General features: G+C 42.4%; 61 protein-coding genes and 1 tRNA gene (2 of these 62 only partly in view). 31 read left to right on the plus strand and 31 right to left on the minus strand.

What is annotated here, in order from left to right; translation table 11 throughout:
- The 3 genes from SOI83_RS00265 to SOI83_RS00275 all read right to left on the minus strand — a co-directional run.
- Window positions 1-448, minus strand: the beginning of a protein-coding gene (locus tag SOI83_RS00265) for an MnmC family methyltransferase (protein ID WP_320676567.1). It extends 491 nt beyond the left edge of the window; only the first 448 of its 939 coding nucleotides appear in the window; it begins with the start codon at window positions 446-448; the stop codon falls past the left edge of the window.
- Window positions 429-1,754, minus strand: a complete 1,326-nt coding sequence (aroA, locus tag SOI83_RS00270) for a 3-phosphoshikimate 1-carboxyvinyltransferase (RefSeq protein ID WP_320676568.1) — start codon at window positions 1,752-1,754, stop codon at window positions 429-431. Before aroA ends, SOI83_RS00265 begins: the two co-directional genes overlap by 20 nt.
- 68 nt (window positions 1,755-1,822) lie before the next feature.
- Complete coding sequence (locus tag SOI83_RS00275) at window positions 1,823-3,391, minus strand: UbiD family decarboxylase (RefSeq protein ID WP_320676569.1); 1,569 nt, start codon at window positions 3,389-3,391, stop codon at window positions 1,823-1,825.
- Between the two features lie 402 nt (window positions 3,392-3,793).
- On the opposite strand from SOI83_RS00275, the gene SOI83_RS00280 reads away from it, so the two are divergent.
- From SOI83_RS00280 to sds, 5 genes are read left to right on the plus strand one after another with little or no spacing between them, the layout of a single operon-like run.
- Window positions 3,794-4,525 (plus strand): 2-phosphosulfolactate phosphatase family protein, encoded by a 732-nt coding sequence (locus SOI83_RS00280; RefSeq protein ID WP_320676571.1) that lies wholly within the window; start codon window positions 3,794-3,796, stop codon window positions 4,523-4,525.
- Between the two features lie 43 nt (window positions 4,526-4,568).
- Window positions 4,569-5,390 carry a carbon-nitrogen hydrolase family protein gene (locus SOI83_RS00285; protein WP_320676572.1) on the plus strand — a complete coding sequence of 274 codons (822 nt, stop codon included), beginning with the start codon at window positions 4,569-4,571 and terminating at the stop codon, window positions 5,388-5,390.
- A 4-nt stretch (window positions 5,391-5,394) separates the two neighbouring features.
- Window positions 5,395-6,471, plus strand: a complete 1,077-nt coding sequence (locus SOI83_RS00290; RefSeq protein WP_320676573.1) for an N-acetylmuramoyl-L-alanine amidase — start codon at window positions 5,395-5,397, stop codon at window positions 6,469-6,471.
- On the plus strand, window positions 6,468-7,256 hold the full coding sequence (murI, locus tag SOI83_RS00295) for a glutamate racemase (protein ID WP_320676575.1): 789 nt from the start codon (window positions 6,468-6,470) through the stop codon (window positions 7,254-7,256). The genes SOI83_RS00290 and murI overlap by 4 nt, the downstream gene beginning before the upstream one ends.
- Before the next feature lie 37 nt (window positions 7,257-7,293).
- A complete protein-coding gene (gene sds / locus SOI83_RS00300; protein WP_320676579.1) occupies window positions 7,294-8,265 on the plus strand; it encodes a solanesyl diphosphate synthase in 972 nt (323 codons plus the stop codon).
- On the opposite strand, the gene SOI83_RS00305 is transcribed toward sds, so the two are convergent.
- A complete protein-coding gene (locus SOI83_RS00305; protein WP_320676581.1) occupies window positions 8,259-8,939 on the minus strand; it encodes an HAD family phosphatase in 681 nt (226 codons plus the stop codon). The two genes, sds and SOI83_RS00305, sit on opposite strands and share 7 nt — an antisense overlap.
- A 99-nt stretch (window positions 8,940-9,038) precedes the next feature.
- Between SOI83_RS00305 and acs the strand changes: the two genes are divergently transcribed.
- Window positions 9,039-11,015, plus strand: coding sequence for an acetate--CoA ligase (acs, locus tag SOI83_RS00310; protein ID WP_320677760.1), 1,977 nt, complete (start codon window positions 9,039-9,041; stop codon window positions 11,013-11,015).
- On the opposite strand, the gene SOI83_RS00315 is transcribed toward acs, so the two are convergent.
- Entirely contained in the window at window positions 11,016-11,744 is a 729-nt protein-coding gene (locus tag SOI83_RS00315; RefSeq protein ID WP_320676582.1) for a DUF1350 family protein, read from the minus strand. It lies immediately after the preceding gene.
- On the minus strand, window positions 11,741-12,202 hold the full coding sequence (locus tag SOI83_RS00320; RefSeq protein WP_320676583.1) for a peroxiredoxin: 462 nt from the start codon (window positions 12,200-12,202) through the stop codon (window positions 11,741-11,743). The genes SOI83_RS00315 and SOI83_RS00320 overlap by 4 nt, the downstream gene beginning before the upstream one ends.
- 37 nt (window positions 12,203-12,239) lie before the next feature.
- On the opposite strand from SOI83_RS00320, the gene SOI83_RS00325 reads away from it, so the two are divergent.
- Both SOI83_RS00325 and SOI83_RS00330 read left to right on the plus strand, forming a co-directional pair.
- Window positions 12,240-13,133: a 3'-5' exonuclease gene (locus SOI83_RS00325; RefSeq protein WP_414153417.1), complete on the plus strand. Its 894-nt coding sequence runs from the start codon at window positions 12,240-12,242 to the stop codon at window positions 13,131-13,133.
- A gap of 133 nt (window positions 13,134-13,266) precedes the next feature.
- Entirely contained in the window at window positions 13,267-13,512 is a 246-nt protein-coding gene (locus tag SOI83_RS00330; RefSeq protein ID WP_320676585.1) for a hypothetical protein, read from the plus strand.
- Between the two features lie 448 nt (window positions 13,513-13,960).
- Here the strand turns inward: SOI83_RS00330 and SOI83_RS00335 are convergent.
- The 5 genes from SOI83_RS00335 to SOI83_RS00355 form a co-directional block, all read right to left on the minus strand.
- Window positions 13,961-14,034 (minus strand) — tRNA-Pro (locus tag SOI83_RS00335).
- Window positions 14,035-14,075: 41 nt separating this feature from the next.
- The gene (locus SOI83_RS00340; protein ID WP_320676588.1) at window positions 14,076-14,384 is read right to left on the minus strand and encodes a Rho termination factor N-terminal domain-containing protein; all 309 of its coding nucleotides are present in this window, start codon (window positions 14,382-14,384) and stop codon (window positions 14,076-14,078) included.
- Window positions 14,385-14,615: 231 nt separating this feature from the next.
- Window positions 14,616-15,335, minus strand: coding sequence for a peptide-methionine (S)-S-oxide reductase MsrA (gene msrA / locus SOI83_RS00345; protein WP_320676590.1), 720 nt, complete (start codon window positions 15,333-15,335; stop codon window positions 14,616-14,618).
- A 24-nt stretch (window positions 15,336-15,359) separates the two neighbouring features.
- Window positions 15,360-15,611 carry a hypothetical protein gene (locus SOI83_RS00350; protein ID WP_320676591.1) on the minus strand — a complete coding sequence of 84 codons (252 nt, stop codon included), beginning with the start codon at window positions 15,609-15,611 and terminating at the stop codon, window positions 15,360-15,362.
- 115 nt (window positions 15,612-15,726) lie between these two features.
- A complete protein-coding gene (locus SOI83_RS00355) occupies window positions 15,727-17,472 on the minus strand; it encodes an ABC transporter ATP-binding protein (protein ID WP_320676592.1) in 1,746 nt (581 codons plus the stop codon).
- Between the two features lie 86 nt (window positions 17,473-17,558).
- Here SOI83_RS00355 and SOI83_RS00360 point away from each other — a divergent pair, with 86 nt between their 5' ends.
- From SOI83_RS00360 to SOI83_RS00400, 9 genes are all read left to right on the plus strand, one after another.
- Entirely contained in the window at window positions 17,559-17,867 is a 309-nt protein-coding gene (locus SOI83_RS00360; RefSeq protein WP_320676594.1) for a DUF3288 family protein, read from the plus strand.
- 114 nt (window positions 17,868-17,981) lie between these two features.
- Entirely contained in the window at window positions 17,982-19,013 is a 1,032-nt protein-coding gene (trpD, locus tag SOI83_RS00365; protein ID WP_320676596.1) for an anthranilate phosphoribosyltransferase, read from the plus strand.
- Between the two features lie 64 nt (window positions 19,014-19,077).
- The gene (gene carA, locus SOI83_RS00370) at window positions 19,078-20,217 is read left to right on the plus strand and encodes a glutamine-hydrolyzing carbamoyl-phosphate synthase small subunit (protein WP_320676597.1); all 1,140 of its coding nucleotides are present in this window, start codon (window positions 19,078-19,080) and stop codon (window positions 20,215-20,217) included.
- A gap of 12 nt (window positions 20,218-20,229) precedes the next feature.
- The gene (locus SOI83_RS00375; protein ID WP_320677765.1) at window positions 20,230-20,646 is read left to right on the plus strand and encodes an STAS domain-containing protein; all 417 of its coding nucleotides are present in this window, start codon (window positions 20,230-20,232) and stop codon (window positions 20,644-20,646) included.
- Complete coding sequence (locus SOI83_RS00380; protein WP_320676598.1) at window positions 20,643-21,044, plus strand: Mini-ribonuclease 3; 402 nt, start codon at window positions 20,643-20,645, stop codon at window positions 21,042-21,044. Before SOI83_RS00375 ends, SOI83_RS00380 begins: the two co-directional genes overlap by 4 nt.
- A gap of 20 nt (window positions 21,045-21,064) precedes the next feature.
- The gene (gene rlmB / locus SOI83_RS00385; RefSeq protein ID WP_320676599.1) at window positions 21,065-22,537 is read left to right on the plus strand and encodes a 23S rRNA (guanosine(2251)-2'-O)-methyltransferase RlmB; all 1,473 of its coding nucleotides are present in this window, start codon (window positions 21,065-21,067) and stop codon (window positions 22,535-22,537) included.
- 98 nt (window positions 22,538-22,635) lie between these two features.
- Entirely contained in the window at window positions 22,636-22,857 is a 222-nt protein-coding gene (locus tag SOI83_RS00390) for a DUF1816 domain-containing protein (protein ID WP_414153418.1), read from the plus strand.
- Between the two features lie 54 nt (window positions 22,858-22,911).
- Window positions 22,912-24,372, plus strand: coding sequence for an Asp-tRNA(Asn)/Glu-tRNA(Gln) amidotransferase subunit GatA (gene gatA, locus SOI83_RS00395; protein ID WP_320676601.1), 1,461 nt, complete (start codon window positions 22,912-22,914; stop codon window positions 24,370-24,372).
- Window positions 24,373-24,447: 75 nt separating this feature from the next.
- Entirely contained in the window at window positions 24,448-27,966 is a 3,519-nt protein-coding gene (locus SOI83_RS00400; protein WP_320676602.1) for a DNA polymerase III subunit alpha, read from the plus strand.
- Window positions 27,967-28,002: 36 nt separating this feature from the next.
- On the opposite strand, the gene SOI83_RS00405 is transcribed toward SOI83_RS00400, so the two are convergent.
- Genes SOI83_RS00405 through ruvA form a run of 3 tightly spaced genes read right to left on the minus strand, consistent with a single transcriptional unit; the run spans window position 28,003 to window position 29,487 of the window.
- The gene (locus tag SOI83_RS00405; protein WP_320676603.1) at window positions 28,003-28,443 is read right to left on the minus strand and encodes a PAM68 family protein; all 441 of its coding nucleotides are present in this window, start codon (window positions 28,441-28,443) and stop codon (window positions 28,003-28,005) included.
- A gap of 41 nt (window positions 28,444-28,484) precedes the next feature.
- A complete protein-coding gene (gene rpsO, locus SOI83_RS00410; protein WP_320676604.1) occupies window positions 28,485-28,754 on the minus strand; it encodes a 30S ribosomal protein S15 in 270 nt (89 codons plus the stop codon).
- A 55-nt stretch (window positions 28,755-28,809) separates the two neighbouring features.
- Window positions 28,810-29,487 carry a Holliday junction branch migration protein RuvA gene (ruvA, locus tag SOI83_RS00415; protein ID WP_320676605.1) on the minus strand — a complete coding sequence of 226 codons (678 nt, stop codon included), beginning with the start codon at window positions 29,485-29,487 and terminating at the stop codon, window positions 28,810-28,812.
- Window positions 29,488-29,625: 138 nt separating this feature from the next.
- On the opposite strand from ruvA, the gene SOI83_RS00420 reads away from it, so the two are divergent.
- The gene (locus SOI83_RS00420; RefSeq protein WP_320676606.1) at window positions 29,626-29,979 is read left to right on the plus strand and encodes a hypothetical protein; all 354 of its coding nucleotides are present in this window, start codon (window positions 29,626-29,628) and stop codon (window positions 29,977-29,979) included.
- Window positions 29,980-30,115: 136 nt separating this feature from the next.
- On the opposite strand, the gene SOI83_RS00425 is transcribed toward SOI83_RS00420, so the two are convergent.
- Together SOI83_RS00425 and SOI83_RS00430 are read right to left on the minus strand one after the other, a co-directional pair.
- Window positions 30,116-30,589, minus strand: a complete 474-nt coding sequence (locus SOI83_RS00425) for a glycine zipper 2TM domain-containing protein (protein WP_320676607.1) — start codon at window positions 30,587-30,589, stop codon at window positions 30,116-30,118.
- A gap of 237 nt (window positions 30,590-30,826) precedes the next feature.
- Window positions 30,827-31,711: a DMT family transporter gene (locus tag SOI83_RS00430; protein ID WP_414153454.1), complete on the minus strand. Its 885-nt coding sequence runs from the start codon at window positions 31,709-31,711 to the stop codon at window positions 30,827-30,829.
- Between the two features lie 136 nt (window positions 31,712-31,847).
- Between SOI83_RS00430 and dnaG the strand changes: the two genes are divergently transcribed.
- From dnaG to SOI83_RS00445, 3 genes are all read left to right on the plus strand, one after another.
- A complete protein-coding gene (dnaG, locus tag SOI83_RS00435) occupies window positions 31,848-33,902 on the plus strand; it encodes a DNA primase (protein WP_320677766.1) in 2,055 nt (684 codons plus the stop codon).
- A 130-nt stretch (window positions 33,903-34,032) separates the two neighbouring features.
- Window positions 34,033-34,290 carry a hypothetical protein gene (locus SOI83_RS00440; RefSeq protein WP_320676609.1) on the plus strand — a complete coding sequence of 86 codons (258 nt, stop codon included), beginning with the start codon at window positions 34,033-34,035 and terminating at the stop codon, window positions 34,288-34,290.
- A gap of 22 nt (window positions 34,291-34,312) precedes the next feature.
- The gene (locus SOI83_RS00445) at window positions 34,313-34,612 is read left to right on the plus strand and encodes a hypothetical protein (protein WP_320676610.1); all 300 of its coding nucleotides are present in this window, start codon (window positions 34,313-34,315) and stop codon (window positions 34,610-34,612) included.
- 6 nt (window positions 34,613-34,618) lie between these two features.
- Here SOI83_RS00445 and SOI83_RS00450 read toward each other — a convergent pair whose 3' ends face one another.
- From SOI83_RS00450 to SOI83_RS00475, 6 genes are all read right to left on the minus strand, one after another.
- Entirely contained in the window at window positions 34,619-35,083 is a 465-nt protein-coding gene (locus SOI83_RS00450) for a serine hydroxymethyltransferase (RefSeq protein ID WP_320676611.1), read from the minus strand.
- Window positions 35,084-35,231: 148 nt separating this feature from the next.
- Window positions 35,232-36,506, minus strand: a complete 1,275-nt coding sequence (locus tag SOI83_RS00455; protein ID WP_320676612.1) for a Y-family DNA polymerase — start codon at window positions 36,504-36,506, stop codon at window positions 35,232-35,234.
- Window positions 36,507-36,539: 33 nt separating this feature from the next.
- Entirely contained in the window at window positions 36,540-36,983 is a 444-nt protein-coding gene (locus SOI83_RS00460; protein ID WP_320676613.1) for a translesion error-prone DNA polymerase V autoproteolytic subunit, read from the minus strand.
- Between the two features lie 116 nt (window positions 36,984-37,099).
- Window positions 37,100-37,534, minus strand: coding sequence for a 23S rRNA (pseudouridine(1915)-N(3))-methyltransferase RlmH (locus tag SOI83_RS00465; RefSeq protein ID WP_320676614.1), 435 nt, complete (start codon window positions 37,532-37,534; stop codon window positions 37,100-37,102).
- 23 nt (window positions 37,535-37,557) lie between these two features.
- Window positions 37,558-37,986 carry a hypothetical protein gene (locus SOI83_RS00470; protein WP_320676615.1) on the minus strand — a complete coding sequence of 143 codons (429 nt, stop codon included), beginning with the start codon at window positions 37,984-37,986 and terminating at the stop codon, window positions 37,558-37,560.
- On the minus strand, window positions 37,983-38,249 hold the full coding sequence (locus tag SOI83_RS00475) for a hypothetical protein (RefSeq protein ID WP_320676616.1): 267 nt from the start codon (window positions 38,247-38,249) through the stop codon (window positions 37,983-37,985). The genes SOI83_RS00470 and SOI83_RS00475 overlap by 4 nt, the downstream gene beginning before the upstream one ends.
- A 210-nt stretch (window positions 38,250-38,459) precedes the next feature.
- Between SOI83_RS00475 and rsmA the strand changes: the two genes are divergently transcribed.
- The 6 genes from rsmA (at window position 38,460) to secF (ending at window position 44,301) form a co-directional block, all read left to right on the plus strand.
- Window positions 38,460-39,305 carry a 16S rRNA (adenine(1518)-N(6)/adenine(1519)-N(6))-dimethyltransferase RsmA gene (rsmA, locus tag SOI83_RS00480; protein ID WP_320676618.1) on the plus strand — a complete coding sequence of 282 codons (846 nt, stop codon included), beginning with the start codon at window positions 38,460-38,462 and terminating at the stop codon, window positions 39,303-39,305.
- The gene (gene ispE / locus SOI83_RS00485; protein ID WP_320676620.1) at window positions 39,302-40,267 is read left to right on the plus strand and encodes a 4-(cytidine 5'-diphospho)-2-C-methyl-D-erythritol kinase; all 966 of its coding nucleotides are present in this window, start codon (window positions 39,302-39,304) and stop codon (window positions 40,265-40,267) included. The genes rsmA and ispE overlap by 4 nt, the downstream gene beginning before the upstream one ends.
- Window positions 40,260-40,616: a DUF3082 domain-containing protein gene (locus SOI83_RS00490; protein ID WP_414153419.1), complete on the plus strand. Its 357-nt coding sequence runs from the start codon at window positions 40,260-40,262 to the stop codon at window positions 40,614-40,616. Before ispE ends, SOI83_RS00490 begins: the two co-directional genes overlap by 8 nt.
- A 210-nt stretch (window positions 40,617-40,826) precedes the next feature.
- Window positions 40,827-41,810 (plus strand): pyruvate dehydrogenase complex E1 component subunit beta, encoded by a 984-nt coding sequence (locus SOI83_RS00495; protein ID WP_320676621.1) that lies wholly within the window; start codon window positions 40,827-40,829, stop codon window positions 41,808-41,810.
- A gap of 3 nt (window positions 41,811-41,813) precedes the next feature.
- Window positions 41,814-43,307, plus strand: a complete 1,494-nt coding sequence (gene secD / locus SOI83_RS00500) for a protein translocase subunit SecD (protein WP_320676623.1) — start codon at window positions 41,814-41,816, stop codon at window positions 43,305-43,307.
- Between the two features lie 7 nt (window positions 43,308-43,314).
- Window positions 43,315-44,301 (plus strand): protein translocase subunit SecF, encoded by a 987-nt coding sequence (gene secF / locus SOI83_RS00505; protein WP_320676626.1) that lies wholly within the window; start codon window positions 43,315-43,317, stop codon window positions 44,299-44,301.
- A 292-nt stretch (window positions 44,302-44,593) separates the two neighbouring features.
- Here the strand turns inward: secF and SOI83_RS00510 are convergent, their stop codons facing one another.
- From SOI83_RS00510 to mnmH, 4 genes are read right to left on the minus strand one after another with little or no spacing between them, the layout of a single operon-like run.
- The gene (locus tag SOI83_RS00510) at window positions 44,594-45,595 is read right to left on the minus strand and encodes an AI-2E family transporter (protein WP_320676628.1); all 1,002 of its coding nucleotides are present in this window, start codon (window positions 45,593-45,595) and stop codon (window positions 44,594-44,596) included.
- Complete coding sequence (locus SOI83_RS00515) at window positions 45,595-46,674, minus strand: AI-2E family transporter (RefSeq protein ID WP_320677768.1); 1,080 nt, start codon at window positions 46,672-46,674, stop codon at window positions 45,595-45,597. The genes SOI83_RS00510 and SOI83_RS00515 overlap by 1 nt, the downstream gene beginning before the upstream one ends.
- Window positions 46,675-46,687: 13 nt before the next feature.
- Window positions 46,688-47,059 carry a photosystem II reaction center protein Psb28 gene (gene psb28, locus SOI83_RS00520; protein WP_320676630.1) on the minus strand — a complete coding sequence of 124 codons (372 nt, stop codon included), beginning with the start codon at window positions 47,057-47,059 and terminating at the stop codon, window positions 46,688-46,690.
- Window positions 47,060-47,102: 43 nt separating this feature from the next.
- Window positions 47,103-48,191, minus strand: a complete 1,089-nt coding sequence (gene mnmH, locus SOI83_RS00525) for a tRNA 2-selenouridine(34) synthase MnmH (protein ID WP_320677771.1) — start codon at window positions 48,189-48,191, stop codon at window positions 47,103-47,105.
- Window positions 48,192-48,231: 40 nt separating this feature from the next.
- Here mnmH and SOI83_RS00530 point away from each other — a divergent pair, with 40 nt between their 5' ends.
- Complete coding sequence (locus SOI83_RS00530) at window positions 48,232-48,945, plus strand: GUN4 domain-containing protein (protein ID WP_320676632.1); 714 nt, start codon at window positions 48,232-48,234, stop codon at window positions 48,943-48,945.
- 122 nt (window positions 48,946-49,067) lie between these two features.
- A complete protein-coding gene (locus SOI83_RS00535; RefSeq protein ID WP_320677772.1) occupies window positions 49,068-49,511 on the plus strand; it encodes an ATP-binding protein in 444 nt (147 codons plus the stop codon).
- Here the strand turns inward: SOI83_RS00535 and SOI83_RS00540 are convergent.
- From SOI83_RS00540 to glnA, 3 genes are all read right to left on the minus strand, one after another.
- Complete coding sequence (locus SOI83_RS00540; protein ID WP_320676634.1) at window positions 49,483-49,737, minus strand: DUF6439 family protein; 255 nt, start codon at window positions 49,735-49,737, stop codon at window positions 49,483-49,485. The two genes, SOI83_RS00535 and SOI83_RS00540, sit on opposite strands and share 29 nt — an antisense overlap.
- A gap of 59 nt (window positions 49,738-49,796) precedes the next feature.
- Entirely contained in the window at window positions 49,797-50,888 is a 1,092-nt protein-coding gene (locus SOI83_RS00545) for a class I SAM-dependent methyltransferase (RefSeq protein WP_320676636.1), read from the minus strand.
- A gap of 317 nt (window positions 50,889-51,205) precedes the next feature.
- Window positions 51,206-52,627 (minus strand): type I glutamate--ammonia ligase, encoded by a 1,422-nt coding sequence (gene glnA, locus SOI83_RS00550; RefSeq protein ID WP_320676637.1) that lies wholly within the window; start codon window positions 52,625-52,627, stop codon window positions 51,206-51,208.
- Between the two features lie 343 nt (window positions 52,628-52,970).
- Here glnA and SOI83_RS00555 point away from each other — a divergent pair, with 343 nt between their 5' ends.
- Entirely contained in the window at window positions 52,971-54,155 is a 1,185-nt protein-coding gene (locus SOI83_RS00555; RefSeq protein ID WP_320676639.1) for an alanine--glyoxylate aminotransferase family protein, read from the plus strand.
- Here the strand turns inward: SOI83_RS00555 and SOI83_RS00560 are convergent.
- A complete protein-coding gene (locus SOI83_RS00560) occupies window positions 54,121-54,654 on the minus strand; it encodes a nucleoside deaminase (RefSeq protein WP_414153420.1) in 534 nt (177 codons plus the stop codon). The two genes, SOI83_RS00555 and SOI83_RS00560, sit on opposite strands and share 35 nt — an antisense overlap.
- A gap of 23 nt (window positions 54,655-54,677) precedes the next feature.
- On the opposite strand from SOI83_RS00560, the gene SOI83_RS00565 reads away from it, so the two are divergent.
- The gene (locus tag SOI83_RS00565) at window positions 54,678-56,105 is read left to right on the plus strand and encodes a pyridoxal phosphate-dependent decarboxylase family protein (RefSeq protein WP_320676641.1); all 1,428 of its coding nucleotides are present in this window, start codon (window positions 54,678-54,680) and stop codon (window positions 56,103-56,105) included.
- A gap of 84 nt (window positions 56,106-56,189) precedes the next feature.
- Here the strand turns inward: SOI83_RS00565 and SOI83_RS00570 are convergent, their stop codons facing one another.
- Window positions 56,190-56,629: the 3' portion of a GTP-binding protein gene (locus tag SOI83_RS00570; RefSeq protein WP_320676642.1), read on the minus strand. 1,159 nt of this gene lie beyond the right edge of the window; only the last 440 of its 1,599 coding nucleotides appear in the window; the start codon falls outside the window, past its right edge; it ends in the stop codon at window positions 56,190-56,192.

Consider the following 56,629-nt stretch of genomic DNA (forward strand, 5'->3'; position numbering starts at 1 on the left):
CTCCCCAAAGGAGACTTCCATGACTGTTTTCAAAAGACCAGTGGCTTGTATCCCTTATTGATTTTAATATCTTTAATACATCAGATGACCATTGATTGAGAAATACAGGCTCTTGTAATGCTATTTGAATGGGGCGATGGTCTATTTCGAGTCCCCACCAACTTACTGTTGTCTTTTTTATATTAAGACTCTCTAATAGAACTCCTGTGTTATATCCAAGTCCAAAACAAACATCAAGAATATAAATAGGAGAATGACTCTTAAGCTTCTCTATGGATGAAGGAATAATGAATTTTTCTTTAGCCTCTTTCAAGGCTCCCTTTGAGGAATGAAAACCTTCCTTAAAGAAATGACTATGTAAGCTGATGCTCCCATCATTAGTTTGAATGAGGGAGATATCTTCAAGAGAATTATTCTTATAAGTAGATTTAAGTTTGAAGGCTTTCAAGGTGCTCCCAAAAGTTGGGATAAGAGACAGCTGCGGAATCACCTCGCAGCAGGGTCGATTTCCCTTTAGCCATTAATGCTGCTATTGCAAGGCTCATTGCCACGCGATGATCTGTTTCACTGTCAAGAATATTGCCATGCAAAGTGCTGCCTCCCTGAATAACTAAACCGTCTTGTTGTTCTTCTATGTTGGCTCCCATTGCTTTGAGTTGTCTCGCCATAACTGCAAGTCGATCTGTTTCCTTTACTCTTAGCTCATTTGCTCCAGTGATTCTGCTTTCACCTTCGCAGAAGCAGGCCGCTACTGAAAGAATTGGGATTTCATCTATTAAACGAGGCATCATCTCTTTGGATATGTTAAAGGCCTTAAGAGGGCCATGCTTAATCCGCAGGTCACCTACTGGTTCTCCTGTGACATCGATTGTGTTGATACATTCGACGTTTGCTCCCATGGACTGGAGTACTTCTAACACCCCTGTTCTTGTTGGATTAATACCTACATTTTCAATTGTTATGTCTGAACCCGGTATAACTGCCCCTGCAACTAACCAGAAGGCTGCAGAACTTATGTCTCCAGGTACAACAAGATGTTGGCCTATTAGTTTTGGTCCTGGTTTAACCGTGATATGACGGCCCATTTCTCCACCTATCTCTACATCTGCTCCAAAAGCGCGAAGCATCCGTTCACTATGGTCACGTGAACGGGCTGGTTCAATAACTGTTGTAGGGCCATCAGCTGTTAATGCCGCTAGTAATAAAGCGGATTTAATTTGTGCACTTGCTACTGGTGTTCCAATAATTGCACCATGCAGTTTTTTCCCTTGTATCGAAAGTGGGGCTAGGTCTCCATTTGAACGTCCTTGGATATCGGCACCCATTACTTTTAATGGCTTTCCTACTCTTTGCATTGGACGTTTACGCAGCGAGCTATCACCTGTAAGGACAAAATGTCTTCTTTCTCTTCCTGCAAGAAGGCCAAGCAATAGTCGCATTGTCGTGCCAGAGTTGCCACAATCGAGAATTTCTTCAGGCTCTTTGAGCCCATCTAGTCCAACACCTTGTATTTCAACTGCTTCCCCTTGTTGAATCGGACTTATAGACACTCCCATAGATCTAAGACAAGCCGCTGTACTTAGAGGATCTTCTGAAGGGAGTAATCCCTTGATAGTGGTTAAACCTTCTGCAATGGAACCAAACAAAAGGGCTCTATGGGAGATGGATTTGTCGCCGGGGACTCGAACTTTTCCCCGTAGTTCCCCACCTTTCTTAAGAGTTCTAGAGGATGGGTTGTCGCTAACAGTGGCCAATTACTTTGAGTCATAAACCAATATCTTTATTCTGCACGCTGCAGCCGTCCGCAATTGATTACTTCTTTTTAAATTTGCTTTTTTCTTATCAACTTATCTAGGACATATCCGAAAAGAGAGGGGTCTGGTGACTCTAGATTTAGATCAGATAAACCGAGTTCTTTCCATCTTGCATCAACTCTTTCTTCAAGGTCCCTAGGGCGAACAAGAGGCTTGCTCCACTTATGTCTTGTTTCTGGGCCGATTTTAGTGGTGGCATCAATTGCTAATCTCCCACCTAAGCCAATTTGATCGCTAGCGAAATCAAGACTGTCAAAAGGGGTGTTTTCCAAGACGAAGAGATCTCTTTGCGGATCAACTTGACTAGCGATAGCCCAAATTACTTGTCTTGGGTCTCTTACTTTGATTGTTGAGTCGACGACTACAACAAATTTTGTGTATGTGAACTGAGGTAGAGCGCTCCAAAAAGCCATCGCAGCTCTTTTGGCCTGCCCTGGATATGCCTTTTCTATAGATATGACTGCTAGCTTGTAACTAAGGGCCTCCATTGGGAGGAAAAAATCAATAATTTCTGGTATTTGTTGTCTAAGAATTGGCGTGTAGATCCTATTTAGTGCAATCGCAAGCATTGCTTCTTCCTTAGGGGGGCGACCACTAAAAGTGGTTAGGAAAATTGGATTGCGACGTTGAGTCATACATTGAAAACGTATTAAGGGAGATTGTTCAACATCCCCGTAAAAACCCATGTGGTCTCCGAAGGGTCCATCTGGTAATTCCTCACCGGGATTGATTGTTCCCTCAAGGACAATTTCACTGTGACTTGGCACATCAATATCGATTGTTTTACAGGGTGTTAGGCGCACTCCTTCTCCCGCATAGAGCCCCGCAAAAAGCCATTCACTTAGTTGTACAGGAATTGGCGTAGCGGCTGCCATAACTAGTAGTGGATGAACTCCAATAGCTACTGCAACTTCTAATTTTTTATTTAAAGCGGCTGCTTTTTGAAGGTGACGTGCTCCTCCCCGCACACTTAACCAATGGACTGTCATTGAGTTATGGGTTTGACGTTGTAATCGATAGACCCCGACATTGGGGACTTTGGTTTCTGGATCCTTAGTAATTACAAGCCCTAATGTGATTACACCTCCCGCGTCTTCAGGCCAGGGTCGCAATAGCGGAATCTTATCGAGATTTACTTCGTTGTTTTTAAATATTTCTTGGTGACATGGTGGAGTGAGGTCTCTATCAGGTCTAGCTTTCAGAAGATCCCAAAGTAGGTTTGCGAATTTACTAGTTTCTTTTAAACCTTTAGGTGGTCTTGGTTGTTGTAGAAGGGCTAATTTTGAACCTAGTTCCTCAAGCTGGCTTGGGTTTTCTAAGCCCATGCTCCAAACAACTCTTTCAAGAGTGCCAAGCAGATTTATAGCTATCGGAATAGAAGATCCATTAACGTTCTCAAATAGCAAGGCAGGGCCGCCCTGAGAAAGGACACGATCACTTATAGCTGCTATTTCTAGATCGGAATCCACTGGAGCTGTGATTCGCTTGAGTTGACCTCTATCTTCTAGAAGAGTTAGAAAATCGCGTAAGTCTCTAGCTGCAAAGCCTTTGTTAAATGGTTTTTGTAATTTGATCACTTTGTTTTTAGGAGAGACATTTTTGACAAATGATTTTTAGAGCATTGCATTGACAAAAATCTTTTGACGAGAGAGTGGTTTTTCTTTTGGCTTTAGTCCATAGGGAACAGCGAGATCTTTTAATGATCTGTCCCTAGGAATTCAGCCCTTCAACCTTTTTAGTGGTCAAGGTCACAATAGATTCTTCAAGATTCAGTTGTATTTGTTCGATGCTCTTAGCCATTGTGCTTCAAAGCTTGCGAATTTTTTAAGAGATCATCCTCTGATACAAAATGGATAACCCCAATGCATCGCCTAAGAGTCCTTTAGAGAGGTCCTCTTTGAGATGATCATCTTAGCCAGCTTCCCTCCACTTAATAACAAGCCTAGTTACTGTTACTGAAGAGTTCAGGTATTAGGTAAATGCAGCTTGCTTATTTTCATGTTGCAGCAGATGCCCCTGAAAAACCCATGCCAGATGCTGCTGTCGTAATAGATGTTTTGAGAGCTACTACCACAATTGCCTGGGCTCTTCATAATGGGGCTGAGGCTGTTCAAACTTTTGCGGATTTAGATGACTTGAGAAGTTCTGCTTCTAAATGGAACCCTAGTAAAAGACTTTTGATTGGAGAAAGGGGTGGCCAAAAGTTAAAGGGCTTTGATTTGGGGAATTCGCCTGTTGCTGTTGTCCCTGAATTAGTTAAAGGCAAAAGGCTTTTTATGAGTACCACTAATGGCACAAAATCTCTTCAAAGAGTACGAGAGGCCCCAATGTTGTTAACACTTTCTTTGCCGAATAGAAGTGCTATCGCAAAGAGGTTGTTGAGAGAGAAGCCAACAAATATATGGATTCTTGGTAGTGGTTGGGAAGGGAGTTATTCCTTGGAAGATTCCCTGGCGGCAGGTGCACTTGCCGCTTTTTTACTAAATGAGGCCAATGGTCTGGTTAGTCTGGTGAACGATGAAATCACAGCAGCTTTTTCTTTATGGAATCAGTGGAAGCATGATCCAGAAGCTTGCCTACGCGAAGCAACCCATGGCAAGAGGCTTGTTGGAATTGGTGATCATGACGCAGATTTCAAGTGCTGTGCAGACCTTGACTCGCTTTCTGTGGTTCCAAGTCAAAAAGAACCAGGAATCTTGGTTCCCAGCTGACTCTTTTGTCGCCCTCTAAAGTTCAAATGACTCTTTCAACCTTGTGACCGATTTCTTGGCTGCCGCTATTCAGCTCACAAGTACCTCAGAACCTGAGGCTAACTTTGCTGTTGCTGAAGAACAAATTGAATTAGCTGTCCGTCGTGGCGCTGAATTGGTAGGGCTTCCTGAAAACTTTGCCTTTATTGGTGATGATCAGAGGCGACTGGAAATTTCTGACAATCTTGCTGAAAAGTGCAACAACTTTCTCGTAACAATGGCTCGGAGATACCAGGTGGTTTTGTTGGGAGGTGGCTTTCCTGTTCCTTTAGGTGATGGTAAAAGGACTCTTAATAGGGCTGAACTAGTTGGGAAGGACGGACAACTCTTAGCTAGATACGACAAAATTCATTTATTTGATGTTGATCTTCCTGATGGAAATACCTATCGAGAATCTGCAACTATTACCCCTGGCAGTCTTTTACCTCCAGTAGTTGATGTGCCTGGTCTCTGTCGTGTTGGCATTTCAATTTGCTATGACGTGAGGTTCCCAGAGCTTTATCGTCATCTTGTCGATGAAGGTGCAGAGTTGTTAATGATTCCTGCCGCTTTTACGGCTTTTACCGGCAAAGACCATTGGCAAGTCTTACTTCAGGCTAGAGCCATAGAAAATACTGCTTATGTTTTAGCCCCAGCACAGACTGGATTGCATTATGGACGTCGCCAAAGTCATGGCCATGCGATGGTGATTGATCCTTGGGGGACTGTTTTGGCTGATGCTGGTGTTCAGCCTGGTGCGGCCATTGCTCCCTTAGACACTTTGCATCTCAAGCATATCCGTGAGCAAATGCCCAGCCTTAAGCACCGGCAGCCAGATCTTTTCTAGTTCAATGTTCAAGGCTTTCCCTAGCCAGAGAGCTTGGTTTTTGAAAGCTTTGCTGGCAGTCTGTTTTTTTGCTTTTGGACTTCCATCAAGATCCGCAAGTGTTTTAGCTGCTTGGGCCTTAAATAAAAATGGTGTCTTGGAATTACGCACTTCACGAGGTGCCAATTTGGAGGCTTTTTATCAAGGGCCAGTTGATGGAAAAGGAGCAAGGGTGTGGATTGATTTCCCTGGAGAACTGATTAGACCAAGAAGTGTTTCTGGTAGTGGCCTTGTGCATCAGATAAGGCTCGGGAAACCAACTTCAGGTAAAACAAGATTAGTTGTTGAGTTTGACCCTGTTGTTGTTTTAGACCCACGAAAGTTAAAGCTTCTAGGAACATCTCCCAATAGGTGGAATCTTGATTTTGTTGGTTTACCGACTAGAGGCCTTCGCTCAATAGGAGAGGGGAGCTTGACTGGAAAAGTTGCGAACCAATATTCATCTTCTAGAACACCTATAAGTGCATCTGGCTTGCCCAATGTTCCAAGAGGTATATATAGGGTTGTAATTGATCCCGGCCATGGTGGACCAGATCCAGGAGCGGTTGGAATAGGGAGTTTGCGTGAAACAGATGTGGTCCTTGACATATCACTTCAGGTTGCAAAACTTTTGAGAGCTAAAGGGGTGATGGTCAATCTCACTCGCTTGAGAGAAGAGGATTTAGACCTTCCTCCGAGAGTCGCTATGGCAAATAGAGTTAATGCAACAGCTTTTGTCAGTATTCATGCAAATGCATCAAGGAGGAAAAGAGGGGACATCAACGGTGTTGAAACTTTCTTTTTTAGTGGTTCTCGTGGAATGAGGCTGGCTACGAAAATTCAGAACCAAGTTCTTAACGTTTCAAAGGGAAGTCCAAACCGCGGGGTTCGTAGAGGACGTTTCTTTGTTATTAGACGAACGAAGATGCCTGCAGTTTTAGTTGAAACAGGTTTTGTGACGGGTAAATTAGATGCTCCGCGTTTAGCTAAAAGTTCTCACCGTAGAAAACTTGCACTCGCAATTGCTACTGGAATCCTCCAATATCTTCAGGAGTTGCGTTGAATCTTTGTTTGGGCCTGTTTGATAGTGGCATCGGTGGATTTACCGTGCTTAGGAAGGTTTTAGATCGTCATTATGGAGCCAATTGTGTGTATTTGGGTGATACGGCAAGAGTCCCTTATGGTGAAAGAGATGTACAGGAGATACGAGAAATAGCAATGGAAGTGGTTAGTTGGTTGGTTCGGCAGAAAGTTTCAGTTATTGCTATGGCATGTAACACAACTAATTCATTGGCCTTTGATGTGGTTAAAGAAACGTCTGGAATACCTGTTGTTGACTTGATTAGTTCAATTTCAGAGACTATTGAAGATAGAAAGATAGGGGTTTTGGCTACACCAGCTACAGCAGCCTCTGGTGTTTATCGCCAACAGATTGAGTATGCATACCCTGGTACTGAGGTTTGGGAGCAATCTTGTCCTTCTCTTGTTCCTTTGATTGAGGCGAAAACTTCTACTGGTGAAGAGCTTCGGGCCGCGGCCCTGGAGTATTTGACCCCACTATTAAATAAAGGTGTCGAAGCGATCATCCTTGGGTGTACCCATTACCCATTATTGGAGTGTTTGTTGAGAGATTTGTTGCCTGAGGACGTTAAGTTGCTTGACCCCGCGATGGCTTTAGCAAGGAAGCTGGATACCTTTTTGGGAACTCCAGAAAGAATCAACAACAGGCAAATAAGCCTTGCAAATACAAGGATTTGTGTGACTTCTGATCCTTCTTTGTTTGCGGACAGAGCGACTGAATTTTTTGGAATGAAGCCAGAAGTTGAGTTGGTTTCTCTTCGTTCTTAGGCCCATTTCTCCTAGGATTGATAAACCGAGGGAAGTTATGACCACTGTTACAGAGCTGCTGCAGCCTGTTGAGCTTGATCTTGAGAACTTGCTCAGTGATTTGCGCAGCTTAATTGGAGCAGGGCATCCAATACTCCAGGCGGCAGCAGAACATCTTTTTAGTGCTGGGGGCAAGAGATTGCGCCCTGGCATTGTCTTGTTGGTCTCTAGAGCACTTTCGGAAAATGGCGCACTTTCTCCTAGGCATAGGCGTCTGGCTGAAATTACTGAGATGATTCATACAGCTTCCTTGGTTCATGACGATGTCGTTGATGAGGCGTCAACCCGCAGAGGTGTTAAGACTGTTCATAGTCGTTTTGATTCTCGGGTTGCGGTGCTCGCCGGAGATTTCTTATTTGCTCAAGCAAGTTGGCATTTGGCAAATTTAGACAATCTTGATGTTGTTAAGCTTCTAAGTCGCGTAATTATGGACTTGGCAGATGGAGAAGTTAAGCAAGGCCTTTTTAAATATGATGCAACACAAACTTTCGAGAACTATCTAGAGAAGAGTTACTGTAAGACAGCTTCTCTAATTGCGAATAGTGCTCAGGCGGCTGGGGTTTTAAGTAATCAAAGTGATGAAAAGCTTCATCACTTATATAATTTTGGTAGACAACTTGGACTTGCTTTTCAAGTCGTAGACGACATACTTGATTTTACTGCTAGTGATAAACAACTTGGAAAACCCGCAGCCTCTGATTTGGCCAGTGGATATTTAACTGCACCTGCTTTATACGCTCTTGAGGAAAATCATAAATTGACTGATCTAATTGATAGAGGTTTTTCTCACCAATCTGACTTAAAAGAAGCTCTTGAGATAGTACGTGGCTCCAATGCAATTCCCCGTTCAAGGAAATTAGCCGAAGATTTTGCAAGGGAGTCTAGAGAGTCTATTGCGTGGATCCCTGATTCCTGTTTTAAAACGGCTTTAATGGAATTGCCTGAATTTGTTTTAAGTAGACTCTACTGATTGCTTGACCAAGCAGCTTTTAGTTGCTCTAGAACTACATTTAAACTAGAGATATAAATTGGATTTGGTATTAGTGTTTCTTCTTTAAAATTATAATTTTCCGTTTTTTCTCCAAGGATCCATACCCGGCACCCTGCAGCGAGAGCAGCCTGCTCTCCAGCTTTTGAGTCTTCTAGTGCCCAGCAATCCTCTGGCTTTATTTGCATTTTATGAGCTGCAAGTTTAAATGGATCTGGAGCAGGCTTTCCCCTCAAAAGATCTTTATCGTCTCCTAATACTTTTGTCTGGATTAGTTTTATCCATGGATGTGGCTTGATTTTAAAGGCGACTGAGTCGGAGGCACTACTGCTGACTAAGGCCATTGGTAAGCCTTTGTTGAAATTCCACTTAATTAGGTCTTCGGCTCCAGGCATTGCTTTTGCTTCTGCTAACAACCGCCTAGATATTGGTTTTTGAATTGATAGTAATTTTTCGGCTGTTAAGTCACTATTAGTCCAATTCAAAATTTGTTCCGCGCAATCAAGTCTTCGTCTTCCTTGAAGTTGATGCAACTGGCTCTGATTGAGGCTTTTGCCAAAAGTAGCTGCAGCTTCAGCCCAAGCCCGGCCATGAAGTGGCTCAGTGTCTAATAAAAGACCATCCAAGTCAAAGAGGCAGGCCTTCGGTAGAAACATGAGGAATTTGCAATTTTTCGTTTAACAAGCGTGTCACCTCAGTTTATAGAGGGCGATTAACTGGCTTGAATGCGAAAGGGAATGTTCTCATTTTTGCCAATGTCCTCAGATAACACCAACACAATTGAGTCGGTTCTGCAAGAAGAGAGGATTTTTCCTCCATCCGTAGATTTAGCTTCTAAGGCCCGGATTAACAGCCTGGATACTTATCAAAGGATGTTTAATGAGGCAAATCGGGACTTAGAGACTTTCTGGGGTGAGGCTGCAAGAAAGGAGTTGCAATGGTTTGAACCTTTCTCAAAAGTTCTGGATTGGACAACTCCTCCTTTTGCACGATGGTTTGAAGGTGGCAAGACAAATATTTCTAGTAACTGTTTGGACCGTCACTTAGATGGACCAAGAGCAGACAAAACAGCTCTCATTTGGGAGGGAGAGCCTGGAGATGTAAGAAGGTTTACCTATAGAGAGCTGCATCAGGAAGTTTGCCGTGCGGCTAATGCATTGAAAGCAATTGGGATAGGTAAAGGAGATTTGGTCGCTCTTTATATGCCCATGGTGCCTGAGGCTGCAATTGCGATGTTGGCATGTGCTCGAATTGGAGCCCCTCATTCAGTTGTTTTTGGTGGCTTTTCAGCTGAAGCATTGCGTGACCGTTTAATTGATGGAGAGGCAAAAGCTGTAATAACAGCGGATGGAGGTTTTCGAAAAGATAAAGCGATTCCTTTGAAGTCTGCGGTTGACCAAGCCTTGGGTGAATCAGCTTGCCCAAGCGTTACGACTGTCTTAGTAGTGAAGAGAACGAATGAGTCGGTTTCTATGGAGGCCGGTAGAGATTACTGGTGGCATGAATTAGTAGCTAATCAGAACACAGATTGTGTTGCAGAGCCGATGGATAGCGAAGATCGTCTTTTTGTTCTCTACACCTCAGGCTCTACTGGTAAACCGAAGGGTGTGGTGCATACAACTGCTGGTTATAACTTATGGACTCATTTGACTTTCCAATGGATTTTCGACATTCGTGAAGATGATGTCTACTGGTGTACAGCTGATGTCGGTTGGATTACTGGACATAGTTACATCGTTTACGGGCCCCTTTCTAATGGTGCAACAACTGTGATGTATGAGGGCGCTCCGCGTCCTTCTAATCCTGGGGCCTTTTGGGAACTAATTCAGAAACATGGAATTACGATTTTTTACACAGCTCCAACTGCCATCAGGGCTTTTATGAAGAGTGGTAGGTCGGTCCCAGACAACTACGACATGACGAGCTTGAGGTTGCTTGGAACTGTTGGAGAACCAATTAACCCTGAGGCTTGGATGTGGTATCGAGAAGTTATTGGTGGTGGACGTTGCCCAATAGTTGATACTTGGTGGCAGACGGAGACAGGTGGAGTGATGATCAGTCCTTTGCCTGGTGCAACCCCAACTAAGCCTGGTTCTGCAACTCTTCCTCTTCCAGGTGTTGATGCAGATGTTGTTGACTCAGAGGGTAACTCGGTTTCTGTTGATGAAGGAGGCTATTTAGTTGTTCGAAAACCTTGGCCAGGCATGATGAGAACCGTGCATGGAAATCCAAAGCGTTTTAGGGAAAGTTATTGGGAGTTTTTGCGTCCTTCTGATGGAAGCTTTATTTACTTTGCTGGAGATGGAGCACGAAAAGATGTTGATGGATATTTTTGGATCATGGGGAGAGTCGATGATGTTATTAACGTCTCTGGCCATCGTCTCGGTACAATGGAAGTTGAATCAGCTTTGGTGAGTCATCCTGCAGTTTCAGAGGCTGCGGTTGTTGGCAGACCAGATGATTTGAAGGGAGAAGCAATTGTGGCTTTCGTCACACTTGAGAACAAAAGAGTAGCCTCTGAATCACTTTTAAAAGACCTGCGTAGTCATGTTGGGCAAGAGATTGGACCTATCGCAAGGCCAGATGAGATCCGATTTAGTGAGGCATTGCCTAAGACTCGTAGTGGAAAGATTATGAGAAGAATTCTTAGAGCTTTAGCTTCTGGTGAAGAAGTTAGTGGTGATACAAGCACCCTTGAGGACCGTTCTGTGCTTGATAGGCTCAGGGCCTAACTATTTGTTAGCCCACTCGTAAATTGTATTGGCGAGCTCTAAGAGATTTCTTGTACGAATTCGATCATCATTCCTCGATCCTATGAAATTTTGCCTAACACCAGCACTTGCAGGTGTTAGGTGATCGCCGTGTAGAAATATTTTCTGGGATTGGTCATTTTTTCGACTTTGGAGACATTCCAAGAGGCTATCGCTTTGGTCCAATTGGTCCTCCCCAAATTGAACTAGAAGATTATTAGGCTGAAGATAGCGCTCATTAACAATCCTCATCGTTTCAATTGGGCTAGGGCTGAACTCACTCCGGAAACCCAACTTGGGCGCAATTTTTCCAAGCATTGGTATTGAACGCGCTGCAGTGAAGTTGTTGAAGCTCAATGCAATTAAAGTTTTGCTGTTCCTTCCTCCATCAGGAGATAGAAGGTGTAATTTGCATCCAAGACTGTGGCCAATCCTTATAGGGGGAGTGGTTTCGCCAATTCTTTCTTCTAGTTGTTTTCTTGTTCGTCGTAGAACCTTCCATGCCTCATTGGCTTGCGCTTGATGGTCTAACCCAGGCAAATAACTCCAGGCATGAATAGCTAGATTTTTTTTTGAAAGTATTTCTAGTAGACGTCTATAACTCAATTGCGGATTGCTAGCTAGATAGCTACCTCCAATCATTTCGATTAGAGCGATTGGTTTAGCAGGCCAAAGGCACCAGACTCCTTCTATTTGTCGCCACCTAGTCATTTTCTTTTACTTGCGTTTTCCAAAAAGCGTAGGGCTTCATTTACATGTGAAGGCCCATCAAGCAGGTTGTTGAAGACATGGCAGATTCTCTGTTGAGGGTCAATTACATAAGTAACTCGTCCTGGAACTAAACCTAAAGTTTTGGGCACTTTGAAGATGCTCCTAAGCATATTATTAGTATCACAAAGTAGAGGAAAAGATAGAGAATATCTTTCTGCAAATAGCTTATGGCTTTCTTCATTGTCTCCACTTACTCCCCATAGTTCAGCTTTATATGGTTTGAATTTGTCAATGTTGTCTCGAAAACTACAAGCTTCTGCTGTACAGCCTGGTGTGTTGTCTTTTGGGTAGAAAAATAATATTAGATATTTACCTTTTGCATCATCAAGTCGACGGAGGACACCATCTTGATCCTTAAGTGCAAAACCGGGCGCCTTGTCTCCAGTGTGTAAGACCATATTCTTGGCAAAAAACAACAGCCAGCTTATACACTCTATGAAAAATCTTGATGCCTACGGGAGAATAAAGAGAACATATCCTGGCAATGACGTGGAGGAGGATCAAAGAAACAGCTCCTCGGGTGAGCAGTTGCATCTTCTTGATGGTTGTGTGCCTGAGTTGAACTCGAGACTTCAACCTTCATATGTGATCGACCAGAAGTCAGCTTCGAATTCTGGCAAGCCTATGGAACAGAATTTCCCTGAGATGCTTTTAATCTTGGACACAGAGACAACAGGGCTGGATCCTTTAAAAGATCAATGCCTTGAGATAGGTGCAATCCTTTTCAGTGTTTCTAGTCGATCAACACTTGCACAACAATCTTTTTTGATACCAGTTGATGAGAATTCGGCAGAGGGAATTAATCAAATTCCTGCCTCTATTACTAATCTTAGGCAACCTTGGAGAAAGGCGCTTTCTTATTTTCAGGATTTAGTTGACACAGCAGATTTGTTGGTGGCTCACAATGTTGACTTTGATCGCAAATGGTTTGGTCGAGAGCCATTGCCAAAGTTGTTTAAACCTTGGCTTTGCACAATGGAGGATATTTGCTGGCCAGCAGACCGTCATCTTCGTCGTAGGCCCTCAGTTCGAGATCTGGCATTGTCATATGGGGTTCCTGTTTGGGCTGCACACAGAGCCTTGACTGATTGTATTTATCTTGCAGAAGTGTTTAAACGTTGTGATGATCTGGAACTTTTAATTGAGCATGGTCTGGAGCCTAAGAAACTTGTCAAGGCTTTGGTCTCTTATGAGGAAAGGCAGTTGGCCAGGACGGCTGGGTTTCGATGGAATGATCCTGTTCAAGGAGCATGGACTCTTAGATTAAGTGCGAGGGAAATTAAAAATTTGGCATTTCCGGTTGCTCCACTTGAGCCTTGGGAAGACTGAGAAGAATAAATTCTTGAAGCAACAATTTCTTTAGCATTCCGAAGGTGGTCTGCTGATTTTTGTTAATAGGCCTTTGTGTCGCCAAGCTAATTAAGTGAGCCCTTTATTTCCTTAAGAATATTTGCAAAAAGATTTGTCGGCTTCTGATTTCGTAGGATTTGATCCCGTGAAAGGTCGCTTGCGAGAATGGCAGTCTGTTCGTTCTTGGGCACGTTTGATTTGTGAGGCGGAATCTCTTTGGCGTGTTGAGTCTAGGGAGGTTAAGCGATTAGGTGCTTTGGAGCTGACCCAACTTTTAGCGGAGGTTCCTTCTTCCCAAAGAGCTAGAGTTAACCGCTGGTTGGAAGGATATTCACTATCTCTTCGCCCTTACAAATAGATTCCTTATTTGAACATATTTACCCCTAGAAAATAATGAAAGTAGGTCGATTTATTATTCTATATTTTTTCTGATTTTATTTGCAGCTTATGGGAGTTGAAAGCTTTTTCCTTGGAAAATATTAATTAAGAGTTTGGATGATTTGCGTTCTTGCAAGTTTTATCATAATAGGTTCATTTTTTATTTCTATCTAAAGAGAAATAAAATGGAAGTAGTTTTTCTTGAAAGCTCTTAAAGTCGATCATTTCATCAGTGCTTGGATTAGAAGGCATTTGGTTAGCCCTTTAGCTATTGCAAAAAGAAAATATTTTGCTGCCTAGAAAAGCTGAACATCATTCTGGGCTTTCTAGGTTTTTTCAGCAATTATTTTTGACTTTGGCAGAGGAATGGACAAGGTCTCTGAAGAGCAGAAACTTCACTACTTTTTGATAGGGCTTGAAAATTAAAATCGGAGCGGCGGGATTTGAACCCACGACCCCCACTACCCCAAAGTGGTGCGCTACCAAGCTGCGCTACGCCCCGATAAAAAGAAGCTATCACAGGGCAAAAACCATTTGATGCTTTTAAGGCTTTAAATGCGAGGTTTTCCGACCTAATCGTTTAGCAATTCTTTTGGATAGAGATTTTTTGTTTTCGCTGGAATATCCCAATAACTTGAGCTCTTTCCCAATTTTCCTTAATTCCAGCAATGTCATTGTTGATAGGCTTGGTAAGGAATCTTCTTGGCTTGAGCTGTTTAGGGATAGGGTGAATGTCGCAATTAATTCGGGGATTAATACTGTTAGGACGGCAAGAACTCCATATAGTTGCACCATCCCCTTTGTAAAGACATTTAGCCTTCGAGGAGTACTGGTAAGCCTTCTTTTGGGCAAGATGCGCAGCCTTTGGCTTGATCTCTGAATATCATTTCACCTTTACATGATGATTGGAGGCTTTTGCTTAGATCTGCAAGGCTCTAGAACTTTCTTGGGGCAACTCACGCCACTGTATTGATGGCCCATTAGGTTGGTTTTGAGGCCTCATTGAAAAAACCAGAGAAAATACCAGTAGCAGTGTTGCAACTAAAGCAAGTAATACTGTTCGATCGGGTAAGGGATTGTTATTCATATCTCGATAGGGTTGTTATTGCTTCTTAAGACGCAGTGTTGGATATTCCAATCAAAGTTTGCCCAAATACTTTCAGGAAGTTTGAAGTTTGCATTTTCAAAATCTTCCAAAGGAATTTTAGTGGGCATGGCTGAGCAATATGGTCTACTCCCTGGTTTGGCAAGATATTGTTGGTGGTAGCTTTCGGCGTAAAAAAACTGCTCGTTTGGCTTGATTTCTGTAGTTATGGCAGCTTTCCCTTGTCGGGTAAGTGATGATTGGTAGCTTTGCTTGCTGGCAACAGCCAATTCAATTTGATTTGTTGTTGTTGTGTAAATAGTGGACCTGTACTGGCTACCGCGGTCGTTGCCTTGGCGATTCCCTTGGGTTGGATCATGACATTCCCAGAAGAGTTTGAGTAAGTCGCTGAAGTCAATTATGGAGAAATCCCATACGACTCTTACAACTTCTGCATGCCCTGTTCTGCCCGTACAGACCTGGTTATAACTAGGGTTTTGTATGTGCCCGCCTGCATATCCAACAGCTGTGTTGATTACACCAGGCAGCTTCCAAAATCCTTTTTCAGCACCCCAAAAGCACCCGCAGCCAAAAAATGCTTCCTCTTGTTTGGTTGATACTGGCTTATTTATGGGATGGTTTAGGACAAAATGCTCTAAATTTTTGTTGAGATCTGGAATCCCTTTTGTTGAGCCACTGGTCAACCAAGAAGGCAGCATGTTCTTTAGAGATCTAGATCAAGACTAGTCAGTTTTTCTCGGAGCTAGCTGGATGTGGTTTAGCAAGGTGGTTACAAAGGCAAATAGAAGGAATGGAAGGCTTAACACCAAAATTAATCCAACTCCAACGAGTGCGAACAATGGCTTAGAGGAACCCATTAGACCAAGGCCTGCAGCGAGACTCACAAATATGACGGCCATCCAGGCCAGTACTTGCAAGTAAATGTCGCCGAAAGTTAGGTCACAATGAACGGTATAGGAGGTTTCTTGAGTCATGTCATCTTTTGATTTCAATTGCCTGAGACCTTTCTAAAAGTAATGCTTTTCTTCCTTATTGCTGGAACTTCTTAAGGTCGTTTGTTTTTGTCAATTGTCTGATCAGAGCTTTAATTCACTGACTTAGTTCTTCCACAGCTTGTTCTCTCTCCCACAATCTCTGATATGTCCCATGAGCCTTAAGCAGTTCTAGGTGATTACCTTGCTCCACAATTTTTCCGTTTTCCATTACCAGAATGCGATCACAAGCCGCCGCTGCTGAGAGTTGGTGGCTAATCATGAGAATTGTTCGTTTTTTTTGATTTCTGATCGAGCTAAGTATTGCTGCAGCTGTTCTGTTGTCCACACTCGCAAGAGCATCATCAAGCACTAGTACTGGAGAAGGTACTAACAAAGCTCTTCCTAGAGCAGTGCGCTGTCTTTGCCCGCCACTAAGGGTGATTCCTCTCTCCCCTACAAGTGTTTTGAATCCATCTGGGAAGCCTTTAATGTCATCTGTTAGTCGAGCCTGAGAGGCAGAACTCTGAACTTGCTTCATTGAAGCCTTTGGGTTGCCGTAGCGTATGTTTTCAGCAAGGCTGCTTGTGAATAGATAGCCCTCTTGTGGAACAAGAGCAATATTGCTTCTTAGATCTTCTAGACGTAAGTCTCTTACATCGTGGTCATCAATAAAGAGTTGATTATTGGGTATCTCGATCATTCGACCTAGTGCTCGAGCAAGAGTGGTTTTTCCACATCCGACAGGGCCTACTAGTGCAACTAATTCTCCTGGTTGGATTTCGAAGTTTAATCCTTTTAAAACTTCATTAGATGAATCCTCATAACTGACGGTTAGATTTTTTGCTTGTAGTTTTCCTTTTAAGGCGTGTTTAAGAGTTAGGGCCTTATGATTATTTTTTATTCTTGGTTCCCTTTGTAAAAGATCCTCTACTCGTTCAAGACTGACTTGCCCGACTTGAAATGTATTGAGAGTAAAGCCAAGAAGAGCAGTTGGGAAAACAAGTCTTTCGACGTAAAGGATTAGTGCTACTAACCCCCCAATTGTTAGCGTGCCCGTCTCTAATAACCCACTACCAAGAGCAAGTAACACCAAAAGTGAAATTGAGGAAATCCCCTGTAAAAGTGGAAATAATGTGCTAGCTGTTCTTGCGAGGTTGATTGCAGAGTCTCTATAGGTTTTATTTCGAGAACTAAATGCATCTTTTTCAGCAGGTTCTTGACCGTAGATTTTTATCGCACTTATTCCTGATAAATCTTCTTGAATAAGTTCACTAAGGCTAGATAAAGCTTCCTGTTGCCTCCTTCGTTGTTTAACCATTCTGCCTCCAAAAAGGCCAACAATCCCAAGCATTAGGGGATATAGGGATATAGCAGCCATTGTTAGTTTGGGGCTAATAGCCAGCATCGCTGGCAAAGTAAAGGAATAGGCAAGTGCTGTATTAGTGAGGCTTAAAATTGTGAAACCGAGCAATCTGCGGATATTCTCGACATCGCTAGTAGCGCGACTTATGACTTCACCACTGCCTATTGTTTGAACCCAGTCAGGATCTTGACTGAGCATGTGGTCAAATAAACGTTGTCTTAAATCAACTTCTATTTGTCTGCCTACGCCAAAGACTAGTTGCCTTGAAAGAAGACGGGCTAATCCCATCGAGCTTGCTAAAACCACTATCCATATTGCTTGGTTAAAAATGTCTTTTAAGGCAAAGCCTTCTTGAAGGTCATCTATAACCCTGCGGACTTCCATAGGGATGGTGACACTGAGAATATTTACTATCACTAGGGTTATGGCGCCAAGAACCACAGTTCGGCTATGAGGCCTGAGATAACGCCCAATTAAGTCAAAACGCAATGCCCGCATGCTTTTGTTTCTCAAGAAATAAACCTAATTAGTCAGGTCGCCCAAGTGTGTTCATATTTAATAGGTGAGTTGATAAGGAGACTGAGTTGAGCCCTGAGCAAAGTCACCCTCTTCACAGTATTGATCGAGATCATATCGATCGAATGCTTGCAAAGACTTCTCCTGAGGATACAGATCTGGTTGATTTGGCGCGCTTAATGATTCGATATGAGGGATTTCCAGGAGCACTAGATCTTCAGGAGGACATGCTGAAGATTTTGAAACTCTGGAATTTGACTAGAGAGGACCTTCATCAGCAAACCAGAAAAATCTGGGAGAATGGATATAGACCAGGACAGGCAACAGAAGAGGGAATTGGTTCGAGCTTTGACACTGCTGATAATGAGAAGACTTAGTTGAAGTCATTTGAAATTTAGTTTTTACTCGCCAGTTCTCATTTTTTGAGTGATAGTGGACTGGTCCCCATTACCTTGCCCGGAGTGCGCAGCACCCGGGTTTTTTCAGATCTAATGCCACTTGATCAAACGTCTTGGCCCTCCATCCTCGAGAAAACTCTACGAGGAGAACACCTTTTGGCGGATCAAGCCCAAGCTCTTATGGAAGCCTGGCTAAAGGAGGATCTCTCCGCTGTCCAGACCGGTGCTTTTCTGGCGGCTCTTAGATCTAAGGGCGTAAATGGTGAGGAGTTGGCTTCAATGGCAAAGGTTTTGAGATCAGCATGCGTTCTCCCCTGTGAGAGGCCTGATATTTCTATGGTCGATACCTGTGGAACAGGTGGGGATGGTGCCGAAACTTTTAATATCTCAACTGCCGTTGGATTTACAGCCGCTGCTTGTGGGGTGAACGTAGCGAAGCATGGTAATCGCAGTGCTAGTGGGAAAGTTGGTTCTGCTGATGTCTTGGAAGGGCTTGGAATAAACCTCAAAGCTCCCTTACAACAAGTTGTTGCTGCATTATCTAGAACAGGTGTGACTTTTTTGTTCGCTCCTGCATGGCACCCTGCTTTGGTTAATCTTGCCCCTCTTAGGCGAAGCCTTGGGGTTAGGACAGTTTTCAATCTTCTTGGTCCTCTCGTTAACCCTCTGAGGCCTCAATCTCAGGTTCTAGGCGTCGCAAGAGCAGAATTGCTTGACCCAATGGCGGAGGCTCTTTGCAGGCTTGGTTTGAATAGGGCTGTAGTCGTTTATGGGGCTGGTGGTCTGGATGAGGCTTCTCTTGAAGGGATTAGTCAGCTGAGGTTTGTTGAAAATGGTCAAATCAAAGAGTCTTCTATTGATCCCCTGAAGTTGGGATTGAGTAATGCAAGTTCTAGGGAATTAAAAGGAGGAGACGTAGCCTTAAATCAAGAGATCCTTGAAACTGCTCTTAAAGGCGGTGGAACAAGAGCCCAAAAGGATGTGATTGCACTTAATACATCCCTGGTGCTTTGGGCCGCAGGATTGCACAATGATGTTAAGTCAGGGCTTGATGTTGCGAATCAATCTTTGGCGGAGGGAAGACCTTGGGAAAAATTGCAGCAACTTCGTTTGGCTCTCGATTAAGCAGGAATCCTGAGATGTTATTTGGGCTCATTACTTTTTGTTCTTTGGTTTATAACCCAGGGAGATGAACAACTCTTCAAACAATCAAGCATATTTGGTTTTGGCCGATGGAACTTTGTTCGAAGGCATGGCTTTTGGTTATTTGGGAAACGCACTTGGAGAAGTAGTTTTTAATACCGGTATGACTGGTTATCAGGAAGTCATTACTGATCCAAGTTATTACGGGCAAATGGTTGCCTTTACTTATCCAGAATTGGGGAATACTGGAGTTAATTCCGATGATCAAGAGTCTTCTCACCCTCATGTAGCAGCAGTAATTTGCCGCGAACTTTCTCCTAGAGCTTGTAACTGGCGTTCTCAAAATAATCTTGAATCTTGGCTTTTGGAACATAAAGTTGTAGGAATATCTGGTGTAGATACAAGAGCACTTGTTCGGCACCTTAGAGAGCTTGGCTCCATGAACGGATTGATCAGTAGTGACGGACGTTCTCCAGTAGAACTTCTTGAGGAGTTGAAGCAAATACCCCCAATGGAAGGACTTAATTTGGTAGACAAAGTAACTACTGATATTCCATATAAATGGGACTCTGTTTGTTCTGTTTCCTTCGACAAAAGGATAAGGAAAGGTGATGTAGATCCATTCAGAGTTGTAGCAATTGATTTTGGCATTAAGAGATCAATCCTTGAGCGTCTGGTCGCCCATGGTTGTGAGGTAACAGTTTTGCCTGCCTGCACTGATATCGAAACAGTTTTGTCTTATCAACCAGAGGGAGTTTTCCTTTCAAATGGACCTGGTGACCCTGCTGCAGTGAAAAGTGGCATATTTTTGGCTCAAGAGCTTCTTAACCAGAATGATCTACCTGTTTTTGGGATTTGTTTAGGTCATCAAATTTTGGGTCTAGCAATTGGTGGAAGAACTTTTAAGCTCCCATATGGTCATCGAGGCCTTAACCATCCATGTGGTACTACGGGCAGAGTTGAGATAACTAGTCAAAACCATGGCTTTGCTTTAGATGCCGATTCACTGTCTTCTAAGAATGTTTCAGTGACCCATCTGAATCTTAATGATCGAACTGTTGCGGCCATAGCTCTTAGGGATCAGCCAGTGCTTGGAGTTCAATATCATCCTGAGGCGAGTCCTGGACCACATGACGCCGATCATCATTTTGCTCGTTTTGTTGCTCTGATGAAACAACGACGTTGAATCGTGGTTCATATCCTTCTAGATCACTACACTTCATCCGATTGGTTAAGGAGGACTAACCCCATTACCGAATTGCAAAAACTCACAGTTTCGCTTCGTGGTGGTTTTGAGAGACGCCAGGGTTCTCTTGTGTTCCATTTCACAGGGCAACTCGATGCTTATTCCGAGAAGCAGTTCTCGACCTATTTAGAAGATGTGCTTCAAACCAATACATCGTCAGTGATTATTGATTTGAGCAATATTGATTTTCTTGACTCTTCAGGCCTTGGAGCTTTGGTTCACGTAGCAAAAAATTGCAACGGCACTAAACGCTCCTTTTTAGTGGTTGGGAATGCACGAGTTATGCAAACAATCAAATTGGTTAGGCTCGATGAGTTTCTTCATTTGCAGCCTGATCTTCAAACTGCTCTAAAGCAATTAAACGCTTGAGTAATTGGATTCGAGCTCAACAGCCAACAGCTTTGTCAGTTGATTTAGGAACGCGTCAACTCGCATGGTTGGGAGATGCAGTTTGGGAATTACATCAAAGATTGCGACTTTGTCAGAGGCCAGGACGTACACGTGAGTTGCATGTTGCTGTCGTCTCTGAAGTGAAGGCATCAGCTCAAGCTTCAGCCCTTGCAATCTTGGACCCTTATCTATCGGACTTGGAAAAGGATTTAGTGAGAAGAGGGAGAAATAATGCAGGCAGAGGGCCTCGTTCTTTAGAAGCTGCTACTTATGGGAAAGCAACAGGATTTGAGACAATGGTTGGCTGGCTCTTTTTGAAGAATCCGGTGCGGCTTGCGCAGCTCTTGGATCGACTGGAGGAGACCGACAAAGGTTAGCCATAGCTTAATTTTTCTCCATGAGTTCCCGCCCTAATCGTCCTTTCCGAGATTCTTCGCGTCCAGGTAGCTCTGGAGGTGGTCGGAAAACTGGCAATGGTTCATCTTCGCGACGAAGATTTATGTCTGAGGCTTCTCCTTCCGCTAATAGGGGTTATCGCTCTAGGAGAAGTGTGGATGGCCCTTCGGATTTTTCAGAGGGGGCAAAGCAAGAGAACTATCGACCTAATAGGCGCAATCAAGACAAAAAGACTCCCTTTAAATCTTCAAAAGGTCGAGCTTCTAACGGAGTCGGTTTAAGAAGGGGCACTAATCATGAAGAAGGCTTTGTTCGACCAGGCAATCAAAGAAGGCGTGGCAGACAATTCATACGAGATCAATCTGAAAATTTCGATAAACCAAAAAGTTCTGGATTCACAAGGCAAGAGTCATCTAATAGCCCTGAGGCAAATGTTTTCTCTGAAAGGTCCTCAAATGACTTGATTTGGGGGCGTCACTCGACACAAGCTGTCTTGGAATCTGGAAGGCCTATTCATCGAATATGGTGCACTTCTGATTTGCGTAGTGCTCCAAAATTTCTTCAGCTTTTAAGAGACGCTAAATCGTTAGGAGTCTTAGTTGAAGAGGTTAGTTGGGCACGTTTAGGACAGTTGACTAGTGGTGGTGTTCATCAGGGCATTGCGCTACAGACAGCTGCAGCTGAAACTTTGGATTTGGCTACTTTGATCAAAGGCTGCAGTGAAGTAGGAGAGTCTCCCTTATTACTTGCTCTGGATGGGCTTACGGATCCTCAAAATTTAGGGGCAATTGTTCGTTCAGCAGAAGCTCTGGGTGCACATGGCCTGGTGTTACCTCAGCGGCGTAGTGCAGGCCTTACCGGTTCGGTCGCAAAGGTTGCTGCAGGTGCTCTTGAGCATCTTCCTGTTGCACGCGTAGTAAATCTGAATAGATCATTAGAGACCTTGAAAGACGCTGGATATCGAGTCATTGGTCTTGCTGAGCAAGGTGACACAACCATCTCAGAGGTTGATATAGATGGACCGCTTGTTCTTGTTACTGGTTCAGAAAATCAAGGTATATCAGTTGTTACCAGACGCCATTGCGATCAATTGGTGCGGATTCCTCTTCGAGGTGTAACTCCAAGCCTTAATGCTTCAGTTGCAACTGCGATGTTTCTTTATGAGGTAGCAAGAAGAGGATGGATGAAAGAAATTACCGGGCAGGCACCTTCCCCAAGGTTGATTCGAGCGAAATGCCCATCTTCTCCAGAATCTGAAATTGTTGATCAGTCTTTTAACAAGACAAATCCCAAAGAGTTGAACCCCGAGAACACAGCTACTACTAAAGAAGATAAAGCTTATAAACGAGAAAATGAGTTGTTAGGGAGTGACCTTATGCACCATCCTTCTTCAGTAGATCCTTCAAAGGAAATTCAAGTTGAATTGGCTCCAGATCAAAATCCCTGCCATTTTGACCAGAGCATTAATCTTTAAAAACCTATGTCTTGGATACGGAAGGCTCTTCGCAACCTTTCGATAAGTAATCCAATGAGGCAAAATATAAAGTAGATGCTCTTGCACTTATGAGCCCCATGAGGGTGCTACGCAGCCTAGGAAATAAATTTGGTCTGGCCTGGTGGGCTGTTGTGGAAACCCGTGAGCCAAAAGTGACTTATTGGTTTGGACCTTTTTTGACTAGGAACAGTCTTGAAAGGAAGCTGTCAAGTTTTATGGATGATCTTTCTTTTGAAGGATCTCCTCCTGTTAATCACAGAATGCTTCGTTGTCGACGTCGTGAGCCTCTCACTCTTTAGTGCAAGATTGGTCTGGACTGATAGCGTCAAACCTTCCCATTAGTTCATGCAGATATGGATATAGCTGAATGGCGAAGACAACTTCAGAAAGGTGAGGTTTCTGCAAGGGAATTGACAGAAACTTATCTTGCGCGAATTTCAGAGGTTGATTCCACTCTTCATGCTTATTTGGAGGTTACTTCTAAGAGGGCTTTGGCGGATGCAGATCAAATTGATTTAGCCCGGTCTGCAGGAGAGGATCTTCCCCCTTTAGCAGGTGTTCCTTTAGCAATTAAGGACAATCTTTGTACGAAAGGCATTCGAACTACCTGTTCAAGCAAAATGCTTGAAAACTTTATTGCCCCTTACGAATCCTCAGTCACTGAAAGACTTTGGAAGGCTGGCGCAATTTTGTTAGGGAAAACAAATCTCGATGAGTTTGCGATGGGTAGTTCAACTGAGACCTCTGCTTTTGGTTCAACTTCAAATCCTTGGGATATTTCTAGAGTCCCAGGCGGAAGTTCCGGGGGTAGTGCGGCAGCAGTTGCTTCAGGAGAATGTCTTGCTGCCTTGGGGTCAGATACTGGTGGGTCAATTCGACAGCCTGCTTCTTTTTGTGGTGTTGTTGGTTTAAAACCAACCTATGGACGTGTTAGTCGTTGGGGTTTAGTTGCTTTTGCAAGCTCTTTAGATCAAGTAGGACCGTTTACTAGATCGGTCGCTGATTCTGCAGAGCTATTAAATGTAATAGCAGGCCACGATCCTCGTGATTCGACTTGTTTAAATCACATTGTTCCTGATTATCGAGCAACTCTGAATGAACCTTTGAAAGGTTTGAGAATTGGCTTGATTAGACAATGTTTTGAACAAGATGGGTTGGATGCTGAGGTAAAGGACTCTGTATTGGCAGCGGCAAACACTTTGCAATCACTTGGCGCTGAATTGGTTGAGATAAGTTGTGAACGTTTCATTGATGGCATCGCTACTTATTACGTCATTGCGCCTTCAGAAGCTTCCGCAAACCTGGCTCGTTATGACGGTGTTAAGTATGGCTATCGAGCAGAAGGCGCTGAAACCCTTGGAGATATGACTTCCAGTAGCAGAGCAGAGGGGTTCGGGAGTGAAGTTCAGCGCAGAATTCTCATAGGTACTTATGCATTGTCTGCTGGATATGTGGATGCTTATTACAAGAAGGCACAGCAGGTCCGTACTCTTATTCGCAGGGACTTCGCGAAGGCTTTTGATGTTGTAGATGTCCTTTTGACACCTACTTCTCCAACAACGGCTTTTAAGTCTGGAGAACATTCAGAGGATCCATTGGCAATGTATTTGGCAGATTTACTAACTATTCCGGCCAATCTTGCTGGTCTCCCTGCAATAAGTGTTCCTTGTGGATTCGATAAGTCTGGCCTTCCAATTGGCTTACAGCTGATAGGAAATGTTTTGGACGAGGCTCGCTTGTTACGGGTGGCACATCAGTTTGAGCAACAGGCTGAAATCAGAGAGAATTCAGTGAAAGGCCCTTTCATCAAATAAATCACGCAAAGCACTGTATATAGCGTCTTTGTGTCTTTGGGCGTCTCTATGTTGAGTTTATGGCTAAGGTGAGGCATGTCTTTTGTCCCACTACATAACCACAGCGACTACAGCCTTCTTGATGGCGCTAGCCAGCTACCAAAGATGGTGCGCAGGGCTAAAGAGCTGGGGATGCCCGCATTGGCATTAACTGATCATGGTGTGATGTATGGGGCTATAGAGCTATTAAAACTTTGTAAGGCATCAGATATAAAGCCAATCATTGGTAATGAGATGTATGTAGTGAATGGCTCTATAGATGATCCCCAACCTAAGAAAGAGCGTAGATATCATCTTGTCGTTTTGGCAAAGAATGACATTGGATATAAGAACTTGGTTAAGTTGACTAGCATTAGTCATCTTCAAGGGATGAGAGGCAGAGGAATCTTCTCTCGGGCTTGTATTGATAAGCAACTATTAAAGGCTCATAGCGAAGGTTTGATTGTTGCCACTGCTTGCTTAGGAGGAGAGATTCCACAAGCAATTTTAAGAGGAAGATTGGATGTAGCAAGAGAAGTTGCTCGTTGGTATAAAAGCATATTTGGCGGGGATTTCTATTTGGAAATTCAGGATCATGGATCTATAGAAGATCGAATAGTAAACATAGAGATGGCGCGTATCTCTAAGGAGCTTGATATTGAATTGATTGCTACTAATGATGCTCACTATTTAACAAAGAATGATGTTGAGGCTCATGATGCCTTGCTATGTGTACTTACCGGAAAGTTGATAACTGACCAAAAACGTCTTCGATATACAGGTACTGAGTATATCAAGTCTCAAGATGAGATGCATAGACTTTTTGCAGATCACCTTCCTTCAAAAGTTATAGATAAGGCTCTTCTAAATACAGTTTCTATAGCGGAAAAGGTGGAGGAATACAAAATATTGGGTAAGTATCAGATGCCGATATTTCCTGTCCCCTCAGGTCACACTCCTCTTAGTTATTTAAAAGAAGTTGCTGAAAAGGGCCTTGATAGAAGATTGGAAGCGTCTGGTTTGATAGATCAAAAAGATAATTATTATAAGAGGCTATCCTACGAAATTGATGTTATAGAACAAATGGGATTTCCTACATATTTCCTAGTCGTTTGGGATTATATTCGATTTGCCAGAGAAAAAGGGATCCCTGTTGGCCCTGGTAGAGGTTCTGCTGCTGGTTCTTTGGTCGCATATGCATTATGTATAACCAATATTGACCCCGTAAGTAATGGATTGTTGTTTGAGAGGTTTTTGAACCCAGAACGTAAATCTATGCCAGATATTGATACAGATTTTTGTATCGAACGTAGAGCAGAAGTGATTGATTATGTAACAGAGAGATACGGGGATAACAAGGTCGCTCAAATAATAACTTTCAACAGGATGACTTCTAAAGCTGTTTTAAAGGATGTAGCCAGAGTACTTGATATACCTTATGGAGACGCAGATCGTCTAGCAAAGCTTATTCCTGTAGTTAGAGGAAAACCAGCCAAGCTCTCTGAGATGATTGGAGAAAACTCACCTAATACTGATTTTCGTGATAAGTATAAGAAAGATAAGCAAATAGCAAAGTGGGTAGACATGGCTATTCGAATAGAAGGAACTAATAAAACTTTTGGTGTACATGCTGCTGGAGTAGTAATTGCTGGGGACTCTCTTGATGAATTAGTTCCTTTACAGAGAAATAATGATGGTCAGGTAATAACGCAATACTTTATGGAAGATGTTGAGTCTATGGGATTGTTGAAGATGGATTTCTTGGGCTTGAAGAACCTTACTATGATTGATAAAACAATTGAATTGGTTAATAAGGTTGAAGGCGAAAATATTGATCCAGATCAACTTCCAGCAAATGATATGGATACATTTTCATTGCTTTCTAGGGGTGATCTTGAAGGTATCTTTCAATTAGAGTCAACTGGTATGAGACAAATTGTTCGTGACTTAAAACCATCCTCTTTAGAAGATATATCCTCAATATTGGCTTTATATAGGCCCGGCCCTTTAGATGCTGGTTTGATTCCTAGATTTATTAACCGTAAGCATGGTCGAGAGACTATAGATTTCTCACATTCAGCCTTGGAACCAATCCTTAGTGAAACCTATGGGATCATGGTTTATCAAGAGCAAATTATGAAGATTGCTCAAGACCTTGCAGGCTACAGCCTTGGAGAAGCTGATTTGCTTAGAAGAGCAATGGGTAAGAAAAAAGTCTCAGAAATGCAGAAGCACCGAGATAACTTTGTTTCTGGTGCTACGTCACGGTCAGTAGATGCATCGATTGCTAATCAACTATTTGATCAGATGGTTTTGTTCGCTGAATATTGCTTTAATAAGAGTCATTCAACTGCTTATGGTGCAGTTACATATCAAACTGCCTACCTTAAGGCTCATTATCCTGTTGCTTATATGGCAGCATTGTTGACAGTCAATGCAGGATCTTCAGATAAGGTTCAGAGATATATATCTAACTGCAATTCAATTGGTATTGAGGTTGTCCCTCCAGATGTAAACGTTTCTGATATTGATTTTACTCCTGATGGTGACCGTATTCTTTTCGGGTTGTCTGCAGTACGAAATCTTGGTGATGGGGCAATTAAAAAATTGATCTCTGTTCGTGATGAAGGTGGACCTTTTAAATCCCTTGCTGATCTTTGTGACCGTATTCCTTTGAACCTATTAAATAGAAGATCTCTTGAGTCATTGATTCATTGCGGTGCGCTCGATGTGCTGGATACAGAAAGAAATCGAGCTCAACTGATTGCAGACATGGATCTGCTTATAGATTGGGCTGCTTCACGAGCGCGTGATCGGTTGAGTGGACAAGGAAATATATTTGACTTGATGGCTGGAACAGTAGGTGAAGACTCTTCGACAGATTTAAGTACAGCACCCAAGGCGCCTCCTGTTGATGACTATTCCCCGACAAAGAGATTGCAACTTGAGAAAGAGCTTGTTGGCTTTTACCTTTCAGATCATCCACTGAAGCAGCTGACAGCTCCTGCCAAATTGCTTGCCCCCATAGGACTGGCCAACCTTGATGAACAGCAAGATAAAACGAAGGTAAGCGCAATAGTAATGGTTTCTTCTATCCGAGAAGTGACTACTCGCAAGGGTGATCGAATGGCAATACTCCAAATTGAAGACCTTTCCGGTAGTTGTGAAGGGGTGGTTTTCCCCAAGAGCTATGCACGCTTATCAGACCATATTGTGCAGGAATCTCGTCTACTGGTTTGGGCATCGGTCGATAAACGTGACGATCGAGTGCAGTTAATTATTGATGATTGTCGCGCTATTGATGATCTGCAGCTCTTACTTATTGAACTATTACCTGATGAAGCATGTGATATTACAGTTCAGCATCGACTTAGAGAATGTCTACATCGTCATCGTCCTGCAAATGATGACTTTGGAATTAAGGTTCCAGTTGTGGCAGCTGTTCGGCAAGGGACAAATATCCGTTATGTAAGGTTAGGACATCAGTTTTGTGTTGGGGATGCAGGTGCTGCACTAAGTTCTTTGGAAGATCAGGCTTTTAATGCGCGTTTTAGTGAACGTCTTTTAGTCGCTTGATAATTAAATAAGATAGTTATTCTTGCAATGATTGAGTTAGGTTTTCTCTTTGTCTTGCATTTGAAAGGCAGAACGCATTCTTGAAATGTTTGGCTTTATATTTTCAAAGCCCAAAAAACTCCCATTTGTTTCCTCCCAGCTAGTGGAGAGGATGCCATAACTAAGGCCCACAAGGCCTATAAAGAAACACGCTGCGGACGTGATTAGGGTTAAAGCGGGAGGCACATCTGCTATGCCCCTGGTTACTAAAATATAGCTAAGGATAAAAACTCCCATCCCTGTAACTGTTGGCAATCCTGTTGTTAAAACAACTCTCCTGGCCATTCTATTCGCAATAGATTTTGGTATACCAGACTGTTTATTTGATTTGGGAATCTTTTTTGAAAGCTTGGGTGCTTTTTGGGGTGAGCGCTCTTTTCTTTTTTTTGATTGGGGGCCTTCGGATAAGAAGGATTTTTTATTGGGGGATTCAGTCATTTCACCAACCAAATGAATAAAAAGGCTGAGATCTCTATGGCTTAGCCACGTATACCTAGTTTTTTGATTAGGTCTGAATATCTTGCTTCACTTTTATCTCTAACGTAGTTGAGAAGACGTTTTCTCTTGCCAATCATCTTGAGCAAACCCTGTCTTGAAGAGAAGTCATGGGAGTTGGCTTGAAGGTGACCACTTAGCTTGGAGATCCTTTCGCTAAGCATTGCGACTTGAACCTCTACAGATCCAGTGTCAGTGGGATGGTTCTGATGAGAATTGATCAGTGCTTGCTTTTCAGTTGTATCTAACGACATGCTTGCGGAGAGTGTTTCAGGGTTAAAAAGCCAATTTAGCTCCTTGCGGTTGCTTTTAAGCAGCTTCTTTGCTTAGCCACTTTATGCTTTCTCGAATCCATTCGTCAGTGTCTTGCTTAATACTCCTTTGATCTGTTGAAGAATCTTTGTCTCTGCTTGCAAGTTTTGGTCTTATAGCTTGTATCGCAAGGCTTATTTCTAATTCTTCATATCCCAGCCCTTTAAGTGCTTCTTTCAATTCTTGGAAGTCTGTTGGATCCAATGGACTGGTTTCCATGTCAACTTGCTTAAGAGTTCGTTCTTGATTGGGGTTGAAAAACGATTCAGAAAGTTTGCTGCGGAGTTCTAGAGCAAGCCTTTCAGCTGTCCTTTTCCCTACACCTTGGGCCTTTGAGAGAGTTTGAATGTCGCCATGAGTTATTGCTTGAGCTAATTCATTTGAGGTAAATACGGCTAGTAGGGCAAGGCCTATTTGAGGCCCAACTCCGCTCACTCCGATTAAAGCTCTGAAAAGATTCCTATCTTCCTTGTTAGGAAAGCCAAAGAGGCTATATCCATCTTCACGGTTTATCTGATGAATCCAAATAATTAGAGTGTTTTGAGACTGGATATTTCTCAAGTGGTTTGGGGTGAGTTGAATCTCGTATCCAACTCCGCCACAATTTAGAAGCACCCCTTCACGTGCTCCCTGTTTCCACAACTCTATTTTTTCTCCTTGCAGCCAGCCAATCATGAGGTTGCTCTTTATACAGCCATGCTGCCGTATTTCTTCGATTTTCTCTATGAATCCTTCTCTTTTTGCAGATACTTTTCATTGAATTTGCTTATTGGTTGTTTCGTGTGTGTTTCTTTAGCCTTGAGCGGATGCCGAATGCACGCAAATCCCTCTAACAATATTCTTTTAGATGCCCTCGCTTTACAAGTGCAGTTAACTCAGAATTCTTTGAAAGGACCTTTAGGTTTTGATCGAGAGATATCACCAAGGATTAGACACTTGAATATCCAAGAGAAGAAAGTTTTTGAACTAGGCGACAAGCATTTTCTTTTTTTTAGAGGTAATTTTGATTTACTTTTGTCTGATGGCCAGAATGAGTTCAAGACCCCTTTCGAGCTATACCTTCAGGAAGGAGAGCAAAAACAAAGTTGGAAACTTGCTAGGAGACTCGATTTAAAGGGTAAAAACTCCCAAGAGTGGATATTATATCCGTTGCCTATAGATAAATAATAGCTATATTGACTTTCAGTAGATTTTAGAATAATAAGCTTGGCTATTCTTGTTCTATCAAAGGTCAACTTGGTTTTTTAGGTTTTGGTCGCTTTATTTATTTGAGAATTATTGACAGGCAAATTGTTGACATGCTTTATCCACCATCTATTTGACAGCCAAGCATTGCACCGGCTACTGCACCTGCGGGTATAGCCCACCAACGATCTTTGCCCCTAGACCCTTTGGTAGCCAGGCCGCCTCCTAAGAGTCCTCCAATAATTGTGCCCTCTTTGCAATCATTTGTATCTGTATTTACTTGTCTTGGTTGATTTGCTCTTGACTGGTTTGATTGATTGCAGGGGAATTCAATTGTTTCATTCCAGGCTTTAACATAGCCAGGAGAGTTTCTTGTCCCTGGTACATATTCTTCTCTGTACTCATTCCTTGAACATGTTTGCGAAGTCGAGTACCCAGGCTGATAATTTTCAGATATTAGTTTTTGTTTTGCTTGTGTAAAATTTAAGTTATTGCTTTTTGCTTGGGAATTGGATAGGTAAATCCCTCCCCCAATTCCAGTTGCGGTTAGTGTCGCGAGGCAAGAGGCTAGAACCAAAAAAGCTTTTTTCATGAGCAATACATTCCAGCAGGGGCCTTGAACTTATGATTTCTCCCTCTAATCTAGTACCACTTTGGCTCTTTTGAGTTCTAGTTTGCTTAAAAAGTTTATCTACCTATAATTACATATTTATTTATTTAATTTTTTTGTGTAACTTATGAGATAAATGTAAAATCTATTTCATGGTCTAGTTTGCAAATATTTCTTTATAAGGCTCAAGCCTATGACGCCTTGATTTCTAGCTATTAATTAGCCTGGATTCCTCGCGCTTAAACTTATAAGTGTTGATCCGAGAATGAATATTGCGCCAACTATTACCCATAGGCTTAGGGCTTCTTTGAAGAATACTACTCCCCAAATTGCTGCAAATACCACCTGTATATAATTTATTGCGCATGCCCTTGCAGCCGGTAGATAACTTAGTCCTTTTGTTATCCAGATTTGCCCTAACTGCGTTAAAAGGCCCACTCCGATTAGCCATATCCATTCAAGGCCTGTGGGCCAAACTATGTTTCCAATGAAAAATGGCAATGTTAGTGGTAACGATACAAGTGGAAAGTAATAAATAATCACTAGAGGGTGTTCAGTTTTTGATAGTTTTCTTACACAAACATAAGCTAGTGATGTGAGAAGAGCGCCAGTTAGAGCAACTGAAACTGCATACGTAGGTAGGCTCTCTGATGTGGATTTTATCCATTCTGGATTAACTATCATTATTATTCCAAGCCACCCTATTAAGACAGCAATCAGTATCCTTTTGCGCAACCTCTCTCCAAGGAGAAAGAATGCAGCAATAGCTGTAAATGTTGGGTATGTGTATTGAATTACTGTCGCTGATGCTAAGGGAACTAGTTCTAATGCTTTAAAGACAAAAAATAATGCTGCGGTTCCAAGGATTCCACGTATAAAAAGTAGAGTCTTTTGTTGCCCCCAAGGCGATACCTTTGCTTTTAGCAGCATTCCTCTTGTAATAGTGAAACTAATAATTGCTCTTATAAAAACTATTTCTGATACCGGTAGACGACCATTTAGTTGTTTGACGCAAACGGTCATTAGGCTAAAGGCAAGAGCACTTCCAATTAGAGCCAAGGAGCCATTTCTTTCTTCTTTGTTTGTTGTCTGTAATGAAGGCAATAGTCTTCGTATGAAAGCTCTCTGGCTTAGTGCTGACAAGTTTGGATTCTCCTCCTACAGGCTTGATTTGTTGTTTTTTTCAGAGATCTAGTTCTTTGGGGTGGACCAATGGCTTCCCCAGGTCCAGAATGCTGCGATGTTATTACCTCGATTACACCAGAGAACTATTGAGGCTGTTAAAGAGCGCTCAGACATAGTTGATGTAGTTGGTGAGCATGTTGTCCTAAGGAAGAAAGGAAGGGAGTTGGTTGGGATTTGTCCTTTCCACGATGACAGTAAACCCTCTATGACGGTTTCTCAGCAGAAGCAGTTTTATTACTGCTTTTCCTGTGGGGCTGGTGGAAATGCCATCAAGTTTTTGATGGAGTTCCAACGCCAAAGCTTTAGTGAAGTGGTCTTGGAGTTGGCTAGAAAATACCAGCTTCCAGTTGAGACGGTTGAAGGGCCTCAGCAAGAGCGTCTAAAGCAGCAATTATCTCGTAGAGAGAGTCTTTATCGTGCACTTACTTTGGCTTCGGGTTGGTTCCGAAGTCAGCTGAAGGCAAATTTTGGCTCTTCGGCATTGGAATATTTGCTCAAAAAAAGAGGCCTGAAGCATTCAACTATTGAGACCTTTGAGATTGGGTTCGCTCCTGATCAGTGGGATGGTTTACTTAAATACCTTCAACAAGTTGAGAACATCTCTCCTGAGATCCTTGTTGAAGCAGGGCTTGTTGTAGCTAGAAAAGGTGGCAGTGGCTTTTATGACAGATTCCGAAACCGAGTAATGGTTCCAATACATGATCGCCAAGGTCGAGTAATTGCTTTTGGTGGAAGAGCATTGGATGGAACAGAACCTAAATACTTAAACTCTCCAGAAACTGAGGTATTTCATAAAGGTAAAAATCTTTTTGGTCTTGATCGTGCTGCTCAAGCAATTCGACAAAATGACAGAGCAGTCGTTGTTGAAGGTTATTTTGATGTCATTTCTTTACACGCAGCAGGAGTAAATAATGCTGTTGCTTCTTTGGGCACAGCTCTTAGCAGTCAGCAGATAACTCAGTTATGTCGTTGTAGTGAGAGTAAAAGAATTGTTCTTAATTTTGATGCAGATGGAGCAGGGATTCGTGCAGCGAATCGAGCTATTGGTGAAGTTGAGCAGCTAGCGATGCAAGGCCAACTTGAATTGCGTGTCCTTCATTTACCGCTTGGAAAAGATCCTGATGAATTTTTAAAGGATCATGGAGCAGGCGATTATCGAGCCCTTCTGGACCAGGCTCCTCTTTGGTTGGATTGGCAAATCGAACAAGTACTAGAAGGTAAGGACTTGACTCGGCCAGATCAATTTCAGCATTCAGTGGCCGCTTTAGTTGATCTTTTAGGCAAATTGCCTAAGTCCGCTGTTCGTACTCATTATTTACAGCGGGTTGCGGAGCGTTTAAGTGGTGGTCATGGTCGATTAGCCATAAAACTTGAGGAGGATCTTCGCCAACAAGTTAAGGGTCATCGATGGCACGGTCGCTCTACTCGTAATGAGCAGCCTGGTGAATGCACTCTGAGAGAAAGAAGTGAGGCAGATATCCTTCGTTTATATCTTCACTGTCCTAATCATCGGGCCACAATCCGCAGAGAACTTCGGCAGAGGGAACTCGAAGATTTTGCTATGCAGCATCATCGATTGCTATGGGTTGCAATAACTCAACTAGAAGTGCTTAATTTAGGAGCAAATCTACTCGAAGAGATTACTAGAGGTAATGATTCTGGTGATGAACTTGTTGATATTGATCTAATTAACCTGCTTTCAGATCAGCTTTTAGTTCAGGACAGTTCTCTTTTATCTCGTTTAACCACTCTGCTAGAGCCAGGTGAAGTTCAGTTAGCAGCGATGGAAAATCCAATGACCTTTTTACGTGGTACCGCAGCAGTATTGGAGCGTCAAAAGTCTTTAAAAAGATGCAGGCATCTTTTAGAGGCTTGGTCTGGACAGCGAATAGAAACACTAGAAAAATGCATTGCCTCTCTAATTGAGGAAGAGCGTGATAGACCTCGGGAGTTAATTGATATGGAAAAACGTATAGAGAATATGTTCGAAAATTTAAATAGTGATGCCTTGCATTTTCAAGACCTTTATTATACTGAACGTAAACATATTTATTATTTGGATCAGCAACGGTGTGCAGGCTTTGCTGAGAATGAATCTCTATCAGCATAGACGATTAAAATGTTTCGACCCATCTTTTGTCTTTATTAACTATTATTAGCCCAGTCGTTTTTTGTTTGCACGATAGTACATTCCTCGGCGAAGGAGATAGGCTAGATTGATGTAATACAACTTCTTGGAAATGAGTTTCTATCAAGCTATTTGGAATGGCGAGTCTATTGGTGATGGTGATAACTTAGTAGAGGCTTTGCAGTCTTACCTTTCTGTTAAGCCATCCGATGGAGATTGGGAGGTCGCCCTTGTGAATCTTGAGGATACTCCTCAATTGCAAAGATTCACTTCCTTCGACTCTTATTTAGATAATCATGACCCTCTGGAGGTCATCCCAGTAAATGTTGAAATGATACGGAGTGCAATTGACCAATTGCCTAATATTTGAAAACTTGCAGGATCTGTTCCTTATGACTGATATTTCGTCCATTGATCTCTCAAAATTTAACACCGTTAATTACCTATGGCCACAGATGGTTGACAGGTTAGGTTTGTATAAAGCACGAGGTGTTTTTAGAGAGTCCCGCGATTTGCAGCGGATGTATGGCAATGAAGGAACTATGCCTGTTATTTTTGAAGAGACTTGCGGTTTGGCTTTGGCTCATATTGATTTAATTCGTGATCAAATAGGCATTTCTTGTGATGGTAGTTATATGGTATTAGTTTTAAGCATCCCTAAAATGGCTATTCAACTCCTTAAGGAAATTTAAGTCCTACTAAAAACAATATTTAATGAGGGCTGATTTTACTAGTTTTGGGCGGTCTTCCATCCAGTAGGCTTCTAACTCTCTTTCTCTATTTCCTGACACCTTAGTTGATTTTTCTAATGCTTTTTCCTTGAAAGGATGTATTTTAATTTTCTTTTTACTTACTATATTTAGAGTTTTGCCATTATTGCAGTGTTGTGCGACATGAACAGCCTCGTGTCTTAAAGCCCGTCTGATGTAAATCGGAGTCATGCTGTTGTCTTCATCATGGTTCAGCTTAGGAATCGAATGACCACCTATATCAATTGCATTTCGGGTGCATATTACGACTGTCTTTTGCCCTCTTTTTAGGAAGCCAAAATATCTTTTCCCTAATAGGCAGAGTGGTGTGTTTTCTTCTACTTTGAAATCTGCTTTGTATACTAACTCCAGTATTTCTCTGTCTATAGAACTTAGAAATAAGAGAAACTCCATCTTTAATTCTTGTGAGAAGGGTTCCTTAGTAAGTGCTTGTACTCTACTCTACATGGTTTCCATAATAAATCTATTTTTTAGGATTCCTTTGTTTCTTTTTTATTTTTGTGGTCTTTAATATCTAGCAACCATCTTTTCTAATTTTTCTTTATGCATTAACAATTGGCACTTCTTCTATGCGTGTTGTTGAGGCGCGACTTAGTCGATCACGACGCATGCCCCATTTCGGATTGAGACCACATCCAGCCCAGTAAATAGCTCGTTTGCCGTAGCGTTGATTTATTTTGTCTATGGTCGTCATGAGGCGAGCTCTCTTATGTTGTTTGTCTGGACAATATTGTGTTAGTAAATGTAGTTGCAGATGCTCAGTGCTTTGTAGATCTTGCATTATTACTCCAGCCTTGAGTAGAGATATATGTGGTTGAAAGATTTTTTCTGCTAATGGTAGCGTTGCTGCCATTAGCACTGCGGTGTCATTGCTCGCTGTGTCTAGTTTAATAGTGACATTTTTGTTGTATACAACAGGAAGGAAGGAGCTCGTACGTGCAAATGCTGTGATGGTGTTTGCTAATTGTGCTTGGCGACGTAGTTTCTCGCTAGCTCTTTCAACATGGCTGGCTAGTGCTTGGCGCAATTCTTTGAGGCTACTAATAGGATGACTAAAGCTTCTGCTTACACAGGTTTCTTGTTTTTGGGCTGTTTCAAGGGTTAGGGGCAGACAGGTCTCTCCTTTGAGTTCGTTTTGTAACCGGATCCCTGTTATCCCGCACTTCGACCGGATGATTCCACTAGGCATGTCTCGTAGTTGTCGAGCTGTTGTGATGCCTTGAATACGTAGTCGGCGGGCTAATTTGCGACCGATACCCCATACCTCTTCGATGGCAATTGTTTCAAGCCAATTATCTTGATTGATTGTAGAAGTTAAGTCGAAGATGCCTGCATTTGTTGGTAATGACTTGGCTAGATGATTGGCGAGCTTTGCTTGACTTTTATTGCAACCGAATCCGATTGAAATAGATAGGCCTAGGTCTCTTCTGATTAATGCACGTAATTGACGTCCCCAAAGAACCATGTCTTTATTTGAGTATCCACTTGTGTGGGCAAATGCTTCATCAATGGAGTAAATTTCTAGCTCTTCACAATTGGCTTTGAGTAAGCTCATTAGCCTTTGACTCATGTCACCGTAAAGCGCGTAGTTAGAGCTCCGGATCGTGACCCCAAATCTTTTTAGTTTATTGCGAACCTTGAAGTATGGTTCTCCCATGGTGATTCCAAGGGCACGAGCTTCTGTACTACGAGCGATGATGCAGCCATCGTTATTAGAGAGAACTACTACTGGTTGACCCATTAGGCTTGGATCAAGACTTTGTTCGCAGGAAGCGTAGAAATTGTTGCTATCAATTAGGGCTGTTGCCTTGATCATGGATATAAAAGAGATTGAAGAGCTTTGTTTCTTTTAGATAGTTGCCCCAATGTGATGAATTGAGTGCACGACTACTCCCCATATTTGAATGTCTTTGTAACTTCGTAAGTCAATTGAAGGGTAGTTGGGATGCTCTGCTTCTAAATACAAAATCTCATTGTTTTTGGTAAGTCGTTTGAGAGTAAATGCGCCATCAAGTATCGCTATTACGACGTGGCCAGGGCTTGGGTCTAGGCTGCGGTCGACGATAAGGAGGTCGCCGTTATAAATGCCTGCCCCATTCATTGAATGTCCGCTGACACGCGCAAAGAAGGTGCTAGCTGGGTGTTTGATTAGTTCCTTGTTGAGGTCGATGCCTGTGTCGAGGTAGTCTTCAGCAGGAGAGGGAAAGCCTGCTGGCACGCTCTTTCTCGTTAATGGAAGTTCTAACGTTGGGCGCTTTCGCCTTAATGGCAAGATTGGCGACACGAGCTCCATGGCAAGTCAAGGATCTGGGTCTATAGTACATTTGAACTAATACTGCTCTCGGGGGCTGCAAGATCTTGTGTAAGAGATTTCTAGGTAGATGTATTGGGAAGTAATGAGATCGCTTTTTATCGGTGATAGGGGGTGCCTTGGAGGATGGCGTGAGCTCGATAAAGTTGTTCAATTAACAGCAATCTTGCTATCTCATGAGGAAAAGTCATTGGAGATAGGCTTACTTTCCAGTTGGCTATAGATTTCAATTCTGGTGTCAGCCCTTCCGCTCCGCCAATTACAAAAGCAAGTTTTTTAGATCCAAGATTTTGAAGGCGTTGAGAAAAGGCTAATGAAGAGAGTGATTCACCTTCTTCTGTTAGGACTACCATTAATTCATCGTGTTTTAGCGCAGACTTGATGGCCCTGGACTCTTTTTGAGGACTACTATCACGGATTTCTGTAATGGCTAGTCCCGGTATCCGCTTTAAGTACAAAGAGATTCCCTTTTGGATCCAGACCTTTCGGACTTTGCCAATAGCAATTATTCGATAGCGTGATGTTATTGGCACCAATTGTTTGTGATTAAGTTTGTTTAAATTTCATCCTCGTCTTCTAGTAAGAGCCTTTCAAAGTCAACATAAAGAGTTTCTTTTATTGGGTTTGTTTTATGTTGTGATTTTTTTTGGAGCCCCCCTTGGGTTTGGTGGATCTTTGGAAGAGGCGGTTGAAGTTGTTTGTCTTCGGCGATCAAATGGCTTATGCGCTCTTTTTGGGTTTGTTCTTGTTGCTTTAATTCTGTCTTTTTTAGACGATTTATTAGGTGTGGTGGAACGGAGCCATCAGGGCTAGCATTCATAAGTTCTCGAAAAAGATTATTGGGGTCCTCCTCGGTTTCAATGGCATGAAGCTTGGAGCTTGTTTGGGGTTTGATTTGGCTAGAGGAGATAGGCGGTTTTATTGGTTGTGGTAGTTGCCGTCCTAGTTGGCGAAGACGCTCAAGACTATTTTGATCAAAGCTCATCGAATTAGCCAGTTGTAACGTTTGGCAATTTGAGGGGTGGGTGAGGTTCGCTGCCCTTCCCTAAGTTCTTCTCGAAGTACTTGACGTCGTTGTTCAAAGGGAAGGTCGTCTAAAAAATCTTGATTTAAGGTTGTAGGCAGTTCCAGTTGATTCATATTGTCATCTTGCTCAAGAGCGATGGCCGTGCTCCAACTTGGTTGCAATGAGAAAAGAAGTAGAAGAGTGGAAGTGATTAGAACTATTAGTTGGGTAACCATAAACATAGAGGTAATTGGAAAAAACTAGAATTGGTTTAGAAGAGATATATGGATAAGGTTGTCATTTGTTTTGTGGAATTTCAGGTTTCAGCGTATGTAGACATGTTTTGTTGGGGAGGGAACAGCCCAACAGTCTTTTGATTTGAGGTTGAGAGGGTTTGGTAAGAAGAAGATCTTTAGTATGCATTTTTGAAGTTGAATTTGTAGTGTGTAGGGATGGTTTTCCTAGGACATAGATCGCGTAAGCGATTTGGTCAGCATTGGCTTATTGACCCAAAGGTACTTGATCAAATTCTTGTGGAGGCTGACCTTCAACCTCAAGATAGGGTTCTTGAAGTTGGGCCTGGACGTGGTGCACTTACGGAACGCTTATTGAATTCACCCGCTGCGGCTGTGCATGCGATTGAATTGGATAGGGATCTTGTTGATGGTTTGTATAAGCGTTTTTTGTTTGAAAAATCTCGATTTACTCTTCAGCAAGGTGATGTTTTAAGTGTTTCATTAATACCACCTGATGGATTGGCTTCTACGAAAGTGGTGGCGAATATTCCATATAACATCACAGGACCATTGCTTGAACGATTACTTGGTCGTTTGGGGAAACCTGGAGAGATCTCGTTTAGGAAATTAGTACTCCTTTTACAAAAGGAAGTTGCAGAAAGGATTTTAGCTAAGCCAGGCCAAAGCCATTTCAGTGCTTTAAGCGTAAGACTTCAGTTGATGGCTAATTGTAGAAAAGTTTGTCTGGTCCCTCCTCGATGCTTTCAGCCACCACCCAAAGTGACCTCGGAGGTTATTTCTATAGAACCTTTTCCTTCAGAGAAACAGATTGAACCAGTATTAGCTACTCACTTAGATGGATTGCTTCGTAGAGCTTTTATGGGGAGGAGAAAGATGTTGCGAAACTCTTTGAATGGCTTTTGCTCTCATGTCGTTTTAGAGAGTGTTGCAGGTAGCGTAGGCATTAATCTCAATAAGCGACCACAAGAATTGTCCCCAGAGCTTTGGTTGGCCTTTTCAAATGGTTTGGTCCGTGCTGGTCAAATTGACCAAAAACAATGAATATGATGAAAGCTCAAAATCTATCTAGGAACTCTTTGCTGGTCAGAGCCCCTGCAAAGATTAATTTGCACTTAGAAGTTTTAGGGCTAAGGAGTGATGGCTTTCATGAATTAGCAATGGTTATGCAGAGTATTGATTTGTTTGATCAAATTGAGATTACAAGTACAAATGATGGTTCGATAACTCTTAGTTGTAATGACCCAAGCCTTAAAACTGATGAAGAGAATTTAATTATTAGGGCTGCTACTTTACTTCGAAATCGTTTTGGGAGTGAAGATCTTGGTGCATCAATTCATCTTGAAAAGTCAATCCCTATAGGGGCTGGGCTTGCTGGAGGATCTAGTGACGGGGCGGCAACCCTGGTTGGACTTAATGCTCTGTGGGGGCTAAACCTTTCATCACAAGAACTTCATTCATTGGCAGCGAAGTTGGGTTCCGATGTTCCATTTTGTTTGACAGGTGGAACACAACTTTGCTTTGGTCGAGGAGAAATTTTGGAGATGCTTCCTTCATCATGCAATTCCATGGCAATTTTGCTGCTTAAAGATCCGTTTGTAAGTGTGTCGACACCATTGGCGTATGGGCGATCTAAGGAGCTTTATGGGTCTAAGTATTTACTGAAAGAGAGCGATTTTGAAATTCGTAGAGAATCCCTTAGGAAGCAAAATTGGTTAAATCTTTTGGATGCTGCTAATCCACCACCTTTACGTAATGACCTGCAAAAAGTTGTTTCTCCAATAACTCCTGCTGTTCAGAAGGCGTTGAACCTTTTAGAGGAATTGCCTGGAGCCTTGTCGGTAGCCATGAGTGGCTCAGGGCCAAGTTGCTTTGCTCTTTTTGCAGGGCTCGAAGAGGCGAAGTCAGCCTTAAATCAAAATATTGCTGAATTTAAATCAGCAGGCTTTGATTGTTGGTGTTGCAGCCTTATCTCACAAGGAATTTTGTTAGAGAAAAATGACTGAGTCTAAAAAAAAAATTACTGATGCAGTTGAGAAGAATTCTTCTTTGACAGGTCAAGTCACTCAAAGTGATGAAGTGCAAAAAGGTCCGATGAGTTTCCTTTCAGGCTCTATTACTAGTGGCTTATTCGCTTGGCTTTGTTTGGAATTGAGTAAAAGGATTGTTGCGTATTTCACGATTCATCCTCCTGTTTACTCTTCTCCTATCGCTCAAAGCATTGCTACAGGATTTAAAACTTTGGTTGTAGGAGTGTGTTTTTTGGCGACATTTACTTTTGGGTTCATTGGCTTAGGCCTGGCGCTTGTGTTTATACGAAGTCTCTTTGATGCCAAGAACTCAGACCCTGCCTAGAGTTTTAATGAATCCTTTTGGACTCTTCGTTGAGCATTTAGGCTGATGACCCTTCATGATCTTGGGCTGTTAATACTACTTTTGAGCCCTGGGATGCTGCTTTCTGTTCTCTTGTTGTCAACCTTTGCTGCAGGGGGCTGATGCTAAGGCTGCACGGATTGAGATAGTTTGGCTTGTTAAAGCCGGCTAGACCGGGTACGCAGCGACGTCGTGGCAGGAACGCTTCTTTTCAATGCTCTTCGAGACGCCATCGATGAAGAGATGGCCAGAGATCCCAATGTTTGTGTCATGGGAGAGGACGTTGGCCAGTATGGCGGCTCCTACAAGGTGACAAAGGACCTCTACGAAAAATACGGTGAATTAAGAGTCCTTGATACTCCTATCGCAGAGAACAGCTTTACAGGCATGGCTGTTGGGGCTGCCATGACAGGCCTACGCCCGATAGTTGAAGGCATGAATATGGGCTTCCTATTGCTTGCCTTTAATCAGATTTCAAACAATATGGGAATGTTGAGGTATACCAGCGGTGGTAACTTCACTATTCCAACAGTAGTAAGAGGGCCTGGAGGCGTTGGGCGTCAGTTGGGCGCTGAGCATAGTCAGAGGTTGGAGGCCTATTTCCATGCTGTGCCAGGGATCAAAATCGTTGCTTGCAGTACACCCACAAATGCCAAAGGCTTAATGAAGGCAGCAATACGAGATAACAACCCTGTGCTTTTCTTTGAACATGTATTGCTCTACAACTTAAGTGAGGAAATACCTCAGGGGGATTTTACTTGCGCTTTAGATCAAGCTGATTTAATTAAAGAGGGTAAGGATATAACTATTCTTACTTACTCTAGAATGAGGCATCATTGTATTAAAGCTGTTGAACAATTAGAAGCGGATGGAATTGATGTGGAATTGATAGATTTAATCAGCCTTAAGCCTTTTGATATGAATACAATTGCTAAGTCAATTCGTAAAACACATAGGGTCATTATTGTTGAGGAGTGCATGAAGACAGGTGGAATTGCTGCAGAGTTGATGTCTCTTATTACAGAGGAGTGTTTTGATGATCTAGACGCTCAACCTATAAGACTTTCTAGTCAAGATATCCCGACTCCATACAACGGCAAGCTAGAGAACTTGACAATTATTCAGCCGCATCAAATAGTTGATGCGGCTAAAAAGATTGTTTCAAAGAGGAACTAAACTATGGCACGCCAACAAGGATGGTTTGCCATTATCCTTTTCCTTGCATTATTTGCAGGAGCTGTTTGTTTTAGGTATCCATTCCAGTTGGGGCTAGACCTTAAAGGGGGTAGTCAACTTACCTTAGAAGTTCAACCTACTGAAGAGATACTTAGTGTTACTTCAGAACAACTTGAGGCTGTCAAATTAGTCTTAGATCGAAGAGTGAACGGGTTAGGTGTAGCTGAATCAACTCTGCAAACTATTGGTGATAATCAATTAATTCTTCAACTGCCAGGGGAGCAAGACCCTACTAGAGCTGAAAAAATATTGGGAGAGACAGCGTTGTTAGAATTTAGGCCTCAGAAAGTAGGAAAGACCGAAGAAATTCGAGGCTTGCAAGTTTTTCGAGCCAATATTAGAAAAATTATTAGCCTTAAAGCTGATCGGACAAGAGATCTAGATGAGAGGGAAAAGTCTATTAAGCAAATATTGACTAATGAGCAATTTATTTCACAGCAGAGATTGTTAGGAGTCGAAGTGCAGATGGATGGCTCTGAGGACCTATTAGAGTCAACTCTAAATAGTATTAATGAAGCAATTGCTAATTGTTTTGAGCCTGCTTTTCTAACTGGAAAGGACCTGATAAGTGCAGGTAGACAACAACAGCAAAATGTTTCTAGTTGGGAGGTAACTCTTTCTTTTAACAGTGAAGGAGGCGAAAAGTTTGCTGAGCTTACCCAGCAAATAGCAGGAACAGGAAGGTTATTAGGAATAGTGCTTGATGGGCGCTCAATTAGTGAGGCTACTGTTGGTGAACAGTTCAAAGCTGCTGGGATCACAGGAGGTGCGGCGACCATTAGCGGGAATTTCACCGCTGAAGAAGCACGTGTCCTTGAAGTGCAATTGCGTGGAGGATCACTTCCCCTACCAGTGCGGATTCAGGAAGTTAGAACGATTGGCCCTGGTCTTGGGGCTGAAAATATTCGAAGGAGCTTGATTGCAGCCTTGTCAGGCTTAGCCTTGGTAGCAGTATTTATGCTTGTGATATATCGTTTAGCTGGCTTCGTCGCTGTTATTGCATTAAGCCTTTATGCAGTATTTAATCTAGCTTTTTATAAATTAATTCCTGTTACTCTTACGCTTCCAGGGATTGCAGGTTTCATCTTAAGTATTGGTATGGCAGTAGACGCAAATGTTTTAATTTTTGAACGAGTTAAAGATGAACTACGTAGAGGAAATACCCTAATAAGATCTATTGAAAAAGGGTTTCTTCAGGCTTTTTCTTCAATTATTGATGGTCATCTAACAACATTGATAAGTTGTTCGGCCCTGTTCTTTTTAGGGACTGGATTCGTGAAGGGTTTTGCTGCCACGCTTGGTATAGGCGTCCTTTTAAGCCTTTTCACAGCCTTAAGTTGTACCAGAACACTTTTGAGATTTTTGATGGGGTATCAAGTTTTAAGGAAGGCTACAAACTTTTTGCCTGCAAAACAGCTCCCTTCAGCATTCCCTTGATTCATCTATGGACGCCTCAACAAACTCACAAGGCTATCGCCGTCCATTACGCTTGCAACTTTGTCGCCAGAGACGCAAGGTTTGGTGGATATCAGGTTTAGCTATTTGCTTCAGTTTGATCGGTCTGATTCGTTGTTATTTAACTCCTTCTATTGGAGCACCGTTACGGCCTGGTCTTGATTTTACTGGCGGCACTCAGATTCAGTTAGATAGAGTATGTGTGGATAATTGTGACCAGATTAATACCACAGATTTATTAGATGTATTAGAGGACATTTCTTTGTCCGATGAAAATGGCATAAAGGCACCAAATCTTTCTGGATCAAGAGCTCAACTCCTAGATGGAGGAAAATCACTTTCGTTGAGATTACCTTTTTTGTCTGCTGCTCAAGGACAAAAGGTTGTAGAGAGCATTGCTCCTTTGGCAGGACCTTTTCAAGTTGATAAAACTTCAGTTGATACTATTGGCCCAAGTCTCGGAGGTAAACTGCTGGAAAGCAGTTTGACCTGTCTTATTGTTGCATTTGCCGGGATTGCTTTATATATAAGTTTTCGTTACGACCGAAGATATGCTTTTCTTGCTTTAGTCGCCTTGGCGCATGATCTGATTATTGTTTGTGGGATTTTTGCTTGGTTAGGATTATTGATAAGTTTAGAGGTGAATAGTTTGTTTGCTGTTGCGCTTTTAACAATTGCCGGATATTCAGTTAATGATACTGTGGTGGTTTTTGATCGTATTAGAGAAAGAAGTAGGGAAGACTCTCCTTTGCCCATAGTGGACCAGATAGATAGGGCTGTTTCAGCAACGCTTACAAGAACACTTTATACAAGCGGTACAACATTACTTCCACTTGTTGCACTAATTATTTGGGGCGGGTCTACGCTCTATTGGTTCGCTATTGCGCTTGCTTCCGGCGTATTGGTAGGTAGCTGGTCTAGCATTGCTTTGGCGCCTTCTTTACTTAGCCTTAAAAAAGATTTTCAAAGCAAGTAACCTTCTCTATTATAGGTAGATAAATTTTTCTTTTAATTTGCTTTGTGCTTTATAAATTGGCAAAGACCTTATACCCTTGGTTTCCATCTTTTCTTATCGCGATATGTTTTTTGGACTTGCGAGATGAAGTTCGTATTATTGCCAGCGGAATTACAATAACTTCGCTTCTAAATGTTTTTATAGATAGACCTCTTGCTGTATTCATCTTAATTACAAGTCCTTTGTGGACGCATTATTTAGGCTTTCGAAAGCAACGATGAATTCAGGGCTCTTAAAACAAATAATTTAGGGATCAGTTCCAGCGATCTGTTATTTGCTTGACTAATACTCTTTGGAATATAACTTGAAGAACTACTGTTAGTGGAAGTGCGAGAATTACCCCAGGTAATCCTAATAATACACCTAAGCTTAGTTGAGCTGTAAGAGCCACTGTTGGTAATAGACTTACTGTTCGCCTGAGTAATATAGGCGTAATTATAAATGCCTCTAAATTCTGTAGGATTAGTCTGGTAATTAATACTTTTAACATTAGTGATGGTGATATAAGTAATGCAATCCCTAGTGGAAGAAGGGTTGCGGTAGTTGGCCCAATTGTTGGAATAAAAGTTAGGAGCCCACAAACCAAAGCACAAAGTAGTGCAAGTGGCATATTTAGTAGGGCTAGAGCAGCCCAGGTAAGGAAAAATATGCTGCAAGCAGAAATAGTCATTCCCGCCAACCACCCGCCTAGATTTTCCCTGCAGCTGTTAAGTAGCTCTATCATTTCAATCCTTGCCGGTCTAGGAGTCGCCGCTATTAATATTTTTCTGTGAGAATTAGGGTCTAGTGCAAGTAAAATTGCAAGTAGACTAATTAGAAAAAATTGTAAAAGACTATTTGCAGCTCCTCCCGCAAAGCCAAGGATTTTGAATCCAACAGGTTGTATCCCCTGCCATTCGAATAACTGAGGTGCTGAGTCTTTTAAAATAACTAATCTTGGATTGTCTGAAACTATGGAAGACAGTTTCGATAAAAGGGTTGGGAAAAGATCACTAAATGCATTTACTTGTGCTAACAATTCTGGAACTAATAAAATGAATACAATAGAACCTCCAAGTGTTATAAAAAGTAGAACTATTAGTAAGGATATAGCTCGAGGCCAATGAAAAAGATTGTTCAGCTTTTTGATTGGGACATCTAAAGCGACTGCGAGGACTATTGCTCCAAAAATGATTAAAAGTACCCATCTTAGTTGCCATGTTAGTAACGTAATTACAACTAATGTTGTTGCAATCAGAAGTGTTCTAGCATTCATTAGGCTAGACGCTTTTTCTTCCATGGGTCAAGCAGGTCGTGGATAATAACTTCTCTTATTAGGACTTGAAAAACAACGGCTAATGGCAGGGCTAATAGTAGGCCTAGAGGGCCAAAAATGATTGTAAATACAAACTGAGCAGTCAGAGTTAATCCTGGGAGCAATTTAAGTTGATGATGCATTACAGAAGGGGTTATTACATAACTCTCAAGGTTTTGAACAAATACATATAAGCCAAGAACTGCTAATGCTTTCCATGGTGTATCAAGTAAAGCAACTGACATTGGAAGAATAGTGCTTAGAACTGGTCCGAAATTTGGAATTATATTTAAAATCCCAGCAAGAAGTGCATTTGCAAAAACAAGCTTTATTCCTAAAAGGTATAATCCTATTCCTGCAAGAAGTGCTACACATAAAGAGCTAAGTAACACCCCTGTCATCCAATCACTTAAGGCTTCACCGCAAAGCAGTAGTATTGCTCTAGCTCTTCGTCTGTAGAAAGATGGGACTAATAGTATTGCGACTTCTCGATATTGATTTGGTTGAATTGAAACCATTAGGCCTACTGCTAGAACAAAGAAAAGTTGAACTAAACCACTGCCTAGATTGCCTGCTAAACCTAAAATCTTTTTAATACCATCTGTTATTCCAGAAGCGATAGAGGGACCATTTGGCAAAGCAGTTAGAACATTCTCAAAGATTGATTCACTCCAGTTACTTTGTTTATAACCTTCACCATAAACAATTTCAGAAATTTGATCTATTGCTCCTATTGCTAGGATCCAAAGTTCCTTCGCAGCTGTAGGTAATTGAAGTAGTAATTGCTGAAACTCCTCTAAAAATGGAGGCATTACTACAGCAAGCCCAAGGCTAATTATTATTAACAAGCCCCCTATAGATATTGTTAGAGCAAATGGTCTGGGTATTGACCATTTAGCCCTTATTCGTCCAGTGAGAGTACATAACCCCATGGAAAGCACTACACCAGCAAAAAGGTGAATTAGTACTTCTCTAAGTTCCCAGAGAAGTAAGCCTGAGGCTAGTAAAGCTATAAGTGCTAGCCATTGGGAAAATCTCACTAGTGGAAATTTTTCATTTCTTTTCTTCTCCGGAAGTGTCGGAGTAACCCAGTCCGTGACTTTCGGCATAACGATTTGCAAATCTCATAAAACGCTCAAAGTCAACCTGGGATTTCCAGACGTAGGTAGCTTCAAGAGCACTTGGGCTTCCATTAACAAAGCGGGCCTTAACTTCTCGGGTTGCGAGTTCGCCTTCTTCATCAATTAAAAACATTCCAGTAATTTCTCCCATACGCTCTGGGGATAGCGCTTCAGGACCTTCAAAAACGAAGAAAGCTTGCCCTGTTCTTCCGTCTCTACTTCTTGTTAGACGAATCTCAGGTACCACAGGTTCATCAACACCTTTGAAGAATTGGATCTTCGCAGAGGGATTTGGTTCGGACATAGATCTCTGCGTTAAAGATTAGATCTTAAAAGACTTCTTTGCCTCACTGTTGGGGAAAGCTTTTAATAGCAAGGCCAAGCTTAATAAGCTTAGCGGCAGCATCTTCGGGATTTAAGCCAGAAAGATGGATGGTTTGCCTATTGATTGCTTGGTCGAGCCCAAAGTCGTAACAACGATCGTAGTAATCAAGCAGGGCTTCGCATGCACTGCTCCATTCCTCTTTGGAAATTGCTTCAAGAGCTTCTTTTGTCCGCTGCGGGCCAAGACGCCGGCTTATTCGTTTGGTTGCTTCTGCAAGTGCTTCTTTTCCGTGGGGGCTATACCCTCGAACAAGATGCTCGACCCTTTCTGCGTTTGTTCGGCATATTTCAAGTACTGGAGCTTCCTTCATTTGTTTGAAAAGAGATTGAGGAACTCTGCAATGGCCTAAGTGGGCACTTTCCGCTTCTACCCAAATTTGCTTTGAGGAATTTCTATTGAAAGATTCAAGCTTTTCTGAAATTAGGTTTTCATAATGTTCTGTACTGGGTTGGCTAGGTAAGCCTAAACCCCCAAAACTACTCCCTTTGTGGTTAGCTAAACCTTCTAAATCAAGAAAGGAGAAACCCTGTTTCTCAAGGACTAATAGCAAATCAGTTTTGCCTGTACCTGTCCTTCCTCCCAACAGATGAAGAGGCCAATTTTGTTCAAATTGGTCAAGAACCCATTTGCGGTATGTCTTGTAACCACCTTCAAGTACAGCAGGATTTAGTTCCAATAATTCTGCTAGCCAGGCAATGCTTGCCGATCGCATTCCACCTCGCCAACAATAGACCTTGAGATTTATTGGCTTGTTTTTATGTGATAAATAATTTTCCTTGTATTCTTTCAATAAACCTTTAAGTGTCTCAGCAATTACTAACAATCTTGGCCCAGCGTATTTGAGGCCAATAACTATCGCTTTACTCCGCCCTAGCTTTTTGTAGGTGGTTCCAATATGGGAACGTTGTTCATCGCTGAAAAGGGGGACATTTTTTGCGCTTGGCCAATGTCCTTTTGTAAATTCACTAGGGCTTCGAAGGTCTATCAATGGACCAGCCAAATCCCGGAACTTCTTCATCGGATAATGAGGTCTGATGCCCATGCCTGACATAGTGGGCCAAGGCCTTTCTAGTTGAGGTCTGCTGCGATTTATGCCTTCTGATTCATCCACCGCTAACAACCCCAGTATTGAAGAGCTTCTTGAACGCTTTTCAAAAGGTTCACCCCGTCAACGAAGGGGACTTGTTGAGACATTTGAACAAAGAGTGGAAGACATTGCTGCCTTGGGCAAAGCTTCATTGGAAAACTTTGATCGAGAAGGAGATGACTGGGGGGCAGGGTGGATACTGCAGATACTAAAGAGGCATAAACCTGATGTATTGGAGACCATACTTACTTCTCAACCAAGTGGTTGGTTCGTAGCGCATACCTCTCAGGGAATTGATTTTGGCCCTCTTCAGGATGATCTTTTATCAGAACGTTTTGAAGAGGCTGATCGTTATACCAGTGCAATTCTTAGGAAATTAGCTGGGGTTTCGGCGGAGAAGAGAGGATATGTATATTTCAGCGAAGTTGAAAGCATTTCTGGGGTTGACCTTGTGACATTGGATCGCCTTTGGGTTGCTTACTCGCAAGGAAGATTTGGTTTTTCTGTTCAGTCAAGGCTTTTAAAAGCTTTGGATGGACGTTATGACCGTCTGTGGCCACGAATAGGATGGAAAAAAGATGGTGTTTGGACAAGATATCCAGGAGCTTTTACGTGGTCTCTCAGCGCGCCCGAAGGCCATATGCCCCTTGTTAATCAGCTAAGGGGGGTTCGCCTCATGGATGCAATCCTTAGTCACCCTTCCTTGACTAGCAGGTGATTGGTCTTGTTTTGTTTGGCTAAAACACTTTTGAAAATACTCTCTAGCAGTTATGTTCAAAAAGCGTGTCCAAGGCTCTTATTCCTTTTAGCTCATTCAAAGCCGTTAGGAAAAAATTCCTTTTGAGATCTTTCTTTAAAGGAGATGGGTTCAGCTGGAGGGATTTCAAATCTCCTTCAACATTGCAACTGTCACCATTACTTGAACTTTTGCTTGAGCCAGTTGATTGTGAGATGACGATGACTCGCCTGCATTTAGGGCTTCATGAGGCTTTGGTAAATGCAGTACAACATGGGAATTCTGGTAATCCAGAGAAGAATCTCAGGATCCGCAGAATCCTTACCCCTAAATGGCTTATTTGGCAGATACAGGATGAAGGGGCTGGTATACCTGATTTTGCCAGGGTTGATTCTTTACCAGCAGATCTGGATTCAATAAGTGGCCGAGGCTTATTTTTGATTTACCGGTGTTTTGATGATGTGAGATGGAGTCGTAAGGGAAATAGGCTTCAACTTGCATGCCGTCGCCAAAAGACTATTAACTCTTTGGACAACCAGGGTCTTTAACTTCCCCTTTAAGCCAACGGATAGCTTGTGAAGCAAATTCCTCTACGTCTTTATGACTTCCACCGTGAAGTAGTTGTACTAATGCTCCAGATAAAAGCTCGGCGGCACGCCGATTCTTATCCGATTTAAATTTATGCCAACTACGATCATTTAAAACAAGCTTGTTGTGCAAATCTGTTGCAAGTTCTCTTATTTCTTTTGGTAGTTTGTCCTGAGGTTTTTGCATTATCTTTTCAATTTAAATGGGTTGGAAAGTAGTTCATTCTTCGATCTTTTAAGATCCCTTCATTTTGTAGGCTTTGTTGCATTCCATACTCTTGTCATGAAATGGGATTCAGCTGTTACCCCATTGAAACCTATCTCATTTAGGTGATCCTCTATGTTGTCATTTATGTAGTCCTTATAGTAAGGCTCATGAAAGACTCTTTGAAAGTTCTCCATTACCAGACTGAATTGTGGTGAGTCTGCAGGTTGGATCGAATCAGCAATAACCAATACACCTCCTGGTTCTAGTACTCGCCAGCATTCTTTTAAAACATTGTATCTAGCTTCTCTAGGTAACTCGTGAAGTAAAAATACACAAGTAACACCTTGCATGCTATGGCTGGAGAAGGGGAGATCTTCGGCATTCCCTCTTATTAATTGTGCTAATCCTGAGTTGTTTTGGTTAAGGTACTTACTTGCTTGTCGAAGATATGACAAGGAAAGGTCAATACCTAAAATCTCTATTTTAGGAAGTGCTCCGCGGATTTGATTGAGTGTTCTTCCTGTTCCTGTTGCTACATCTAAGACTCTTAAACTACCTTGGGATCTTTTACTGAAACGGTTAAGTCCTCGTTTTAGAGGAGCCAAAACTCTTCTGCGCATTGAGTCAGCAGTTCCATTGAAAAGAATTTCGACTTGTATGTCATATAACTCTGCTGAGTGATCACTTAAGTATCCATCTGTTTGGTGGTGGAAATTTTGCAAGTAGTAATTTGGATACATCTCTGCTTCGATTTGTATTGGGATTTCTCTTACTTTTCTTGCTTTTCTTCGTTTCCATGTTGATGGAAGGTCAAGCCATACAAGTGGATAGGTTTTTGCCCAATCAAGCCAGGGAGCATCAAATAGTAGTGATTTGGGATAGATCCCTTCTTCTGCTTCCAACCAATCTCGTTTTTCTAGTTCTGCCATAGAGCGTCTTAGCTCTATTAAAAGTTCTTTCGTGATTGGCTTTGTTTTCGGAATAGCTCCTGGAGCCATTACTTCCATAAGCTTTGTACTCAGCTCCTTGTGAGCCAGGCCTGCAAGGCTTTTACCTTGTTGAAGGGTTTGATAGGCAAGCTTGGTTAGGTTGTTAGGCGTTGCAATTTGCCTAATTGGGGTTGGTACCATTTCTGCGAATGAAAGGCGAATAATTCTGGATGAATCCAGAATTAAGTCAATTTCTGGAGAATGTTAGCGGTACAATTTACATGGTGATATTTCAAAACGTTGGAGGATTGATCTAAAAATTAGCTTTTGGCGCAGTTTCTTTTCTTTTTAAATGATTAACACTTATACATCTTGTTTAATTAAACCTCTGTTGTTTTTAGGTTGCCTTTGAAAATTAGCCCCTCAAAATATTAATTTACTGAATAAACAAAAACGCTCGTCTTATAAAGACGAGCGTTTTTGTTTATTCAGTGGCAAGGTGAATTAACGAAAATTTTCTAGGCATCGTAATACATTACAAACTCGTGAGGGTGAGGTCTTTGCCTTAATTGCTGAACCTCTTCGTACTTGATGTCTATCCAATTATTTATAAAGTCCTCGCTAAATACGCCGCCTTCAGTTAAGTATTTATTGTCTTTTTTTAATGCATTTAGAGCATCATTTAATGAGGACGGTACGGTGTCAATATTTGCAAGTTCATTTGCTGGTAGCTCAAATAAATCAACATCTACACCATCACCAGGATCAATCTGATTTTTAATTCCATCAATTCCTGCCATCATCATTGCGCTAAAGGCGATGTAGGGATTGGCCATTGCATCTCCTGGCCTGAACTCAAATCTTTTGGCTTTAGGGCTTGGTCCGGTAAGTGGAATTCGAACAGCTGCAGATCTGTTCCCTTGTGAATAGACAAGGTTTACGGGTGCTTCAAAGCCTGGGACTAGTCTCTTGTAGCTATTGGTAGTTGGGTTAGTAAAGGCAAGGAATGAAGGAGCATGTTTAAGAATCCCCCCTATGTACCATCTCGCAGTTTGTGAAAGGTTCGCATAAGTACCTTCACCAAAGAAAAGAGGTTGACCACTTTTCCATAGACTTTGGTGAACATGCATGCCGGTGCCATTGTCATTGAAGACTGGTTTAGGCATGAAAGTAGCAGTTTTTCCATATTTCCTTGCGACATTTCTCACTACATACTTGTAGGTCATTACATTATCTGCTGCATTAATTAGCTCAGCGAACTTCATCCCTAGTTCATGTTGTCCTGCGCCTGCAACTTCGTGGTGATGTTTTTCAATTGGGATTCCCAGTTGCCCCATTAGAAGCAACATCTCTGATCTAATATCTTGTGCAGTATCATTTGGGGCAACTGGGAAATATCCTTCCTTTGTCTGGATTTTGTAAGCAAGATTTCCACCTTCTTCTACTCGGCCTGTATTCCATGGTGCTTCAATTGTGTCAACACTGTAAAAGCAACCTCCTTCGCTGGAGTTGTATCGCACATCATCAAAAATAAAGAACTCAGGCTCTGCTCCAAAGAAGGCCGTATCTGCAAGCCCGGTGCTTGTGAGATAAGCAAGGGCTTTTTGAGCTAAGGCCCTTGGACATCTTGAATAAGGCTCTCCACTTCGAGGTTCTTGTATAGAACAAATCAGGCTTAGGGTTTTATGTCTGTAAAAAGGATCTATCCAGGCAGTGTTTGAATCGGGGACCATTGCCATATCTGACTCGTTTATAGCCTTCCATCCACGAATGGATGAGCCATCAAAAGCAAGTCCAGTTTTGAATGATTCTTCCTCAACCATGTCTGAGGTGACTGTCAGGTGCTGCCACTTTCCATGTAAATCAGTGAATTTCAGGTCTATAAGCTCAATTCCCTCGTCTTTGATCTGGCGGAGAACTTCTTGAGGAGATTTGCCCATGACGAAAAATACAGCTGCAATTGGAAATAGATTCCGACGCTAAAGAGCGGTAGCTTGCGACTTTGTATCAACGAGTACTTTTTTTAGGACTACTCCTACTTCTTTCTGAGTCTTAAAGTTTTTTTATGAACCTTTGCTTAGCTCTACCGTACGCCTGGGCGCCGTTTACCTGTTATTGGAAGGGTTTTCGGGGCTAACTGATCAACAATGGTTGATATGAGGATTGGCTGTTTTGATTGCCTTTTAAAACAATTTTTTTTATTCCCATTGCAATCCTTCAACGAAATTGCCTTTGTGAATCCACGCCTGTCTAGGCTCATTGCCAATTAACTTGCTCAGGGCCTTGGCGACGACCAAATTCATCCCCCCTGTTGATCAAAGCCATCACAAGGTTTTTGCACCAATTAAATCTCCAGACCGTCTTCTGTTAGGGCCTGGTCCTTCTAATGCTCATCCCGATGTGCTGAAGGCGATGGCTTTGCCGCCTATTGGACACCTTGATCCGTTTTACATTTCATTAATGGGTGAGGTGCAGGGATTGTTGCGTTATGCGTGGCAGACCGACAACCGACTCACTCTCCCCATGAGTGGTACAGGGAGCTCGGCAATGGAGGCTACCCTCGCTAATACAGTCGAACCAGGAGATACTGTCTTAGTAGCAATTAAGGGCTATTTCGGTCATCGATTGGTTGATATGGCAGAGAGATATAGGGCTAATGTTCAAGTTCTTCAGAAGTGTTGGGGTGAGGCCTTTTCTCTAGAGGAATTAGAAAAAGGCCTTAAAGATCATAGGCCTGCCATCTTGGCAATGGTTCATGCGGAGACCTCAACAGGTGTATGCCAGCCAATGGAAGGGATTGGAGATCTTTGTAGAAAGTACGATTGCTTGTTGCTTTTGGACACTGTTACCTCCCTGGGAGGAGTTCCTCTTTTCTTAGACGAGTGGAAGATTGACCTTGCATATAGCTGCAGTCAGAAGGGTTTGAGTTGTCCCCCAGGATTAGGTCCTTTTACAATGAGTTCAAGGGCTGAGGAGAAACTACAAAGGCGCAAGGGGAAGGTTCCAAATTGGTATTTAGATGTTTCTCTTTTAAACAAATATTGGGGAAGTGATCGTGTCTATCATCACACCGCCCCAGTGAATATGAACTTTGGAATTAGAGAAGCACTTCGACTTTTAGCCGAAGAGGGCTTGGAAAATTCTTGGAAACGACATAACGATAATGCTCAGCAACTATGGGAGGGTCTAGAGGATTTAGGACTTGAACTACATGTTCCTGAAGAGCTGAGATTGCCAACATTGACAACGGTACGAATTCCTAATGGTATAGATGGGAAGGCATTTGCCCTTCACCTTTTAAACAAATATGGAATTGAAATTGGAGGTGGTTTAGGTGAATTAGCAGGGAAGGTATGGAGAATTGGACTTATGGGATACAACTCACGTTCAGAAAATGTCGAACGAGTGCTTAAGGTATTTGAGTCAGAGTTGCCTAATTTTCGCGAGGGTGTTTCCTTTGCCGCTTGAACCAACTTTGTAATTGAGTCTTTGCTTGATCTTCCATTACGCCACCAATTACGACCATGTGATGGTGAGCACTTTTGTGTTTAGCCAGATCAATTGTGCTTCCTAGGCCGCCTCTTTTCGGGTCAGATGTTCCAAAGATCACTTGCCCCATTCTCGCTTGAACTAAAGCACCTGCACACATTGGGCAGGGTTCCAGTGTGACGATGAGAGTGCAATCGTTAAATCTCCAATCCTCTCTGATCCATGAGGCTTGACGAAGAGCTATCAACTCAGCGTGACCAAGAGGGTTTTGTGTTAGCTCTCTATTGTTACTTCCATGCCCAATACAGCGTCCATAATGATCGAGAATCACGGCGGTAACAGGGATTTCCCCTGTTACCCCTAATTGGTGAGCTCTCTTAAGTAGTACAGCCATCCAGTGCTGACGATGCTTGGTACTTAGTTCAATGGGATGCGCCAATGCTTTCTTTGGGTGGCATGCCTTAACGGAGAAGGCCATTAAGAGGGAGAATAAAACTTGATTTGTTTTTTATCTTGGCTGGCACTCCCCAAATCAAGCCAGCTAATACATTGGCTTACTTCGCATCTCCAGAGAAATTTGATCCTGAATTACAGAGATTTTTGGAGGATGCAAGTTCGAAGCTATGTACTTGGCTGGGAGAAGCTACTAGGCGGGGACCTCTACCAGCACTTAGTGACCTGCCAGACGTAGCTCCGAAAAAGTCTGGCCTTTCATGGGATCTTTTGCTGGATGATTTTCAGCAGATAATGGATGGGGCATATCAACCTTCCCATCCAGGGGCAATAGCCCATTTAGACCCTCCTCCTTTAACTGCATCAATAGTTGCTGACTTGATTTGTGCTGGCCTTAATAACAACCTTTTGGCGGAAGAGTTGTCTCCAGGCTTAACCAAATTAGAAAGAGAGGTTTGCCGTTGGTTTGCTGATCAGCTTGGTTTACCCCCATCAGCTGGTGGCGTGGCTGCAAGTGGTGGCACTTTAAGTAACTTGATGGCCCTGGTTTTGGCTCGCAATGCTGCGAACTTAGGAACAGATTCAAATGCTGTTGTTCTTGCGAGTCAGGATGCTCATGTCTCATTAGCTAAAGCGATTCGTGTTATGGGCCTAGGTGTTGAATCTCTAGAGCTTGTTTCGACTAATGCTGATGGGAAAATGTCCATTGAGGCTCTGGAGACGCATATTGCTTTACTGAAAAAACAAGGTAGAAATTGTTTTGCCATTGTTGCCACAGCTGGAACCACTGTCCGTGGGGCAATTGATCCTCTTGAGCAAATAGCTGCCATTGCTTTCAGAGAAAATATTTGGCTTCACATTGATGGAGCTATAGGTGGTGCTTTTGCACTTTCATCTTCAACAAAATCTTTGGTTCATGGAATCGGATTGGCTGATTCGGTGACTTTGAACCCGCAAAAAGTGTTAGGTATTACAAAAACTTCTTCACTATTATTGGTTGCCCAGAAGGAAAACCTTTGCACTACTTTTGCAACTGGTCTTCCTTATATAGAGCCTGCTTGGGGGGATGCACATGGTGGTGAAATGGGATTGCAGGGTAGTAGGTCAGCAGAAATTTTAAAACTTTGGATAGGACTTAAACAACTTGGAGAGGATGGTATAAAACAATTGCTTGAAGGTGCTATCGATCGTCGCGTTTACTTAGAGGAGAGAATAGATTTATCTTGTTTTAATTTGGTTAGTGGGCCCTTACATTTAGTTGCATTCAGCCCAAGTAACTTTGATGAGCATCAATCTTCACAATGGTCGTTTTCTACTAGACAAACTTTGTTAGATAACGATCTAATGCTTTCTAGACCGGTCTATAGAAATCGTCATTATTTAAAGGCAGTGCTTGGTAATCCTCATACACAGATCACTCATTTGGATGAGTTGGCTAAAACAATAAATAAATCTCTTAGCGGGTTTAGTATATGAATACAATGCCATCGCGTGGACGACTCGTTGCAATTGTTACTGGGGCTTTTTCAATTGCAATAGCTGTTGTTTATTTGCTATTAATTACCTTTCTTGATTCTCGAGGTCAAATGTTACCTCCTCCTCCCGAGGCCTTGGGCGAGGAGGTAGCTGTCTCAGACTTTTCTGTTGAAGGGGATCAACAACCTCCCTTAAGGCTGTCGCAATAAAGTTTTCTAAAGATGAACCACGACGATTTAAGTCATAGTGATGTTGAACAACTTCTTGAATGCCTCCATCCCCCCAATCTTGATCTTGTTGGAAATAAGTGATGAAGCTTGCACCTGCAACTCGAGTAAGCCAAGCAGCCACAATCCCCTGAATAGCTCTTCCTAACAACAAGCTTGGAAGATTTAAACTTAAGGATGCGCCAATAATAGAGACTCCTCCTTTTACAACTCCAAGGGTTGCAAGGGTTCTGCCGACTGATATAGCAAGCTCTTGAGCTCTGCTTCGGGTTAAATTAATTCCATATATAGCAGCTA

Source organism: Prochlorococcus sp. MIT 1300 (genome assembly GCF_034092375.1).
Lineage (GTDB): Bacteria > Cyanobacteriota > Cyanobacteriia > PCC-6307 > Cyanobiaceae > MIT-1300.

Coding starts and splice junctions, on each gene's coding strand:
- SOI83_RS00280 (WP_320676571.1), top strand. CDS start 3,794: ATGCAGCTTGCTTATTTTCATGTTGCAGCAGATGCCCCTGAAAAACCC.
- SOI83_RS00290 (WP_320676573.1), top strand. CDS start 5,395: ATGTTCAAGGCTTTCCCTAGCCAGAGAGCTTGGTTTTTGAAAGCTTTG.
- sds (WP_320676579.1), top strand. CDS start 7,294: ATGACCACTGTTACAGAGCTGCTGCAGCCTGTTGAGCTTGATCTTGAG.
- SOI83_RS00305 (WP_320676581.1), bottom strand. CDS start 8,939: ATGTTTCTACCGAAGGCCTGCCTCTTTGACTTGGATGGTCTTTTATTA.
- acs (WP_320677760.1), top strand. CDS start 9,039: ATGTCCTCAGATAACACCAACACAATTGAGTCGGTTCTGCAAGAAGAG.
- SOI83_RS00315 (WP_320676582.1), bottom strand. CDS start 11,744: ATGACTAGGTGGCGACAAATAGAAGGAGTCTGGTGCCTTTGGCCTGCT.
- SOI83_RS00320 (WP_320676583.1), bottom strand. CDS start 12,202: ATGGTCTTACACACTGGAGACAAGGCGCCCGGTTTTGCACTTAAGGAT.
- SOI83_RS00325 (WP_414153417.1), top strand. CDS start 12,240: ATGAAAAATCTTGATGCCTACGGGAGAATAAAGAGAACATATCCTGGC.
- msrA (WP_320676590.1), bottom strand. CDS start 15,335: ATGCTGCCTTCTTGGTTGACCAGTGGCTCAACAAAAGGGATTCCAGAT.
- SOI83_RS00350 (WP_320676591.1), bottom strand. CDS start 15,611: ATGACTCAAGAAACCTCCTATACCGTTCATTGTGACCTAACTTTCGGC.
- SOI83_RS00355 (WP_320676592.1), bottom strand. CDS start 17,472: ATGCGGGCATTGCGTTTTGACTTAATTGGGCGTTATCTCAGGCCTCAT.
- trpD (WP_320676596.1), top strand. CDS start 17,982: ATGCCACTTGATCAAACGTCTTGGCCCTCCATCCTCGAGAAAACTCTA.
- carA (WP_320676597.1), top strand. CDS start 19,078: ATGAACAACTCTTCAAACAATCAAGCATATTTGGTTTTGGCCGATGGA.
- rlmB (WP_320676599.1), top strand. CDS start 21,065: ATGAGTTCCCGCCCTAATCGTCCTTTCCGAGATTCTTCGCGTCCAGGT.
- SOI83_RS00390 (WP_414153418.1), top strand. CDS start 22,636: ATGAGGGTGCTACGCAGCCTAGGAAATAAATTTGGTCTGGCCTGGTGG.
- gatA (WP_320676601.1), top strand. CDS start 22,912: ATGGATATAGCTGAATGGCGAAGACAACTTCAGAAAGGTGAGGTTTCT.
- SOI83_RS00400 (WP_320676602.1), top strand. CDS start 24,448: ATGTCTTTTGTCCCACTACATAACCACAGCGACTACAGCCTTCTTGAT.
- SOI83_RS00405 (WP_320676603.1), bottom strand. CDS start 28,443: ATGACTGAATCCCCCAATAAAAAATCCTTCTTATCCGAAGGCCCCCAA.
- rpsO (WP_320676604.1), bottom strand. CDS start 28,754: ATGTCGTTAGATACAACTGAAAAGCAAGCACTGATCAATTCTCATCAG.
- ruvA (WP_320676605.1), bottom strand. CDS start 29,487: ATGATTGGCTGGCTGCAAGGAGAAAAAATAGAGTTGTGGAAACAGGGA.
- SOI83_RS00420 (WP_320676606.1), top strand. CDS start 29,626: ATGCACGCAAATCCCTCTAACAATATTCTTTTAGATGCCCTCGCTTTA.
- SOI83_RS00425 (WP_320676607.1), bottom strand. CDS start 30,589: ATGAAAAAAGCTTTTTTGGTTCTAGCCTCTTGCCTCGCGACACTAACC.
- dnaG (WP_320677766.1), top strand. CDS start 31,848: ATGTTATTACCTCGATTACACCAGAGAACTATTGAGGCTGTTAAAGAG.
- SOI83_RS00440 (WP_320676609.1), top strand. CDS start 34,033: ATGAGTTTCTATCAAGCTATTTGGAATGGCGAGTCTATTGGTGATGGT.
- SOI83_RS00445 (WP_320676610.1), top strand. CDS start 34,313: ATGACTGATATTTCGTCCATTGATCTCTCAAAATTTAACACCGTTAAT.
- SOI83_RS00450 (WP_320676611.1), bottom strand. CDS start 35,083: ATGGAGTTTCTCTTATTTCTAAGTTCTATAGACAGAGAAATACTGGAG.
- SOI83_RS00455 (WP_320676612.1), bottom strand. CDS start 36,506: ATGATCAAGGCAACAGCCCTAATTGATAGCAACAATTTCTACGCTTCC.
- SOI83_RS00460 (WP_320676613.1), bottom strand. CDS start 36,983: ATGGAGCTCGTGTCGCCAATCTTGCCATTAAGGCGAAAGCGCCCAACG.
- SOI83_RS00470 (WP_320676615.1), bottom strand. CDS start 37,986: ATGAGCTTTGATCAAAATAGTCTTGAGCGTCTTCGCCAACTAGGACGG.
- SOI83_RS00475 (WP_320676616.1), bottom strand. CDS start 38,249: ATGTTTATGGTTACCCAACTAATAGTTCTAATCACTTCCACTCTTCTA.
- rsmA (WP_320676618.1), top strand. CDS start 38,460: ATGGTTTTCCTAGGACATAGATCGCGTAAGCGATTTGGTCAGCATTGG.
- ispE (WP_320676620.1), top strand. CDS start 39,302: ATGAATATGATGAAAGCTCAAAATCTATCTAGGAACTCTTTGCTGGTC.
- SOI83_RS00490 (WP_414153419.1), top strand. CDS start 40,260: ATGACTGAGTCTAAAAAAAAAATTACTGATGCAGTTGAGAAGAATTCT.
- secD (WP_320676623.1), top strand. CDS start 41,814: ATGGCACGCCAACAAGGATGGTTTGCCATTATCCTTTTCCTTGCATTA.
- secF (WP_320676626.1), top strand. CDS start 43,315: ATGGACGCCTCAACAAACTCACAAGGCTATCGCCGTCCATTACGCTTG.
- SOI83_RS00510 (WP_320676628.1), bottom strand. CDS start 45,595: ATGAATGCTAGAACACTTCTGATTGCAACAACATTAGTTGTAATTACG.
- psb28 (WP_320676630.1), bottom strand. CDS start 47,059: ATGTCCGAACCAAATCCCTCTGCGAAGATCCAATTCTTCAAAGGTGTT.
- mnmH (WP_320677771.1), bottom strand. CDS start 48,191: ATGTCAGGCATGGGCATCAGACCTCATTATCCGATGAAGAAGTTCCGG.
- SOI83_RS00530 (WP_320676632.1), top strand. CDS start 48,232: ATGCCTTCTGATTCATCCACCGCTAACAACCCCAGTATTGAAGAGCTT.
- SOI83_RS00540 (WP_320676634.1), bottom strand. CDS start 49,737: ATGCAAAAACCTCAGGACAAACTACCAAAAGAAATAAGAGAACTTGCA.
- SOI83_RS00545 (WP_320676636.1), bottom strand. CDS start 50,888: ATGGTACCAACCCCAATTAGGCAAATTGCAACGCCTAACAACCTAACC.
- glnA (WP_320676637.1), bottom strand. CDS start 52,627: ATGGGCAAATCTCCTCAAGAAGTTCTCCGCCAGATCAAAGACGAGGGA.
- SOI83_RS00560 (WP_414153420.1), bottom strand. CDS start 54,654: ATGGCCTTCTCCGTTAAGGCATGCCACCCAAAGAAAGCATTGGCGCAT.